The organism is Enterococcus sp. E5-162 (assembly GCF_035725965.1).
GTDB lineage: Bacteria > Bacillota > Bacilli > Lactobacillales > Enterococcaceae > Enterococcus_B > Enterococcus_B lactis.
The window spans coordinates 1-57,671 of record NZ_JAPRFV010000012.1 but is presented as its reverse complement, the minus strand read 5'-3'; the positions used below and the strand labels follow the sequence as shown (position 1 = coordinate 57,671).

Genomic DNA, 57,671 nt, shown 5'->3' with positions numbered 1-57,671 from the left:
TTGATAAAACATTCGGCATGTAATCAACTAAATGAATCATATGTCCCTTATTTCTCAAAGCATCTGCTAATTCTAACCCAATATAACCAGCACCAAAAATCACTACTTCTTTTGCTTCTTTCAAAGCGGCAAGTACTTGTTTAGATTGCACTAGATTTTTATAGGTGTAGACATTTTCAGCTTCAATTTGTTTATATAAAGTGGCAAGAGATGAACCTGTTGCCACGATTAGTTTATCATAGGTTAGGGTTTCTTTTTTTCCTTCCTCAGAAGTGAGGATGAGCTGATGCTTGTCTGGATCAAGTTCAGTTACTCTCCATTCGGTGATCAGTTTTGCACCACTTGCTTGAAGAGTCCGCTCGTTGTTTGCAGCTTCAGCTAAACTATGTATCTTTCCTTTTAAATAAAGATTGATCCCATTTGAAACATAGCCTAATCCATCTTTGTGATTTTCATCGATCAACAGAACTTCTGCCTCCGGTTGAAGTTTGCGTATATTTAGGGCAGCGGTGATGCCTGCATGGGAAGCACCAATGATCACGATTTTCATGTTTTATTCATCCTTAAATTCAATTTTTCTAAATAGCATTCTTTTAAAAATTGGTTCAAATAGGGAAAATCATAGTTAAATTCATTACTCGTAAATACAAAAACTTTAGCGGACTTCTGTGACGGGTATTCTTTCAATTGGCTAGTCAAAATAACATCATATTGCTTGTCTTTCTCGTATTCGACTAAATCATATTTGATCGTATTCAACAACTGTTCTTGAATGATTTCTTTCACGATATCCGCCATTAGCCTTTCGTACGGAAGATCATAAGCAATTTGCAAACGCAATTCCAATTGCTTGATTAGCGTTCGTAAAATAGATGCATAGCGAGCAAATAATTCAAAACGGGCATTTTCCTCGTCTGCTTCAGTAAAATCCACAATAGCAAATGTTTGTCTGACCAGCCTTTCACATAAAACAAGGAATTGTTTATCTTCTACTTCAGTTAACCGTTGTTTCAATCCTTCTTGACCAAAAATATTCATCCATCCTCTAAAATAGGCAAAATGAGCGTGATTTTGCATCACTGTTAACGCAATCTTTTGCGAAATCTCTTCTGGAAAAACATAGAAAGAAAAATATTCTTCTATCGATTGTTTAAACGTTCGATTCAATTGAGCCACTACGTCATCTTTGTATTTTTCGCTTATCAAAAATTCCTGAACATGTGAATTGTGTGTATCTAATGTAAAGTTACTGATCATGAAAAGATAAAAAACCAACGTTTCGTTTTGGTCCCAAGGAAAAGCATATTGAAAGAAATAACGGGTCAAAAATGTATGAAGCTCCAATAAAAATTGTGTCGTTTGAAACAATCCAACAGGAAGATTACTATAATCTGGTTTGGCTTTTTTCGTACAGCGCATCCGTTTCTTCATAATGGAAAGCCATATTTCAAATTTCAGTCGTCCTTCTTCTGTAATGGCGAAACTGAACTCTTTTTGTAGCAGATCTAAAAAAGTGTTTCCTGATAAATCGCTGTATTCTTTTTTATTTTCAAGGTAGGGGCGACCAAACCAAAATAATTGAAAATAGAAATAGCGGATTTGATTTTCTGGGCCAGTCAAACGCCCGCTTTTTATTTTCAAATGAAACTCTTTTAAAGAATCATTTAATTCCTTCACTCTACGCGACAAAGTAGCCGAACTGATATTAAGTTCCATAACAAGTTTCTGCCGATCAAATGAGCCATATTCTAACAGATAAAGAAGGATTTGATATTTTGTAGAATAGCGCAAATAGCAATGATAATAAACATCGATAGCTGCTATATTGCCATGTCTGATCAATAAAATGTATCCTTCTTGGATAACGATTTCCAGTTGTTCGATGTTTTCTAAACTAGCTTGTAAATAAAATAAATCTTCTTTCAAGGTAGACCGATCGATTGATAAGCGGGCTAGTACGTTATTAACAGAGATCTCTCCTTTTTCCTCTAATAAAAGTTGAAAAAGTTTGATTTGCCGTTGTTCATTTTTTTCAAGCAAACTGAAAAGTTCCAAGTCCACTCCTCCAAGCATTTCTGATTTTAACAGCAGAAGTTTCCTTCTCATCCTTGAAAAAGAGGATCTGCGACAGTTGTCACAGATCCATACAAATTCTGATCACTTAGCTGATTGGCCCAGCTGACAGTTCCCATGTGATCGTGCCTTGATACCTTACGCCAGGTTGAGCGTTCGTACTGCTATTTACCTCTAAGAGTAAACCATCGGTATCGGGAAAGTCAACGAGAACCTCTCCTTTAGCTGTGCCATCACTTTGATAAATCATCGTGTTTTGTCCTTGTTGGATCAATTGCTTTGATCCAGCATGATTAAAGTACAATTTTGTTCCGCTTAATTCTTGACCTTGATCATTCTTAAATGAAGAAGTCAATGTACCTGTCAGTTGCCAAGGAGACGTGCTTGGAAGCCGAGTATCCCGTACATCAAAAGAAAAATCGCCTTTTGCTTCATAATAACTTGTCTTCAACGGTTTGGGGAGATCGTTGCCAAATGTAAAATCATCTGGTACATCAACTAATGTCAATTCTTGTTTGGGGACAAGAATTGTTTTGGAAGATGTTTGGACAACTGGATTAGGAAGCTTAACACCATCTGCTAATGTAATATTGCTAGAAAGTACAGCTGCCTTTGTCGATATGCTGACAGATTGCACAGAAGTATCTACAGTATTTAATTGATAGTTGTAAGTAAGATGAATAGTATCGCCGACTTTGCTCAATAAATCTGCTGGGACATATACTCCTTGTTGAACGCCGGTATCTGCGACAGTTGTACCATTTAATTTTAAGGTACCATTGATATAAGTAGTATTTTCTGGAAGTGAGATCGTGATTTTTTTGTCGGTGATCGCATCCCCAGATTTTGTCAACGTGAATGTCACATTTTCTTGTATCGTATCCCCTGATAGTGCAAATAATGGGGTTTCTTCATCCGGTTGTCTGCTAAGATTTTTTAGCTGGCTGTTTGCACTCACTGATGGAAAATTAGCCACTGTTATTTGGGGTAGAGTGGTGATTCCCGCTTGCTCAGACTGCCATTTGTACGCAAAAGAAGGATACAGGTTAGTAAGCACATCGTCCACCAAGCGATAACCAAAATAATATTGCCCTGAAGCCAGTGCAGGTAGTGTAGAAGTAGCTGTAGTTGTGCCGCCATTATTTGATGAGATTGTTTGGAAAAGTTGATCTGTCCATCCTGCCGCTAGTTTTTGGGTCCCTTTCGAATAAAGCCTGTAATGGATCGACCCCGTTTTTAATTCAGTTGCTGACCAATTGGCCGTGACTTGGTACGGCGCAGGAGAAAGGAGCTTTCCCCACTGACTATCGGCTGTTAAGTTTGTTGGTAAAACCGTACCGTCTAGCTTGTACTGCTCCAATACCTTTAAAGCAACGGGAGAAAGCAATCCACCTTGCGCATCTTTCCCACTATATACAATATTGGTTGACTGATTCAATCCACTTGTGCTTGCTGGAGTATGAGTCAGCGCTGCTCCTTGTGTGACGTTTTTTCCTGTAAAATAATTGACTACACGATCAAAGCGAGTAGATGGTAGTTGATCAAAACGTCCTTCAGTCAACCCCATCGTTAGTGTTCGATTATTGGTTGAGCCTGGAAGGTTCTGGTTATTCCCATCCACGTATTCTGTAGTATCAGCAAATGTATTATATTTTCCTGTTGAATCACTTGGTGAAATGTAACTATTCCACGTATTTATCTCTGCACTTGCAGAAAATGCATACGCTCCTGGATTCAATTTTCCACCAGTTAATTTAGGATAAAATCTACCTACAGCTGGAGCTAAGATCGAATTGAACATACGATCTTGGATAATATTATTCGAGTCATAAAAATCAACAGAAAAAATAGCTTTTTTAGATATAGAAGGTTGTAATTTACCCTTGGTCAAAATTTTGTTTGGACTCGTATCATATTTATCTCCGTTTTCTGTCATCTTCGCGACATTAGCTGTAATATCAAATTGAAGCGGGACATCGTCAACATTGAACTCGCCTCGCGTAATAATAGCGATGATATCTGGCAGGAGAGTATTTGTATCCCACGAACCCATCCCGAAACGTAAGGTATGGCTTCCTGCTGATAATAAACTCCCGCTAGTAACCTTGATGGGGGCACCGGCAATATACAAGTAGGCGTTGTTCCAGTCAATTGCTTTTAATACATCACTGCTTGATACATGTTCCGGTAAATTGATGATTGCAACGAAGGCAAAACCTTGTGCAGTGATATTCACCAAATCAAGTACATTTGTTAGTTTCACATGACTTTCCCAATGAAAACGGACCGTGCCACCTTTCCAAGGATCATTTGAACCATCGTTTAAATAAGTAGCAGTCAATTTAGGCAACTGGTTAGCCCCAGTTAGTTGGACAAGCTTCCCGCCATTCACTGCACTACGTCCACCATTTGGAGGTACGATGTTTTCGTATGTGGACGGATCATAAGAAATGGTAGGAGGCGTTGCTCCAACAGCTTCTGCCGAAGGTGAAAAGATAAATATACTTAAAACAAAAAGCGAAGTAAAAAAGAAGGAGCGAAAAAATGTAAATTTATTTTGTAACAACATGTTCATCCTCCTTTTCCTTTCTTCTCCATAACAACAACCACGCAAGAAGCCATAATTCTATACCAATAATCAAATAAAGAACACGGATCCTTTGTTCATTCGTCTCTGGGAATACGCCATGTTGATTAGCTTCTTTATAAATCGATGGCTGTGTCTGTTGTTTTGAGGCGCCATTGACTGAACCACTTGGATGAGGAACTGGACTTAGATCATAAAATGTAATCGTGCCTGAACTTTTGGTATCTGCTTGGACTGGCTCTTGCCAGCTGAAGAACAGCAAACTTGCAATAATCCCTCCTAATAAGATTGATGTTTTCAACGAAATCACCTCATCGTATTGTTTCTCCTTTTTTCTTTTTCTTGTGGAACCACAAAAACAGCAAAATCAACAGTAACACTAGAACTGCAACAACCAATCCTACATAAAGCCATGGGAAAGATTGTTCTTGTACTTCAAAAACGGAATTTTCATTTACTTTCTGTGCTTTTTCTTTTTTGATCGTAAAGTTTTGTGTAAATCGCCATTCATTACTGTCACCTGATTTTGCTATGATTTCTGCGCGGTAATCACCGGCTTTTGCTTTATCACCAGCTAAATCAAGATTCAAGTGAAAATTCGAATTTGGTGCAACTAAAAATGCATTAGACGTATTTTCAATATAAAGCTGATTTTCATAATAGATCTTGCTCGTAAATATCAAATTACTGATAATCGTAGGCTGAGGATTTTGGAAACGAAGCTGGACAGTGGGCTTTGCATTGACCTCGTTCAAATCTCCTGATAAAAGTTTCAGATCCGGTTCTATCGTCTCTTGACTTTCTTGTAAAACGACTGCGAGATTATAAGCAATACGATTTTTGATTTGTGCTCCTTCTGTAGCATTTTCTGCTTCAGCTTCTTCTTTAGGTGAAACATGAATACCCGCTAATACACGTCCCTTAAAGCTTTTAGCTGGGATTTTTACTTCTACAGGTACAGTTGTTTCAGCATGCGCTGGTACATTGACTTCCTTTTTCGCAACGATCAAAACGTCACGGACATCAAACGGCAAAGTCCCATCTAGCGTTGGATTTTTTTGACTATAATCGATCGTTCCACCATCACTCGTTACCGCCGGATTAACAGAGACCTCAAATGTTCGTTCTTGATCTGAAGAATTGCTGATAATTACTTCCAGTGTCTGATTTTGTTCCGGTGCCACTAATAAATCAAAATAACCGATTGCTTTATCTATTTGATTCTCTGGAAATACCGGTTTGATCCCAAAGTCTCCTGCTGAATCCTCTGCTTGACTGATTGACGGAAAAATGAAAAATAGACTTAAAATAGAAAAAAACGAAACAAACAGTCGTTTACTTTGATTCATTGTCCACCACATCCTTTCAACAACAACTGCGGTAAAAAGATTCTTCATCCATAGTATTTTCACCGCAGTTTGTTGAATTTATTTCATATTCTATGCTACTGGGCCAGCCACGAGGTTCCAAGTCAAATCAGCCGTGAATGTTCCAGCTGCTGCTTTAGGCACTTTCAGCGTGATATTTGCTGGATCATAAACAGAAAGCCATGTTCCCAGACCTTGGTCTTTTGCTGCTGTAAATATTGGTGTCGCTGCACTTGCTTTACTTAATCCAGTCACAGCTTGACTAGTTGGTGCAGTGGCTTCGTTATCTGAGGTACTTTTCACAGTGGATGTCCCAAAATCCAATTCAGCCCCTTGCAAAACTTGTGAACCGTTTACAAAATCTGAAACCGAAACTGTCACGTTCCATCCTTGCGCTTGCCCGTCTGCACCTACACCTCGACGATCTGATACTTGAAGATAAGGTGTATCATTTTTTGAAGCGTCTATTTGATATGTTTTTGTTCCGCTTTCAATCTCGTGTGTACCAAACGGCAATTCGGGCACTACATCCAGTGTTAAAGGACCTGTCTGGCCAGTTCCTGGATTTTCCGGATCTGCCGGCTCTACTGGTTTAGAAGGATCAGTAGGATCAAGGGGTACGACAGTATTTGTTGGCTCAGTAAAGGTAATATCTCCTTTTGAAGTTGCTTGACCTTCAGCAAAAGCTGGGGTTGCCAAGCCGCCTAGAAGAAGTGTTGAAAGTAATAATGTCCCAATCACGTTCTTTTTCATAATAAATCACTCCTTTTTCTTAGTGACCTAAGTATAGTAGAGACAGCATGCAAAAAATCCTCATGAATTCATCCGCTTACTTGAAATTCTGACCCTTTTTGTATAAAAGAGAAAAAAGCAATAAAATCGTTTACATGAATATTCTTATTTTTTTATTAAGTATGAAAAAACATTTCAATTTTCTTTTTTTCATTTCAACTTATTCTATTAATGCTTCTCTGACCCATATAAATAGGAGTACGGCATCAACTGCCGCACTCCTATTGTTTTCGTCATTTGTATCTTAAATAAAACGATTCTCACGCAATTTTATTTTTTTGATATCTTCTACTGTTTGCGTTCCAGCTAATTGCATGACCATTTCCAATTCTGTTTTAAAGAAATCAAACACTTGACGGACTCCTGTGCTTCCTCCTAAAGACAATCCATAAATAACGGGTCTGCCAATAGCAACAAGATCTGCACCTGATGCGATTGCTTTGAAAACATGCTGTCCGCGTCGTACACCGCTGTCAAACACGATTGGTACACGTTTATCTACTGCTTCTGCCACATATTGCAACGAATCAAACGCTGCAGGACCACCATCTAGTTGACGGCCACCATGATTAGATACCCAGATTCCGCCAGCACCAGATTCTAATGAACGATAGACATCTTCTTCTGACTGGACACCTTTCACATAGACTGGCAAATCAGAATGAGCAGCAATAAATTCTACATCTTTTGGACTAAGCTTCTGTTTAGAAGATTTGTACACAGCATCCATCGTTTGGCCTACTCCTGATTGATAAGCCTGAACGATCGGCATTGGCAGTGGGAAGGTAAACCCATTTCTGCGGTCTGTTTCACGGTTTCCGCCAACTGTTGCATCCGCTGTCAATACGATTGCTTTTGCTCCATTGCGTTTGGCCACTTCAAGAATATCCAAATTGATTCCATCATCTTTACTCATATAAAATTGAAACCATTGCGGTGCTTTCTCCCCGCCTGCTTCTCTTATTTCTTCTAAAGTACAAGAAGCGTAAGAACTTGCTGTATAGATCGTCCCAAAATCTGCTACACCTTTTGCAGAAGCTTTCTCCGCCTTCACATGAGCTAAGCCATGAGCAGCAACTGGTGCCATGATGATTGGTGCAGTCAGCGTTTCTTCGTCAAAATGTGTAGTTGTATCGGGTAATTCTACATCTCTTAATATATGAGGAATAATCAGCTGATGATTGAATGCCCGTTCATTTTCTTGATAAGTAAATAAGTCGCCAGCACCACTGCTGATGTAACCATAACCACCAGCCGGAATCACTTGTGAAGCCGCTATTTCTAAATCTTCCATATTGATAAAATCCACTATTCCTTCATTTGTACCTGCTTGATACGTTTTTTCCATTTCAATGCCTTCCCTCTATAAAAAATTGAATGAACAATATGATAGCGTTTACACATTTTATATTACTCTTCCGTATTGATACAGGCAAATAATCTGTTTACATTTCAATCATTCCAGTTGTACTACTCTGAAAGAAATGTTTAGAACACAAATAGATAAAAAACGATGGGACTTTGACAAAAGTCGTGTCAAAGTCCCTTTTACGAAATACTGTGGATGCCTATTGAAATAAGTGCGGGTTGTTTCTTTGTGTTTCAATCGTTTCTTGCCATTCTTCGTTTAATTTTGGATTACCGTTTTCTTCCTTGAACGCATAAGGTCCCAATCCAAAAAGCTCAGTTAGTATTTGATTCACGATTTCATATAGCTCGGTGTGATTGGACACATGATTATTGAAAATCATCTCATTATCACCACGTTTAAATCTCACATTCGGGCTCTCATGATGAACCTCTATGCAGTTTTCCCCTTTTTTTAACTGACGGACTTCTGAAAACATCTCATAAATATCTTCTCCAATAAAACCTTCAGCAAGCGCCAGACTGTCCACAAGACCGCCTACTGTCAACTCAGAGATTATCGCTTTGTTGGAACCAAGCTTTAATGTATAGCTTGTTGCTTCTACTACGCCGCATGCATTGCAACCGCCTTCTGATAGTTCACTTTTTCTGATCAATTGAACTTCTTTCATTTTCTGTTCCTCCTCTTAGTTTTCTACTTATGTATTTTTTATCACCTGACGTAAGTGAACTTTATCGTCACGATCACGTGATTTATTCTTCAGAGATTCTATTTATCTATCTAACATATCTTTTAATCTTCTACTTTTCTTTCTTTAGCATATAAGAGATACGCATAGTAATCAAGCAAGGATTGTTGATATAAAAAGAACAAATACCGCTATTTTAATTTCTTTTGACTCTATTACTCATATAAATAAAATTTATTATACCTGCTCTTTTTGACTATATCCTCATCTGACTCCTATACTTCGTTTGTATTAAAACTTAGGAGGAATCATTCATGCTTACAGGGTTAAACTTATTAAATAATCCTTTTCTAAATAAAGGAACAGCTTTTACAAAAGAAGAACGGGCAAAATACGGAATCACTGGTATGCTTCCAAGTACTGTCCAAACATTGGAACAACAATCTGTCCAAGCTTACGGTCAATACTTAAGCAAACAGACCGATTTGGAAAAACGTATCTTCTTAATGAATCTATTCAATACGAACCGGACATTGTTTTATAAATTGATGGGCGAACATTTAGTTGAATTCATGCCTGTCGTTTATGATCCTGTCGTTGCGGATTCAATCGAACAATACAACGAAATTTTCTTGAAACCACAAGATGCTGCATTTCTTTCAATCGACGAACCAGAAAACATCAAAGCAAGTTTGAAAAACGCAGCAGATGGACGCGACATTCGTTTGATCGTTGTGACAGATGCAGAAGGAATCTTAGGTATGGGTGACTGGGGTGTGAACGGTGTTGACATCGCTATCGGTAAATTGATGGTCTATACTGCTGCGGCTGGTATCAATCCTGCACAGGTCTTACCTGTATCGATCGACGCTGGTACTAATAACGAAGAATTATTGAATAATCCATTATACTTAGGGAATCGTCATGCTCGTGTAGAAGGCGAAACTTACTACGAATTCATCGATCAATTCGTTCAATCAGCTACTGAATTATTCCCAGAATTGTTATTACATTGGGAAGATTTTGGACGAGGAAATGCTGCAACGATCTTAGAAAAATACGAAGATAAAATCACTACTTTCAATGATGATATCCAAGGCACAGGAATCGTTGTACTAGCTGGTGTATTAGGTGGATTGAATATATCAGGTGAGCAATTGAAAGATCAAACAATCTTGACATTTGGTGCTGGTACTGCTGGTGTAGGTATCGCAAACATCCTTTTAGATGAAATGATCCGTCAAGGTGTACCTGAAGAAGAAGCACGCCAACATTTCTATCAAGTAGATAAACAAGGTTTATTGTTTGAAGATACAAAAGGATTGACTCCTGGTCAAATCCCATTCGCTCGTAAACGCTCAGAATTCACTAATGCTGATGAATTGACAAACTTAGAAGCAGTTGTAAAAGAAATCCATCCAACGATCATGATTGGTACTTCTACCCAACCTGGAGCATTCACTGAAGAAATCGTGAAAGAAATGGCGGCTCATACCCCACGTCCAATCATCATGCCTTTGTCTAATCCAACAAAATTGGCAGAAGCAAAAGCAAAAGATTTGATTGAATGGACGGACGGAAAAGCTTTAGTTGGAACTGGTATCCCTGCTGCTGATGTGGAATATAACGGTGTAACTTACCAAATCGGTCAAGCAAATAATGCGTTGATGTACCCAGGATTAGGGCTTGGTTTGATTGCTTCAACAGCTACACGAGTAAATGCTGAAATCATTTCTCAAGCTAGTCGAGCATTAGGCGGAATCGTTGATGTAACAAAACCAGGAGCAGCTATCTTGCCTCCAGTAGCAAAAATCACTGAATTCTCTCAAACGATTGCTGAAACTGTCGCAAAATCAGTTGTTGCACAAAAATTGAATCGTGAAGAAATTACGGATATCAAAGAAGCAGTTGAATCTGCTAAATGGGTTCCTGAATATAAATCTTTAGAAGATTAAGATTGTTATAGTAAAAGAACATACAGAAACTTTGTATGACGTCTAAAAAGAAAAAAGCGACTGCGGCAAAAGAGCAGCCAGCCAACTACTGCTCTTTTGCCGCTTCTCTTTGGCTTTTTTCATACAATACAGAATAAGAAAGGATCTGTAAAAATGGCACAAAAAACAACAACTGCAACTGCAGTTGAGGAAAAGAAAAAAGAAGGATTTTGGTCAACAAAAATTACCGGCGTAAGTTTGCCCCTTTATTTGATCATGGTCCTTGTCCTAATCATTGCAATGGCTTTAGGAAAATTACCGACGAATATGATTGGCCCAATCGCTGTTTTGGTCATTTTCGGTAATTTATTTCATTTTATCGGGACAAAAATCCCTATCGTCAAAAGTTATTTAGGTGGTGGCTCCGTCTTTGCGATCTTTGCCTCTGCTGCAATCGCTACATTTGGGATCTTACCTGAGTATGTAGTGAAATCCACAGAAAACTTTGTCAGCAATATGGGCTTTTTAGACTTTTATATTGCTGCCTTGATTACTGGTAGCATCCTCGGTATGAACCGTAATCTATTGATGAAAGCTTCTGTTCGTTTTATTCCTGTTGCACTTATTTCAATGGTCGTCTCCTTTTTTGCCGTAGGACTCGTAGGTATGCTTATCGGAAATGGTTTTGCAAATTCCGTTTTATATATCTCATTGCCCGCAATGGCTGGTGGTGTTGGAGCCGGAGCTGTACCTTTATCAACAATTTATGCAAATGTTTTAGGTACGGACGCTTCTTCTATCATTTCCCGCCTGATTCCTGCGACAGCAATGACAAATGTCCTAGCTATCATTGGTGCAGCGTTAGTTGCTCGTGCGGGACAATCAATGCCAAAATTCAACGGTAATGGTAAATTAATGGAAAAAGGCGACCTTGGCGATGGAAAACCTAGAAATGTAAAACCTTCCATTCCACAATTAGGTGTTGGTCTGATGGTATCATTGACTTTCTTCATCTTAGGACAAATCGGTAACTATTTTGTTCCTAAAGTCCATGCGTACGCATTCATGATCATTATCGTTGTTATCTGCAAAATCGCAAACCTATTACCAGAATATTACGAAGATGCAGCTATCATGTTCAACAACTTGATTGTCAAAAACTTGACAGCAGCTGTTCTTGCCGGTATCGGTATTGCGTTATTAAATCTGAATGTATTGGCTTCTGCTTTGACATGGCAATTTGTTGTCTTATGTTTGACAAGTGTTATCGCGATTTCAGTGGTATCAGGATTTGTCGGTCGTTTGTTTGGTTTATATCCAATCGAATCAACTATTACTGCTGGCTTATGCAACAACTCGATGGGTGGTACAGGAAATGTAGCTGTCTTATCTGCAGCTAATCGGATGGAACTTATTGCTTTTGCTCAAATGGGCAATCGGCTTGGTGGTGCCATCGTTTTGATCATCTCAGGTTTCTTGATGCAATTACTTTCTTAGTCAAAAAAATACCTGATCATCAAGTATCGGCTTGATGACCAGGTATTTTTTGATAAAAATTTACAGGATTTTCAAAAATCTTTTTTGCATTTTATCGGAATGATAACCGATGTGTTCATATAATCGGTGTGCTTCTACTCTGTATTCTGCAGAATTAAGTCTTATTGCTGATATTCCTCGTCTTTTCGCTTCTTCTTCTACGCCAGTCATCAAGGCCTTTCCGATTCCTCTTTTTTCAGCATGTTTAGACACAGCAAGTGCCATAATATTGAACATCGGATCGCTGAAAATCGATTCATAGGACTCCGCATGTACATAGCCAGCTGCTTTTTTAGAAATAGGATCTTCATAAACCAAAAAAAAATTTTTTTCTGGCTCCTTCAACAGTTTCTTCATTTGTCTCATCGTAACGGTTAATGGTACATCATACCCTAATTGTTCCGCATTGATTTCTCGTAGTGCTTCTGCATCTCCTAAACACATTTCCCGCAACATCCAAATCACCAGCCAATTTTTATTTTTTTAAATGAATTTTTTTATCACAGTATACTCCTTTTTTCATTTAAAAAAAGACTTTTCAGTGATTTTGACTTGCTTGAATCCAGATCCTTCTAATGTTTGCAAGATGACGAAAGCATTGTAAAGATTGATCAAAAGAACCACGATGACAATCGCTTGAAAAATAAAGGTCACTTTTTTTGGAGACAAAATCCTGCTAAATCTTGCTCCCCACAAACCTCCAATAACAGCAGCGGGGATAACATAAAACAACATAGATAAATCAAAGCGCATAAAGCTACTTGTTAAAGCAATCGTTACCAATTTTGCCAGTTGAGAAAAGAAAATCGTAGATAGAGAATATAGTGTTGCTTCTTTTATTGGCAATGCAAACATCAGCATCAACAAAGAAACATTGACTGGTCCACCACCAATACCTAAAAAGCTAGCTAAAAAGCCCAGAACCACCCCACATATAAGGTACCAAGTCCATGACGTCAAATGAAATTTTGGCTGATGATGCTTGGTGTAGAAGAACGCAAAAACCAAGGTCAATACCGTCAAAAAAATTTGGATCAGCTGCACATGCTTCTCGTTTTCAAATAACTGTAAAAAAACTTCGAATACAATGTTGCCGACTACTCCTCCAACAACAGCTCCACTAGATACCCAACCGACAATCTGCCAATTCAGTGATTTCCCGCTTGATACTTGTCGCACAGTCGAAACAATGGACATCGTGAATACCGCAACTGTTGAGTAAAAAGAAATCCCTGCAACAGAATGGGCACCGATAAGATCAAGGATCGGTTTGATCAACACGCCTCCACCCATCCCGGAAATAGCGCCAACTGTATTCGCCAGAACGATCACCACAAAATAAATCAGACCAATCATCTTGTATTTCCTTTCTCTTGTTTATTTCTTTTGGCGATTTTTACTCTTTTCTTTTATTATACAGTAAAAGAAACAAACGAGGCTTCGAAAGCTTTTCTACTTTTTAAGGAAATTTAGTGCTAAACGAAAAGAGGTTCTGAAAAAGCTGTCCTGCATCAAGTAATAAGAACAGCCAAACAAAAATAGCTCCTCCTATTTTTCGTTTGGTTGGGCTTATTACCGCAGATGCAAGCTTTTGAACACCGTTTAAGAAAGAGGTCGTGAGCCTGCCGTTCAGCTCCGAGTTACAAGGAACAATTTCAAAAAAAGCTTCTCATGTTTGATGAATATTGTGACCGAGGAGTTGGTAGGAGAACACCGTTTAAAGAAGAGGCTGCGAAATCAGTGTTTTGACCTGATTATTAGAGAAACAAACGGCAAAATAGTTCTTCATATTTCGCCGTTTTTCGAGCGAATGCCGAGGAGCAACTGATTGAACATCGTTTATTTGGAAAAAGGGATTGTGACAAGACGTTTGTCACAATCCCTTTTTTTATATCTTATTCATTCATTCTTTCGTTCTATTCTTCTTCAGCCATAAATGTATTGAATACTTCTTCGATCATATCCCATTCTGCGTCTGTTTCGATTTGTTCTAACTCGCCTTCTGTTCCATCTTCATTTTCGATGTATGCATAAGCTTGTAATTCTACATCTTCATCTTCTGAAACACCAGCTGGATATAAAAGAACATAGTTACGTCCAAATTCTTCTTGTCCGTCAACTGTTAGCAAGATTTCGTATAATGTTTCATTTCCTTGGTCATCCACCAATGTGATGTGTTCGTGTCCTTCGTGTTCGTGGGAATGGTTATGTTCTGTCATAAGATTACCTCTTTTCTTTTTATTATTAAAATAATTGCTTACCTGAGCCGTCTAAATAATTTTGTAAAATCATCACAGCTGCTAATTTATCGATGACTTTTTTTCGTTTCGCTCTTGAAGTATTTGCCTGCTCTACTAGCATACGTTCTGCCTGAACAGTGGTTAGTCGTTCATCTTGATAATCAACCGGCAAGGAGAATAGTTCTTTGATCTTCTCTCCATATAACATGGAAGCTTCTGCCCTTGGTCCGATGGAATTGTTCATATTCTTAGGTAATCCAACTACAAAACGGTCTACTTCGTACTGCGCCACTAATTCCTTCAACCGATCAAAGCCAAACTCTTCTTCTGCTTCATTGATTCGAATGATTTCTACACCTTGAGCTGTCCAGCCAAAGGGATCGCTCACAGCAACGCCTACTGTCTTAGAACCGACATCCAAGCCCATTACTCTCATAAATTCACTCCATGATTTGAGAGGTAGTCTTTGACAATTACTTCCATGATTTCATCGCGTTCGTGACGGCGAATCAAATTTCGTGCATCACGATAACGAGGAATGTAGGCCGGGTCTCCAGAAAGCAAGTAGCCGACAATCTGATTGATTGGATTGTAGCCTTTTTCTTCCAAAGCCCGATAAACAATCGCTAATGTTTCGCTCACTTCTTTTTTGCGACTATCGTCAAAACCAAAACGTACGGTTTCATCTGTAAAACCCATGATTCTACACCTCTTTCCCGCAAGGTAATTCCAGCTTACCTTCTACACCCTTATTTTACTCGAAGAAAGGGAAAACTACAAACAAATATTCCAAACTTCTGAATAAATTAAGAAACATGATTTGTCTGATTTTTCCTTTTTTCTGTGGCTTTTTCAAAAGCCCTCTTTCCATAAAGTATACGCTATATTTCTTTGAAAGTATGTTTTTACACATTTTTTTCATAAAGTTCATAAAAAATTCGAATTGCTGCTACTAGTTTTTCGTTTTCATTGCTTGCCCTGTCTCATAATTGATGGTGTAGCCATCTTGAACATTGTAGATAAAGACATTGAATTCAATTTTTTTGTCTTCAATACTTTCTGCTTCCAACTGCACACCTCTTGCTACCAGTTCATTTCCCTCGAAATGAGGAGTGACACGATAGCGTACATGATGATTTGTTTCTTTGATATATGCCGCAATATCATTTTCGTGGGCAAGCATGTACGGAGCATTCAACGAACGTGTCCCTGTCATTAAGTTTTTAATGTTATTATTTTGACCAGTCAACTGGAAACCAATCAAATGGCTGCGGTTGTATAACCATTGTCCGTCACTTAACTTCTTTTGTTTCCAACCTGTCGGATCAATATACAAAGGTTCTCTCTTTTCAGTAGGAAACAAGTCTTTTCCCAACATCGCATTGGCTTGTCCTACTCTGTTCAATTTGTCTATATTTGAATAGCTTTCCCATGTCCCTTTGGAAAGACTAAGATCCTCTTTTGTAAACTCCGGCTGATTCCCATTGATTTCTATTTCTTGATGTTTTCCATCATATTCTGGTACATCCGCTACTTGAGAAGCTTGCGGTGTGGAATCAAAAATAGTTGTAATTTGTTGGAAGATATCTGAATCTTTTTGTGTGGTGGAAATACCGAGTGCCCCTGCAATGACAGCAGCGACGATCCCCACGATCGCCTTGGTTGTTTTTTTGCTCATTTCTTTACTCCTTTACTAACAGCTCCCTAAATCTTAACATATGTTCCCCTATAAATAAATACTGGAAAGAAATAGAAACAGTAAAAAAATAAAACCAGTTTTTAGACGGCTTAAAACACAAAAAAGAGACGGATTCCTCGTCTCTAATCGTTCACAACTCTATCTGTGAGGTATTTATTATCATTAAAATTTTTTCATAATCAAGACAATACGTTGATTTCACACCCTCTTTTAAGCGGGTGACGGGAATCGAACCCGCGACATCAGCTTGGGAAGCTGGGATTTTACCACTAAACTACACCCGCGATACAAAAATAGTATACGCCTCTTTTACTCCTTCCTCAAGTTTTTTTATTCTTTACGCTTCCGATATGTTTTGTAGTAAAATAAAACTAATCAATCAATTATTGGAGAAGATGCTATGACGGGAAAAGAATTAGATCTGCTGCTAGACACTTGTCTACTCGCTGGGAAAATCATGATGGAAAGCAATGCAGAGATGTATCGAGTAGAAGATACGATGAGTCGAATTGCTTTAGCTTCTGGAAATTTCCGTTTGGTCAGCTATGTCACGCAGACTGGTCTCTTTATTGGTCTTGATCGTACCTCGACCATTCGAATGGAACAAATCACCAACCGTTCGATTAATTTAGAAAAAGTAGTAAAAGTGAATGATCTTTCACGTAAGTATGTTGCTTCAGAACTAACATTAGAAGAACTTTACAGTGAATTGCAGGCAATCGACCGAGACCGTTCGTTCTTTCCTGTCTGGTTGCAGATCGTTAGTGCGGCAGTTATCAGTGGAACAATCATGGTGTTATTCGGCGGAAAGATGACCGATTTGCCTGTGACTTTAGTTATTGGTGGATGGGGATACGCAGTTTATCTGTATAGTTTGAAATTTTTTAGAATCAAATTTTTATCGGAATTTTTATCTTCTTTATTGATTGGCATAGCTGCTATCTACAGTGTTCGTTTTGGCTTAGGAAGCAATCAGGATTTAATTATTATCGGATGTGTGATGCCTTTGGTTCCTGGGGTTCAAATTACGAACGCTATCCGTGATTTGCTAGCTGGCCATTATGTGTCAGGGGTTTCTCGCGGAACAGAAGCGATGATGACTGCTACGATGATCGGTTTTGCGATTGCTTTTATTTTCCAGCTTTTTTATTAAGAAAGGAGCACGAGTATGGGCACGTTATTTATTCAATTTTCTTTTAGTTTTTTAGCGACTGCGGCATTTGCCATTGTTACAAATGTCCCTAGGCGTTCATTGATTTGTTGTGGTCTTTCTGGTGCTTTCGGCTGGATGATTTACTGGATCTGTGTTCAAATGGGCGGATCTGCTGCTTTCGGGTCATTGCTTGGCTCTTTAGGAGTCGCATTCATCAGTGATCTTTTCTCTAAACGTTTGAGAATGCCTGTAACGATTTTCAATATTCCTGGGATGGTTCCTTTAGTCCCTGGTGGTTTGGCTTATCAAGCGGTTCGAAATCTCGTTACTGAATCCTATCAAGAAGCAGCTCATTATGCGGTCCAAGCAATCATGATAGCTGGAGCAATTGCTTTAGGTCTCGTATTATCGGAAGTCTTTAACCATAACATCCGCAACTTCAAAGTAAAGCGCGATGCCATCATGTTGAAACGAAAAAAACGGCTTTTTAAATAAACGAAATGTAACAAAGAAAAGGATATGACAGAAATAATTAGCTTCACGAAATAAGACAGGATTCATGAAAAAGGTTTCTTAAATTTTTGTGAATCCTATCTTATTTTTCGAAGAAACTACTTCTGGAACACTGTTTAGTAGAAATGGTGAAAGCAGCGTCTTGGTCTGAGTATTAGCAAACAAAATGGAAAAAGGAACTTGCATGATTAACTTAAGTCTGTTTACTAAAAAGTGAGATATGATCCTTTATTTTTAATTGTTTAAAATGATTCATTCCTTATCTTTTCTTGAATAAATTTCTTTAGTTTATCAATACTTCTCTTACCCATCTCTAGTTGTTCTCCATTCGTAAACGTTACTACTTCATTTACTCGGTTAATAGATGCAATGTTTTCAGTATTAATGATGTAGGCTTTTAAATCTTTACATAAATACTCATATTCCAGTGTTTTTTTATATTTTTTTATTGTGCCGTTTATGAGTGCCTCTTCGTCTTTCAATACCAAGCCTATCTTATTTTTATAACCTGGCATACTCATTAGATAAAGAATTTCATCGTAATGGATATAATGATCGCTATTGCCATAACGAACAGACGTCCACTTTTTTTTGTTTGCTTGTTGAACAGGCTCGTTCTCTTTTTCTTTCAATAAGTAACTTTGGATGTTTTTTTTATTTTTTTCATAAGTGAATTCTTTTATCAAATACCTGCTAGGCGTAATATTTCGGTTAATAACAGCTATTGCTTTATTCGGATGAGAGGTCAAATAAACAATTCTACACTTCGCATTCTTTTCTCTAAGCATTTCTCCTAGTTCAATCCCGCTGTAATAAGCGTTCAAATCGATATCAAGAAAAAAAATATCCGATGAACGAATATCATTGTTTTTGACAAATTCAACAAACTGCATGACGTTCAATCCCTTGATTATCTCGAAATTCCAAGGAATCAGTAAATTTCTGGATTCTTCTAAAATATCTTCTATCATTTTTTCAAAAACCAAACTGTCATCCAAAATAAATATACGTGTTATCATACAAAGTACCTCCACTTGATATTTTACTATTTAAATTATTGCATACCATTTTTCTAAATATATTTTAGGAATAAATTGTAATTCTCTTCACAATCTTTTCCAACACCTTTGAAACCGCTATTAACTACATTCAGCATGCAACTTCTAAAATAAATATCATTTTACAAAACATATCAAATAGCCAAATATCTCATACAAAAAAAGCCAGACAACCGACGTCCTTACACGTCAACTGTCTGAGCTATGTTCATTTATTTTTTCTTTTAAAAAGAACGATACACATACTGATTTTTCGGAGCAGAGACTTTCTCAGCGTTTGTCACAACTACAGATGGAATTTCACGCTTGAATGGTTGATAATAGTCCGATTGGATGGTTCCTTCTATTTTATACCACTCATCGTTTTTAACCGTTACTCCTTCCGGCATATGTGTTAACAATCCAAAGACTCCTGAATCTGCCACACAATGGATAATACCGAATCGGAACAAGAAGATATCTTCATTGCTATCGTTTGGTGTTTGGTAAACAAATCCTTCGTAGCTGATTTTTTTGCCAATGAATTCGCTAGGGTAATTATAGATCAGCTCCATGACTTCTAAATAATTTTCATCTGTGATCTCGATAGTCTGCTTATCCCCATACTTCTCTTTCAGTTCATTCATTTGGTCTAAATAGTCTGATTTGTTGAAATAAATACTTGTATCTGGCTTTAGGTATTGCGTCTGCATCTCTGGGTCCCCTACCGATTCTTTGCTTACCGGAAAATTAAATCCTTTGGCTTCTACGATCGTAGTATCCAGACTAACTGTTGGAAACAACGTACCAACGATCACTGGCAAAGCAAGCAGTACATAAGCGATTCCACGTTGATAAGGTTTTGACAACCCATGGTCATGATCGTGCTCGTGTGCCTTTTCCTCTGCTTTTCCGTTTTTGACCCACAAATACAGCTGAACTAAAGCCAAAAGAGCAGATAAAATCATTGAAAGAATAGCTAAGTAGCGATAATGGACATTGATATATTGATCAAGTTTGCCAGAAACTTGCAAATACATCATCAATTCGAAATAGCCAGATAAAATCAAAAACCGCAGCATATTTTTCCTCCTAGATAAATAATGTGAATCCAACAACGCTAAGGGCAATCAGTCCGATCAGCGATAAAATAAAACGTCCTGTAAAATATCGTTTCATCATCAATAGATTTTTGATATCGACCATTGGACCAAAAACCAAAAAGGCAGCTACAGGTGCTGTGCCGAACAGACTTAACAAAGAAGACCCGATAAACGCATCTGCCTCTGAACAAAGAGACATCGTAAAAGCTAATAACAGCATGATAATGATGGCTAAAATCTTTGTTGAGCCGAGCGTTAGCATCATTCTAGTTGGTAAATAAGTCTGCATCGCAGCTGCGATTAACCCACCAATGATCAAATAACGACCTGTATCAAAAAATTCATCGATTGAATGTGTCAACACATGCCCAGTTTGATGGATCAGCCGATTTTTTGGTTCATTCTTATCACTGTGTTCTTCTTCATGCACATGATGATGGTGATCTTCTGCTACTTTAGAGGAGATTTTTTCTTTCAATACAGCGTCTTTTTGAAAATAGGCAAGCCAGACACCAATCACAAGGGCAACAAAAAAGCTGCCCATCACCCGCCAGCTTGCCATCTGCCAAGAATTGCCAAATGCGATAAACGTGGAAAAAATCACAATGGGATTAATGATTGGCGCTGTCAGCATAAAAGCAAATGCTGTGTGGACCGGCACGCCTTTTTTTACAAACTGATGAACGATTGGTACGATGCCGCATTCACATGAAGGAAAGAAAAATCCTAAGATCGAACCAGTAAAAATAGAGAATATACGATTTTCAGGAAGCCATCGCTTCACACGTTCTGGGGTCAAAAATACTTGTAAGGCGCCTGAGATAAGACAACCTAATAGTACAAAGGGTAATGCTTCGATAACAATTGATAAGAAAATCGTACTCATCTGCAAAACCGAATTGGGAATAAAAGAAAACATGAGTTTCCTCCTTTTCATTTCTAGTTCATTCGCTTTGCAAATATACGCTTTTATTCAAAAAAAAACAAGTTGCTCTGTAAATTTTTACACAACTCTTATTTTTTATCGAAGCAATTCAATTGACTTTTTCTATTATTCCCATTAGATTAAGGACTCGTACATATCACTGCTATCACAAAAAGGAGAATAAAAATGAAACAAACCACTAACTTGTCTGAAGTTCAAGACATACTGCAACAATCATCCGTTGCCATCGTTTATCTTTCGATGCCTAATTGCAGTGTTTGTCACGCTGTTCGTCCACGACTAGAGGAACTTCTCACACATTATGATATTCCGGCACTTCATTTGGATGCATTTGAAACACCAGAAGTAGCTAGTAAATTTGAAGTGCTGACTGCGCCAGTTGTTCTGATTTTTCATCAAGGCAAAGAGGTCTTTCGGCAAGCGCGGTTCATCGACTTTAAAAAAATCCGTCATTTACTAGATGAACTGACAGCAGAAGATGACTCTCTTTCTTATGAAGAAATCTTTCGAACAGAATAATCATTATCCAAACAGAAAAAAGCGATTGAACAAGTGAAAGTTTTGCCTTCATTTGTTCAATCGCTTTTTATTTTTATTCTGCTGTATTTTCGGAATGCGCATTTGCGTCAGAATGCAAGAAATAGATCAAGGTTTGCAATTCATTCGTCAAATCAACATTTTGGATCAATACATCTGACGGAGCATTCAATCGAGCAGCGGTAAAGTTCAAGATTCCTTTGATTCCTGCTTCCGTTAACTGATTGACTACTTCTTGTGCTCTTTCAGCGGGAATCGTTAAAATCGCTACTTCGATTTGCTGGATCTTGATTTGTTCCGACATATCTTCCATTGGATAAACGGGGATACCATCTACGATGCGTCCAACGATTTCTTCATTCACATCAAAAGCACAACTGATACGTATGCTATTACTTTGATGGAATTTATATTTTAGTAAAGCACTTCCCAAGTTCCCTACACCAATCAGCGCAACATTTGTCAATTGATCATCATTTAATGTCTTCGCAAAAAAGTGCATAAGATCTTCTACATCATACCCATACCCACGTTTTCCTAATTCGCCAAAATAAGAAAAATCTCGACGGATCGTTGCGCTATCTACTTGAACGGCTTCACTTAATTCAGTTGAAGACACTTTTTTCTTTCCAGCATTATTTAAAATCCTTAAATAACGATAATACAAAGGCAGTCTTTTAGCTGTCGCCTTTGGAATAATATGATCTTTCACGAAATGACCTCCACGTATTGTCTAATTACATCTTTGATTTCTCCATCATAGCAGTATTTATAGGAAAAAATCAATTCCATTGCTCAGATATTGTGAAATTTTATTCTTTATTCATTTATTTATCATTTCTGCAAATCTCGCAGTATAATGGAATTTATGGTAGACTACTAATTGAAAAATAGTTTTTTATTTGAGGAGAATTCACAAAGTAGAAAAGAGGATTCCATGATATTATTACAAGCCAATCAGATTGCTCGCCATTTTGGTGCAGAAGTCTTATTTGAAAACATACATTTAGAAATCAGTACAGGCGCTCGTGTCGCTTTAGTTGGCAGAAATGGCGCCGGAAAATCAACTTTATTCAAGATCATTGCTGGAATTGAAGCGCCAGATGAAGGAAAGATCGCTAAAAATAAAACAGCGACTCTCGGATACCTCGCTCAGGACACAGGACTTGATTCCAATGAAACAGTGTGGAACGAGATGCTGAAAGCTTTTGAACAAGTTAGACAAATGGAACAGCGGATGCGCGAACTAGAGATTTTCATTAGCGAAGGTACGCCAGATACACCCGCTTATACTTCTTATTTAAAAGAATATGATCGACTGCAACACGATTTTTCGGATCGAAACGGCTATGGTTATGAAAATGAAATTCGTTCCGTATTGCATGGGTTTAAATTCGATTCTTCCTTTTATGACCAGAAAATCGATACTTTATCAGGTGGACAGCGTACACGTTTAGCTCTAGCTCGCATGCTTTTACAACACCCTGACATTTTGATTCTAGACGAACCCACGAACCACTTGGATATTGAGACACTTTCTTGGCTTGAAAATTATTTGCAAAGCTATACCGGTGCATTACTGATTGTTTCCCATGACCGTTATTTTTTAGATAAAGTAGTCAATGAAGTCTATGAATTAAGCAGAAGAAAAATGCGCCATTACAAAGGCAACTACTCGAAGTATCTAGACTTGAAAGCAGAACAGCTGACAAGTGAATGGAAGGCTTATGAAAAGCAACAGACAGAGATCCACAAATTAGAAGACTTCGTTGCTCGGAATCTTGTTCGTGCCTCTACCACTAAACGGGCGCAAAGTCGCAGAAAGACATTAGAAAAAATGGAACGTCTGGATCGTCCTCAAGGGGATGAGAAACAAGCAAACTTTTTTTTCAGTATAGAAAAACCTTCTGGAAATGTTGTCTTGCAAATCGAAGATGCCGCTATCGGATATGATGATGTCACCTTATCTGAACCAATCAATTTGGATATCCGTCGTCAAGAAGCGATTGCTCTAGTTGGTCCGAATGGTATCGGAAAATCAACGTTGCTGAAATCGATCATCCACCAGATTCCTTTTATCCGTGGCAAAGAAACGCTAGGGACAAATGTCACCATCGGCTATTACGATCAAGGGCAAGCTGATCTGCATACAAACAAGACGATTCTAGCAGAATTGTGGGATGAGCATCCTACCACTCCTGAAAAAGACATTCGAAGTGCTTTAGGTGCTTTCTTATTTTCTGGCGAAGATGTAGAAAAACCAATCCCTCTGTTAAGTGGCGGTGAAAAAGCACGGGTTGCTTTAGCCAAATTAGCGATGAACAAAGAAAATTTTTTGATTTTGGATGAGCCAACAAACCATTTAGATATTGACAACAAAGAAGTATTAGAAAATGCATTGATCGATTACGACGGCACACTGCTTTTTGTTTCCCATGACCGATATTTCATCAATCGGATCGCGACAAAAGTCGTCGAACTCTCTGAAAATGGCAGTAAAGTCTATCTTGGAGACTATGATTATTATTTAGAGAAGAAACAGGAAGAAGAAGAAATCGCCGAATTATTGGCACAAGATGAGCCAGAATCCGCTCCTGCTCCTACGAATAAATCCGATTATTACCAAAGCAAAGAACAGCAAAAGCTTATCCGTAGCCTTCAACGAAAAATCACTCAGGTTGAAGAAGAAATGACGCGGATCGATGAATGGATCGATCGGTTGGAACAAGAAATGGTCGCACCAGAAAATCTGGAAGATCACGTAAAACTCAATGAGCTGAACCAAGATTTAGAAGCTGCTAGACAAGATCAAGAAACAAAATTGACGGAATGGGAAGAACTAAGCTTGGAATTAGAAGAATACGAGAATTAAAAGCCAATGGAAAGAGGTTGTGACAGCACTGTTGTCATAGCCTCTTTCTTTTTTATGCAGAAACATAGCGAAACCGTTCTCTTTTTCTTACTATTTTTCTCTACTGACAAAATAAACAATAATTTTCCGGCACAATTATTTGCTGTTTTTTACCATAACATAGTACGATCAACGTAGAAAAGGAGATGTTTTTATGAAAGTTGTTGTCATTGGCGGTGTAGCTGGCGGTCCTTCGTTTGCCACTCGTTTCCGTCGATTGAATGAAGCGCACGAAATCATTATCTATGAACGCGGAGAAAATATTTCTTATGCAAGTTGTGCTTTGCCTTATTATTTAGGAGGTGTGATCACTGACCGTGACTCGCTGATCGAACGTACACCAGAAATATTGAAAACAAAAAACAACATCGATGTCTTTACTAAACACGAAGTAACAGCAATCGATCCTTCTACTAAGCGATTAACAGTTAAAGACCTATCCACAAATGAAGAAACAAAAACAGATTACGATAAGTTGATCATCTCTTCTGGTGCTAGACCAGATTATCCGGATATTCCCGGAGTTTTTGAAGCAGAAAACGGCTTTGTCCTCCGTAGTGTGACGGATGCGGATCGAATCAAATCGTTTCTTGAAGAAAAAAAACCACAACATGTTGTCATCCTTGGCGCAGGTGTTATGGGTCTGGAATTAGCTGAGAATTTCAAGCATCGCGGCTTAGACGTGACTTTAATCGATCAATTGCCACAAGTCGCTTTCCCTTATGATCCAGAAATTGCTGATTTAGTTTATGACAAATTGCTGAAAGAAGGATTAGCCGTTCATTTAGAAACAAGAGTTACTGAGATCCGTGATAAAGGTCGAGAAATAGTATTATCAGATGGCTCCGTCCTTTCTGCTGATATGCTAATCTTTGCTGTTGGTGTTTCTCCGAATAATGAAGTGGTGAAAGCAGCCGGCATACAATTATCAGATACAGGCCAGATCATTGTTGATGACCAGTTACAAACCAATCTGCCGGACATCTATGCGATTGGCGATATTATCGAAACGACTAGTGTAGTGACTGGTCAGCCGATCCAAAGTATGCTTTCCAGTGCGGCCAATCGTCAAGGACATATGTTGGCAGATATTTTAAATGGTACGCCTATGCGCTATCGCGGATATATTGGTGCGGGTGTCGCAAAAATCTTTGATCATACAGCAAGTTATGCGGGAATGACAGAACATGCATTAAAAGCATCAGGCATAACAAATTATAAAACTGTTTTTATCACTCCTTTTGACCATGCCTATTTCTATCCAGAAGCTACAAGATTAAATCTAAAGCTGATTTTTGATGCAGATAGCGGTCGGATTTTAGGTGGACAAGCATTTGGAGAAAAGGGAGTCGACAAACGGATGGGAGAACTTTCTGTAGCGATCACCGGAAACTTGACAGTCTTTGATTTGCCTGATTTGGAGTTGCCTTACTCTCCACCGTATTCTACTACCCGTGACCCGTTGAATATAGCTGGTTATGTCGCAATCAATCAAATGACAAATATCGTAGAAACGATCAAAGCAAGTGATATACCCGAAAACGATTTGAAAGAAGCGTTCTTTTTAGATATACGTGAACCTAATAAAGTACCTTCTGGCAGTATCTCGGCAACAAAAAATATTCCAATGAATGAGTTACGAGATCGAATCAATGAAATCCCAAAAGATAAAAAAGTTTACATTACTTTTAGAAGAGGATTGAATACTTATACTTCTGCACGAATCTTGTCAGGTTTGGGTATCAAAGCGATTTTGATTGAAGAATAAAAAAAACGACCGCGGTGGGTGGCCGCGGTCTAGGAGTTATTTTTACTTGAGGAGTAAAAATGAAAAAGTATATAGGGTTGTTGGTTGGTATGTATATAGAATAGAAGATAAATGTGAAGAAATTGTGCATTATTTCTTCACATTTATTAGGTTATAGTTTAAGAAAGTTTAAATATTCCACAGTTTGGTTATTTTAGGCGTTTCTTTTCATAAAATTATCAGGCATCATCTTAGTTTCTCAGCACTAGGAACTAATAAAACACTCTTTTTGGATTTTTCTTCTGTTTTTCTCTTATCTGATAAAGTTTGTTTTAATTCCTCTAATCTCGCTAAATCGATTGGTTTACGTTCCGTGATACTAGGAACTGGTGTGCTGAGAACCGCTTTTCTATATTTATAATATTTTTCCACCATCTCGTTGATTTTATAATGACGAGGGGCTATTCGACTGATTATTTCTTCTATAACTTCGTCATTCAATTTTCTATTTGGGAGATTTCCATCAAGGCAACTGATCAAAAGATTATAGCGTATTTGGACTTTTCTTTCTAATTCTTCAACGAATGGTCCACTAGTATTTGATACTTTTAAGAAATTTAATTTTTCTGATTCTATATTCAACCAATAATGAAGATAATCAGATAAATATAATTTATTTTTCAGTTTCTTAACCATCTCCTCTCTAAAATTCCCCACACATTCGTCTGGTACAGTATCGATAGAATAGGGCATCAAGGTCACTTGTGCTGATTCTACTATAGCGCCTAACCGATTATATGATTCTTCTATCGAATTAGACTGACTAGTTTCTTTCGCGTAGTATTTCCTGTAAGGTTCTAATTTTTTTAACAGATCCATATTCACATCAAATCCCACTGCTTGAAAATGAGCATTTGGCTTCTGTTGGCTTTCGTTACTTTGACTCACAAAATCATATCGCTTATTTTTTTTGAAAAATCTCGATAATATTTCATATCTATTCATACAGTCTTCTCCCTTTCTTTTGTCGATTACCATGTCATTTTATTGAAAAGAGGGAAAGGTCATTTTTTTCCTTTTGGTTTATAGAAAATGAAAGATATAGTGAAGGATTTATCGGATTCGATTGGTCATACATGTAGGATCAGGAAATAAAAAAAGTGGATTTCTCCACTTCATAAAAATCTAGCTTTTTGGAACACTACATTTTTTATAGCCAAACTTCTTTTGCGACTTGCTGCAATAATTGGATTTTCTTCCATTGTTCTTCTTCTGTTAAATGGTTTCCTTCTTCTGTTGAAGCAAACCCACATTGAGGACTGATACTTAGATTTTCCAACGGTACAAATTGTTGTGCTTCTTTTATTCGTTCTTTTATCTTCTCCGTATCTTCCAAATCTGGAAACTTAGAAGTGACTAATCCTAAAACGACTTTACTTTCTTTATTATTCCAATGTCTTAAAGGGGTAAAATCACCTGCTCGGTCAGAATCGTATTCCAAAAAGAAACCATCATAATTCGTTGAAAATAACTCTTCTGCAATGGGTTCATATCCACCGGAGAACAGCCACGAAGAAGCGTGATTCCCGCGGCAGATATGTGTCGTGATCGTCAAATCTTCTGGTTTGTCTTCCAGTGCGTTATTGATAATCTCTGTACAAATATGAGCCATTTCTTTCGGATCAATTCCTTTTTGAAGAAGTGTTTCTCTTTTAGTTTGATCAGCTAGAAACGCCCAATTTGTATCATCGAATTGCAGGTAACGGCAACCTTTTTCATAAAAAGCATGAATCGCTGCTTTGTAAGTAGATGACAAGTCCTCATAAAAATCAGATAGATCAGGATAGATCTCATTGATTTTTGAAGAACCATCGTTAGATAGAATCTCTTGTCGTAAAATCATCGTGGGACTAGGGATCGTTGCTTTTGCAACAAAAGTATCATCTGTTTCCACTACTTCTTTCAGAAAAGCAAAATCTTTTAAAAATGGGTGGTTTGGATTGAAAGATAATTTATCTACTACTCGAATATTATAAGCTGGTGCTGCTTTCCCGTGGAATGTTTGATTATATCCAGTTTCTGGAACATAACCTTCGATACCATTTAGTTCTTCTAAAAAATCTAGATGCCAAAATCCGCGCCGAAATTCGCCATCCGTAATTCCTTTGATGCCCACTGCTTTTTGATCTTCTACTAATCTCTTTATCTCCTGATCTTCGATTGTACGAAGTTCTTCTTTTGAAAGTAAGCCTTCTTGAACTTTTTTTCTTGCTTTTTTGATTGATTGCGGACGTAAGAAACTTCCGACATGATCTACTGTAAATGGTTTGTTTTTGCTCATTTCACTCACTCTTTTCTTTGTTTTTTTGTAAAAAAAAATCCTTTTACTAGCAAATACTAGTAAAAGGACGACTATACTCGTGGTACCACCTTTTTTCAGAAAAAACATTCTTTCTCTCAGCCTGACAATAAAATCAGTGGTCTTGGTAACGAAAGACTGTTCGTTTTTGCCTACCTTTCGACAAAAAATCCTCTAAGGCCATTTTCGACAGTCAACTTCTAGCTTTTTACACCAACCAAAGCCTCTCTTGAACCATTTCCTGTCTACTTTCCTTCTCATCGGATACTATTAGAATAAAATTAGAATAGCATGTTTGAAAGAAAAGTCAATAGGGGATAAGAACAAACAAAAACTAATTTGTTATCTTTAGATTACTTCCTTAAAATAATTATATCCGTTTTAACTACATAAAAAGGACTTAATTTTGGAAAAATTCCCATCAAAACTAAGTCCTTTTTATTATAGTTATGCAAATTTGCTGATTTCATCATTATTTCCGATACATGAATCTATAATACGCTTTTCTTTACTAGTTTCTCAAGTTAGTTTAAAAATTTGGAAAACAACTCCTGTATATGTCACAATTCCAATAAATTATAAAAAAGTAGTGCGGTAATAACAGCTACCACACTACTTCTCGCTCAGTACCATTTTAAAGAATAAATATTAGCATAATAATCCACAGATTGCACCTAAACAAATCCCCCCACAAATTGCTCCAATACCAATTCGTTCATTAGGGGTATCTTGTTGTTGCGCAACGCTAGATTGTACCGTTACTTCTTGCATTGTTTTAGCACCTCCATATGTTTTATTAGTTATATCAAGTTACGGACAATAAACTTCGTAATTCAACATAAAATTTGTTTTTTATCCAACATTACTCACACTGATATTACTTTTAGATAAGAATTGATTATCAACATATCTCTTGTAGGTATCATGATTTTTAAGTAAATCATAGTGGTTACCTTTTCCGGTTATTTTTCCATGTTCAAGAAATAATATTTCATCTGAATCCATGATCGTTGAAAGTCTATGGGCAATAATAATTGTAATTTTATCTTTAGATAACTTTTTAATTGCACTCTGAATTATCTTTTCAGAATCAGCATCTAAATTAGCAGTAGCCTCATCAAAAATTAGGATAGGTGCATCTTTAAGAAAAGTTCTAGCAATCGCTACTCTTTGCTTTTCTCCGCCAGATAAATTTTTTCCTCTTTCTTCAATTTCCAATTGTAAATTACCTGTATTTTCGGTAAGCCTATTTAATAGATTGGTTTGGATTAGTGCTTCCTTACACTCCTGAATAGTTACTTTCCGATTTATCCCATGGGTGAGATTTTCATACAATGTTCCAGAAAGAACTGGCGTATCTTGTGAAACATAGGCTAGATTATCTCTCCAATTTTGAAGTGGGATTTCGCTAATGTCCCCTGATTGAGTTGCAATTTTCCCTGAGTTTGGAACATAAAATCTTTCAATTAGTGATAATATAGTTGTTTTTCCTGCGCCGCTGGGACCAACAATTGCGATTTTTTTTCCTTTTGCAGCTTGAAAAGATATGCTATCAAGTGTAGGTTTTTTATCTTCTTGATAACAAAAAGTAACCTCAAAAAATGATAGTTTTTCAATCTCTAAAGTTGCTAAATTTTCACTAGTTTCATACGGTTCTATCTCACATCGTAAAATTTCCAAAACTCGTTGTACTGCTCCCCGAGTACTCTGCATAGCATTAAAAAAAGAAGAAATGTTAGACAATGGATTTATCAACTGAAACATATATAAAAGGAATGCCATCAACGTTCCACTGGTGAGTGTTTCATGTACGACACGATATTGTCCAAATGCAAGTACACCCGTGAAACTAACCATCAATAATAGTAATATTACTGGCGTAATTAACGCTTGAAGTTTAGAAACTGCAAAACCTGTTTTAAACAAGCTTTTAATTTTTTCATCTCCTCGGTCTTCTTCAAATTTTTCGGCATTTGCTGATTTAACTAATTTTATTTCACCTAATATCTGATTAGAAAATCCTGTCAAGTTAGCAAGCTGATCTTGATTCTTTCTGGATAGCTTAGACATTCTTTTACCTATAGGAATTGTTACTAATGCTATTGTTGGGACTACTAACAGAATAAGCACTGTCATTTGTACATCCATAGCAATCAAAATAATCACAGAACCAATTAACGTAATACAACTGTTTAAAAAAAGTGGTATTTGTACTGTAATCATGTTTTTGATTGAAACCGAATCATTGATCAAGTAGCTAGTCAGTTCCCCAGAGCTTAGGCTATTAAAGTAGTTGACTTTCAATCTTAATAATTTATGCCATATTGTGATTCGTGTGTCTGAAACAATTTTTTCTCCCTGAAAAGCTAAGATGATACTGGAAATATAACTGAATACTAATTGAACTATCAATATCATTCCCAGTATGAAGAAATCTTTCATTCCAATGTTCTCATAAGAAAAACTATCAATAACATTTCTTATAATCAATGGAAGCATTAAACTAGCAATTGTTCCAACGATACTTAAAAAAAATGCAATTCCAACCAGAAGACGAGAAAAATTTGACTGTCTCAGCAGATAAACTATTCCTTTTTTTTCGATCAAGTTTTCCATTGTGCTACCCTTCTCTAAAATTTAATAAAAAATGAGATTTTGTAAATATTAACTTCTTTCTTTATATCTAGTTCACCATTGTATTTTTCAATTGCTCGTCGAACATTAGTTAAACCAATCCCATGTTTCTCCGTTTTATTTGATTTTTTACTTTTTAAGGACTCTTTGGAATAATTATTTATACAGCTAAATACTAAATAATTATTTCTAGTTTGTATTTTTACATCAATATAAGGACTATCTAGAAATTTTGATGCTTCAATTGCATTATCAAAAATATTGCTAACAATAATAGTTAAGTCAACATCATCAATCCTCAGCTTAGGAAGTTTAACCACATCCACAATAAGTCTTATATTTAGTTCCTTACATGAGGTGTCTAACTGATTCAAAAAGTAATCAATAATAAGCTGACCTGTATATTTTTTTCCTCCCTTATCATATTCCATATTAGAAATCAGCTTACCAATATAAGTATTTCCTTCTACAGCACTTTTTTCGTACAGATGGCGAATCATTAGTAGCTGATTTTTCATATCATGTTTAACTTTATAAATTTCTTCGTTACTTTCTTTAATTGCCGTTACTTCATTTTGCTTTAATTGATAAACATGTTTTAAATACTTACTTTCAATCTGTGTTTCAATATTCTTTTTTCTAATTTCTACGTAATAAAATAGGAATGCTATACTCAGTAACAAGGACAGGACAGTCACATTAAGAGAGATTATCAAATAATCCTGATTACTCTCACCAAATACCACGCTAATAACAAATACCACAAAGCTATTAGAAATATAAAGTACTAGCATTACTAGGATCATACCGATAAAAGAAATTGGTTTCATTTTTCTATTTCTTATAAAGAAAAGACAGAAAAAGACTGTCAAATCAGATAGATAAACATCAAAAATCTGTTGCTTTATTTCTTTTTGAATTGACGATTGAGTTAGAAGTGAGTAGACGTTTCCAACACCATTAACAATAATTCCACTCATCAGCACCACCAAAAAGAATAAGAGGACAATACCAAACTTATCTCTAAGTCTATTCTCAAATAAAAATGTACAGAAAAACAAGAATAAAAAAAGTACAATTGAAGAAGCCTCAAAAATCTGGGTTACTATTATCACAAACATACTACCAACAAAGATAATAATTATAGTTGTCTTCCACGAAAACTTACTGTTTTCAAAAAACGTTTGTAGGAAATAAAAAATGAGTAATGCTTCAAATACAGTTGTTAATATATTAAATAAAGATAATAATGAGGTATCTTTGAAAAAATGAATGATTGTCTCCATATTAACTTCCCTCAAATATATATCTTTTAAATTTTTCTAAACACGATTTTTTAAACCTTCTACTTATTGGAATGATGTCTCGCCCACGCAATAAATAAACCTGATTAGAAGAAATAACATCTATGTATTCCATATTTACGATGAAAGATTGATGACATTGAACAAAGGTTTCTTTTAAATATTCTTTTGAGAAATCTTTTAGTTTAGCGTAAGTTGAAATTTCAGATTGATTATTAAGATGAATAATCAATTGTCTTTTACTGCTTTCAACATATAAAATATCCTTTTTTAGTATTCGATGAACTTCATAATTACTATGGATAACCAAGTAATCCTTTTTATTCTGTTTTTTGATACGATTTATAATCTTTTGAATCTGGGTTTTTTCAATCGGTTTAATTAGATATTGTAAAGCTTGCACATCATATCCATCGAATACGTATTCTTCAGAAGTAGTCAAAAAACATATTGGGACCTTTGTATCAAATTCTCGAATGGATTTGGATATCTCAACCCCTTGAGCTTCATCAGTAAAATAAACATCCATAAATATTAAATCAAAATGTTGGTTATTTTTTAAGTCCTTCAACAATTTTTCACCTGTTGAATAGTATTCAATCCAAATTTCTTCTTCATCTTCCAAAGTACTAATGACACTTCGGAGGTAATCAAAATAAATTTCTTCATCATCACAGATTGCAAATTTCATTTTCTCGTATCCCTTCTCTATATATCTTCTACAAAAAATATACCACAACCGTATCTTTAATTAGATTGAAATAAAGACTTTCAATAAGAAAAGTACATATACCAAAATTAAAATTACGGTATTAGAAATTTTCCCAGTACTACTCAGAAGCACCATAATAATGCTATTAAGCAGAAAGAAAAGTATTATCGACATAATAGTTGGTAGTTGCAGCAATGATAAAAAGCAAAAGATAGTTAATAGAGTAGAGTACAGAGAAATTACGTACAATAAAAAATTAGAATAGCCTTTACTAAGATAAACGTTATTGAGAATCCCTACCACTCGACCACAACTATAAATTGCAAAAGCCATAGGGAAAATATACAACAATCGAATATAAAATACTGAATCGTTCCAAATCAGTCCGACTGAACTAATCAGTATCAAACAAGCTAATAAAATATGAAAAATCTTATTTATCCAAAACAGAAATAAACACGACCTGAGAATACTCATCTCAATTCACTTCTTCTAAAAAGAAAGTTTCCAATAATTAGAAACGTAAAAATTAATAATAGACTGAAGCTTGAAACCTGAATATAACTCAGCGATTGATTGATTCCAAAACTACTAAAAAGAACAAGTGGTTCAAATTCCGCTATTTTATTGAGGATTCCTTCGTTGACTAACGGTTTTATCAGAATAAAAAGTAATTGGATTACCACCGGATATAGAAATAGACAAGTGATAATAATATGGGTATTTTTCAGAACAAATATAAGCGGAAAAGAAATACTTAAAAGCAAAAAAATGATTATCAATTGGAATGCTATTGTTCTTATGATTTCTAAAATAGATGTTGATACATGAACACCAAAAATAAAATAAGTACAAACAAACGATGCAATTAAATACATAAAATAAAAAACTGTAGTCATTAAAAATATAGTTACTACTTTTCTAAAATAAATTCCAAATCGATCTCCAGAGGCCAAAAATAATTGTTTAACCCTACCATTATCAAAATCACTTAACCAAAACGAATAGATTAAATACAGCATAAACAGTAATACCATATCAGCAGAATGTAACATCTCTAAAAGAGCATTTTTAGATGAAGTTGGATAGCTCCTGTTGGTTGCTAAAAGATTCTGTATTACTACAGTTATTGGTCGTTTGGCGTTACTACTGACCATGAAAGTTAACATTGCAAAAAAAGAACTAAGAGCCAATAAGAACAAATTTATTTTATTTTTAAGAAATCTAAAGAAATCTGCTTTTATATTCATTTAACAGCCTCCACTCTGTGTAAAAAATACTTTTCCATATCCATCACGTTTCGTTTCAAGAAAAAGGAATTTTTCATTTCCTGGTCAAGCATTGTTTGGAGCCGTTCTTCCTCATCACTCGCTAAATCAATAGATATCTCTTTTTGAGCATCAAAAGTAATTTGATTTTTAGGAAAATGTTGTTTTAAAAATTGTAGTGTATCTAGTGGTTTTGATGATTCAATAGTGAAGCCTGTAAACCCTAAATCTACGTACTCAGAAATAGAAAATTCTTCAATCAGTCGCCCCTCATGCATAATTCCATATTTAGTTGCAACTTGCTCAAGCTCACTCAAAATATGACTTGAAATCAAAAAAGTAATCCCATGTTCTTGGTTTAATTTTAATATTAGGTTTCTTATATCCTGAATTCCTTGTGGATCTAATCCATTTAGTGGTTCGTCTAAGATAATCAACTCTGGATCAGGAATTAGTGCGATTGCAATACCTAAACGTTGTTTCATACCAAGTGAGAAATTTTTAACTTTTTTCTTTCCAACTTTATCTAAATTCATCAATGCTAATATATGATCAATGTTTTCCACATTTCTATTAGTTAAAAGAGAAAAGTACTTCAGATTGTCATAAGCTGTCAATTCAGGAAAAAATACTGGATTTTCGATTAATGCACCGATTTTTTGTAATGAGTGTCTATTTAAAGGAAAACTTTTTCCAAATAACTTAATTTCACCAGAATTGTATTTAACTAATCCTGTTATAGTTCTCATAAAAGTTGTTTTTCCAGCACCATTGTTACCAATAAACCCATATATGTCTCCTTGAGAAATAGACATATTAACCTTATCTAAAACTAATACACCTTCAATCTGCTTTACTAAATATTTTGTTTTTAATACTTCTCTACACATCGACAGCCTTCCTTTCTAAAATTTTTATTCAAAAAGGACTCACTACACAAGCAAGTCCCTTTCTTGTTTTTTGCAGCTTTACAAGATTAACAGAAAATCCCGCACACGCCACCATCACAACCAATTCCACAAATGACTCCACCACGAGGGTCTTTTGGTGCTAGCTCTTGCTGTGATTGAACTTGAATTTCACTCATGTTAATTCCTCCGTTATAATAAGACATATTTATCATTAACTAACTAAACTTAATCGCTCAGCTAGTTTTGACCAAAGTAATGGATCCGACTGAATTCTAGCAAACTGATATAGAGTTCTCTTTAAAGTTGTTATGATCGTAACACAAGTCATATCCACAACTTTTTCCTGATGTTCAATATCAAAAGTACCCAAACATGAGGAACAAATTTCTCTTGCCAGACATCCTTCACAAGCAGTATATTTAGATTTATTATTTACTGCATTAGTAAACTGCAATATTGAATCCACTATATTCTGTGGATCGTCACCAATCTTCCCAAGTTTTGCAGATTCATTAGCTGTGTACATAAAACAAGGCTGTATGACTAAGTCTTCTGCTACAGACAAGGTTCCTGCACCCGCTGGACAAATAATATCCACGAATTTATTTTCGATAACAGATCTCATAATACCTAACGTAATTACTGTGGTTTGAATTTCTTGATCGTGCAAAATACATTCAAATGTATAATCAACTAAATCAATAATGTATTTTTGGTATAAAATTGAGTCATTATATAAATCTAAAGAACTGGGTTCATCAAATTGAACTTGAGCAATATGTGGAATATTCACACCAAACTCTTCACCAAAAAATTTAACTAAGTCTACTAGTGAAACTTTTTGCTTTAAATGCTCATTAGTATAGGTTCCTTCAAATCCTAAATTTTCAAGTTTCCTGTCTTTTGCCTTTCGATAGCTCTCAACTATTCGATTGTATGATCCCTTCCCCTTTGTATCAATTCTTACGGCATCATTCACTGAAGCTGGACCATCTAGGCTTAATGTCAGCGTGAAATTATTTTCCTCGAACAAATCTAATAACCTATTGGAAAGTGCATATCCATTAGTGACGATTCCATATTTAGGCTTTTTATAGTCCGGATGTGTCTCACAATATTTGTTGATATAATTGACTGCAAATTCAATTTGCTTTCCACAAAGACTAGGTTCTCCTCCAAAAAACTGAATTGCTTCTACACTTTTAAAAGAAGTTAAGAAATATTCAAGAATATTTTCCAAGGATTTATTTCTCATAACTGTTCGATTAGCAAAGGAATAGATTCCGCAATCTGCATAGCAATATTTACACCTTAAATTACAATCCGAAGTCAATACCAGTGCCAATCTTTTAACATTAAAATTCTTAGAAATTGAAGGATTCTTTTTTGATCAATGTATTTGTCGATTTTCTGAGTTTCAATATTACTAAGCATTTCATTAATTTCTTGGACATAGGTTCCGTTTAGATGCTTTTTTAACTTAATCAAAAGGTTTGGATCATGAATCAAGTAGAATCGCATACTTGACCTTTCCACCAAAATATTTACATTGTCTTCTTTAAAAAGTTGAAATTTATCGTTCTGATTTACTTGTATTTGATTATCCATCATATCCTTCCTCTCGTTCTGAATATTAAAACGAAATGTTCTTCATTAAAACAACTTTGTAAAAATCGACAATTCTAATGTAATAATTGGCTTAAACTCAATCATTGAAAAAATCAATTTTATTAGTTACAGATATCTGCTTTAAATGAATAGTCAATTGAAGAGGTGTATACATCTTATTACTAATTATTTTTTCGTATCAAAAATACTAACTTCACTCAAAAAAATGTTCCAACGCAGTAAGTTAAAAATGGACTGTATGTTGTCTTTACCACCTCATATCCTCCTAGCAGAATTCTGAGCTATTATTCACTATTCGACATATCCTTTTCCATATTTTTCTCTGGTAGAAAACTGTGGTAGAAAAAAATAAAATAACAAAAAAAAGCGGCTTTTCAGCCGCTTTTGGTAGAAAATTGGAAAACTCAAATAGAAAAAGGTCGCTTTTTCTCTATTTAGAAGGTTGATAAATCCCCAGTTTTACTGAGTTTTGCCATCATTTCCGATACATCTTGAATTCTAAGAATAGATCATTATAGATGCCTAGGTATTTCGATCCTAGATCTTCATAGACTTCAAGATGAGAGATCGTGTCATCAGATGGATAAAATTGTTCGTCCGACGAAATGTCTTTTGGCAATAACGCTTTTGCTTTTTCATTTGGTGTAGAATAACCAATATACTCTGCATTTTGTGCCGCGTTTTCCGGTTCTAGCATAAAGTTGATGAAATCATAGGCACCTTCTTTATTTTTCGCAGTTTTTGGCATAACGATATTATCAAACCAAAGATTGGACCCTTCTGGTGGGATCACGTAATGTAAATGTTCATTTTCCCACATCATATCGGCAGCTTCGCCAGAAAATGTTACTGCCACGGAAGCTTCTTCATTGATCATATACATTTTGATTTCATCAGCCACGATTGCTTTGACATTTGGTGTTAGATGATTCAATTTATTTGCTGCTTCTGTCAGCTGTGCCATATTCTTACTATTCAAAGAATAGCCTAAACTATTCAAAGAAAGCCCCATAACTTCTCGTGCACCATCAATCAGCATCAAACTGTCTTTCAATTCCGGCTTCCACAAATCATCCCAATGCTGGATTTGATCTGCATCAAAGAATTTATCATTATATACGATCCCTAAAGTTCCCCAAAAATATGGAATCGAATACTGATTATCTGGATCAAAATCCAAATTTAAAAATCGTGGATCGATATTATTTAATCCTTTGATCTTTGAATGATCTAAGGGTAGCACTAGTTTTTCTTTGATCATTTTTTGGATCATATATTCACTTGGAATAGCGATATCGTAGTTTGTTCCACCTTGTTGGATTTTTGTGAACATCGCTTCATTAGAATCAAATGTTTCATAATTTACTTTGTATCCATATTCTTTTTCAAATTTCGTGATCAAACTAGGATCGATATAATCCCCCCAGTTATAGATCGTCAGTACCTTTGCTCCACTCATGCCACTTGTTTTTTCAAGTTGACGAACACCAAGAAGTAGCACCGCAATAATGATAAGAATACCTAAAAACAGAGATTGTAATTTTTTCATCGTAGCCGTGCCACCCCCTCGCGTACTCTTCTGTTTTTCTTCAACCGTTTTGGACGGTTTTCTTTACTAATGAAGTAGTAACCAATGACCAATATCATGGAGAACAAGAAAACTAATGCACTTAGCGCATTGATTTCTAAACTGATTCCTTGTCTTGCACGAGAATAAATCTCTACTGAGAGCGTTGTAAAGCCATTTCCTGTGACGAAAAACGTAACCGCAAAATCATCAAGAGAATAGGTAAATGCCATAAAATACCCAGCTATGATCCCTGGAGAAAGATAAGGCAAAATGATATTTTTGACTACTTGCAAATTATTCGCACCAAGATCTCTAGCCGCATCAACCATTGAATCGTTCATTTCTTGCAATTTTGGCAAGACCATCAAGACGACGATTGGAATGCTGAAAGCAATATGGGAAAGCAATACACTCTGAAAACCTAATCCGAACCCTAGTAGTGTAAAGAAAATCAAGAAACTAGCACCGATAATAACATCAGGAGAGACTAATAAGATGTTATTCATGCTCAACAACGCTGTCCGTGCACGTCGTTTCTTCGTGTAATAGATCCCCATAGCCCCAAATGTCCCGATGATCGTGGCGATCAATGCAGATAAGAAAGCCAACATGAACGTATTCAATACGATAATGATCAAACGAGTATCTTCAAAAACAGCTTCATAATTTTCCCAAGTGAACCCTGTAAAGCTGTTCATCGTTCCTCCTTCATTGAAGGAATAAAAAATCAGATAGAAGATCGGTGCATATAAGAATAAAAAGACGATCCCTAAATAAAGATACGACCATTTAAATTTTTTCATTTATGAGCGACCTCCTTTTTTCTTCTCGCCTGTCAGGAGCATCACGATAAACATAGCAATGATTAAAATCACACCGATCGTAGAACCCATCCCCCAGTTTTGCGTAACCAAGAAATGCTGTTCGATAGCTGTTCCTAAAGTGATCACTCGGTTTCCACCAATCAGACGAGTGAGCATGAATAAAGAAAGAGAAGGAATAAAGACTGCTTGGACGCCGCTTTTCACACCATTTAATGATAATGGAAAAATCACTCGTCGGAAGGTCTCAAAGCTATTCGCTCCTAAATCTCTGCTGGCACTGATCAAAGAAGGATTCATCTCTTCCAATGCATTGAAAATCGGCATAATCATAAATGGAATCTCGATATACGTTGCGACGAACAAGAAACTGAAGTCTGTGAACAATATCTGTTTCGGTCCGATCCCGATAAAATCAAAGAAATGATTCACGCTGCCGTGAACACTGAAAATTCCAATAAATGCGTAAGCTTTAAGCAGCAGATTCACCCATGTAGGCAAAATAATCAACATCAGCCATAATTGCTTGTGCTTCAGTTTTGTTAAAAAATAAGCAGTCGGGTAACTGATGATCAGTGTAAAAAACGTAATCAAAAATGCATACCATACAGAATTGATCGTCATAGAAAGCGATGTCCCCGACGTAAAATAAGATAGATAGTTATTCAGCGTGAATTGCCCATTCATATCAAAAAAAGATTGATAAATGATCATTAATACAGGCGCGATCACGAATAAACCGAGCCACAAAATATAAGGGACGGAATAGATTCTGCGCATTGTTTTCATTCATGTCCCCCCTATTCTTCGTAACTGTCAAGACGTGCATCGAATTCTTCTTCAGACTCGTTGAAACGCATGACATGGATATCTTCTGGCTCAAAGGCCAATCCTACTTTGCTTCCTTCTTTAGCTTTTTTCGTCGAATGGACCATCCATTCATTTTGCTGTTCATCATAACAGATGATTTCATAATGGACACCACGAAACAGCTGAGTATCGACCGTTACGACTAGCTTTCCTTTATCTGGTGTCGTGATCGTCAAATCCTCTGGGCGTAAAACAACTTCAACTGGCTCATTCGGGCGCATCCCGCCATCGACACATTCAAATTGCTTACCAACAAACTCAACTAGATTATCTTCGATCATCACACCGTCCACGATATTGCTTTCCCCAACAAAATCAGCAACGAAATGATTGATTGGCTCATCATAAATATCTACAGGCGTACCACTTTGGACGATTTTCCCTTTATTCATGACAAAAATCTCATCACTCATCGCCAACGCTTCTTCTTGATCATGAGTCACAAAAATAAACGTGATCCCTAATCGTTGTTGCAGATCCCGCAGTTCATACTGCATATCTGTACGTAGTTTCAAATCAAGCGCCGATAACGGTTCATCTAGTAACAATACTTTAGGTTCGTTCACGATTGCTCGTGCAATCGCTACACGCTGTCTTTGACCACCAGACATTTCACTGATCTCCCGTTTCTCATATCCAGGAAGCTGGACCATACGCAATGCATCTTTTACCTTCTTTTCGATATCAGATTTGGACATTTTTTTGATCTTCAATCCAAAAGCAACGTTATCAAAAACATTCATATGAGGAAAAAGTGCATAATCTTGGAAGACGGTATTTACTTGTCGCTTATTAGCTGGCAAATCATTCAACCGTTTCCCTTCAAAATAGATGTCCCCTTCTGTAGCTTCGGTGAATCCAGCTATAATACGTAGGATCGTTGTTTTACCACAGCCGGAAGGACCAAGCAGTGTATAAAATTTTCCTTGTTCGATCTCAAAACTTACTTTTTTTAATACTGTTTCATCATCATAGCGTTTCACTACTTGATCAAATGAAATGATTGGTTTCCCCACGTTTTTACCCCCTATATTACAAATATGATTGTGTCGCGACAATCAATACTTTTGTTCGTTTTTTGAGATGATTCCTTAATTGATGTTGTTTTGTCGCTTGATAATAGATCGACTGTCCTGCTTTTGCCACATAGATCGTCTCTCCTAAGCTTAACTCTAATTCCCCTTCTAATACAAAAATAAACGTTTCAGATAATGAAGGTTCAAACGTCTTATATTCTCCTGCACCTTCAAAAGTTAGTAAAACAGGCTCCATTTCTTTTTCATTCGAATCAGCCACCAGCCATTCCAATTCATACCCGTTTTCTTCATCGAAATAAACCGTATGATCTTCTTTTGAATAAACCACTTGCAGATTCGCTGCTTCTTGATGAAAAAATTCTTCTGGAGTGACACCTAAGACTTCAAGAATAGAAAAGAATGTTTCCATTGATGGTGAACTTAAATCTCGTTCCAACTGGGAAATATACCCTTTTGACAAATCTGTGCGTTCGCCTAGTTCTTCTTGTGTCAAATTCTTTTGGATGCGCAAATTTCTTAACTTCTCACCAATTTCCATAATTTCCTCCGTATGAAGTTTTCTAATAGTAAACTTCTGGTTTACTACCACTCGTATTAGTATACGAATTTTATTGCAAAAGGCAACCCTTTTTAACATTTTTTTTGCTGAATATTTCTTTATCTTTTCGAATCATTTCTACTTATTCGATTCTTTCTTTTTTCTGCCTCTTTCACCTAATTTTTGTCTAAATTTAAGGAAGAACCAGAATAAAAAAGTAGGCTTTGTGGTATGATAAAAGAAAATTTTTAAAAGGAGTGTCTCACGAATGAACGCTTTTCGATCTTTTCAGGTAATAAATGAACCTGTTTTCCATACAGCAGTCAGTGATCTGCCATTTACTGAATTGGCTGAAAATGAAGTCTTGGTAAAAATTGCCTATTCTGATGTCAATTATAAAGATGCATTGGCAATGAGCGAGTCTGGTCAGGTGATACGAACATATCCAATGACTCCAGGGATTGATTTATCCGGAACTGTCGTCCAAAGTAAAGATACACGTTTTTCAGAAGGAGATCTTGTACTTGCTACTGGTTTTGGGCTTGGTGTCACCTATCCAGGCGGTTACAGCCAATACCAAAAAGTACCAGGAGACTGGTTAGTCCCTCTACCGAAAAATATGACACTGCGTCAAGCGATGATTTTTGGTACAGCAGGTTTTACTGCTATGTTGTGTGTGAACGCTTTAATCCGTCAAGGCATAACCTCCAATAAAAAAGTTGTCATTACTGGTGCTTCTGGCGGTGTAGGCAGTGTAGCTGTCGCCCTGTTACATAAACTCGGATTCCAGTCAATCATCGCTTTTTCCAGAAAAGAAGAGTCTGTCACATGGCTAAAAAGTTTAGGTGCTACTCAAGTCGTACGTCCTGATGAATTTCTGCCAGAAACAACAAAAGCTTTAGGAAAACAGCAAATCGATGCTGTCATCGACACAGTAGGCGGTGAGCAACTAAGTAGTCTTCTTCCATTGATCTCTTATAACGGTGTAGCAGCTTTATGTGGTAATGCAGGGGGAATCAAACTAAACACGACCGTTTTGCCTTTTATTCTGCGAAACATCCAATTGATTGGGATCGATTCTGTCAATGTACCTATTGAACAACGTCCTTCTTTATGGCAACAGATGGCAGATTTGCAGATAGCAGATGATCTAGTCGCCCAAGAAGTAACTCTGGAGCATTTGCCTGAAACAGCAACTAAACTACTTGCTGGGACACATCAAGGAAGAACACTGGTAAATGTAGGTGACCAAAAATGAAGGTTCTGATCACAGCTGGAGGGACAACTGAAAAAATCGATCAGGTACGCGCTATTACGAATCATTCGACAGGACGATTAGGACAAGCTTTAGCTGATCACTTAGCTGCCAACCCAGATACCACAGTCGATTACGTGACTACGAGACAAGCACTGAAACCGGAAAGACGTTCCAATATAACGATCTATACGATTGAGTCTGCCCAAGACTTGTTTTTACAATTAGAAGCACTCACAAAAAAAGAACACTATGATGCAATTATCCACAGTATGGCAGTCAGTGATTTTACTCCTGCTTTTAGTTTTTCAGAAGAACAGTTGGCAAAAAAACTACCCGCTTCTTCAACACAAGAAGAACTGGCCAATTGGTTTGCAGAAAATGAACAAATAAAGAACTCTGCTTCAAAGATCTCTTCTGACACCGAGCATCTTGTGCTCGTTTTGAAGAAAACGCCAAAAATCATTTCTTATCTGCGTGAATGGCAGCCGAAAGCGAAAATCATTGGTTTTAAACTATTAGTAGACGTACCAAAGGAATCTCTTCTTACAGTCGCCAAAAACAGTCTGATAAATAACAAAACTGATTTTATTTTCGCGAATGATTTGACAGAAATCCATGGCGAGACACACCACGGTTATCTCTTATCTAAAGATGGGACAGTGGAAGAAGCACAAAGTAAATCAGAGATTGCTGCATTGATTACTGAAAAAATTAGATTGGAGGAATCAAAATGAAAAAGATCTTATTAGGCGTTACCGGAAGTATTTCTGCTTACAAAAGTGCCGATCTTACAAGTCAATTTGTCAAATCAGGTGTCCAAGTAGATGTGATTATGTCTCAAAGCAGCACACATTTTATCACGCCATTAACCTTGCAATCTCTGTCGAAGCGAGCAGTCCATACAGATGTCATGCAAGAATCAAATCCACAGGTGATCAATCATATCGAACTAGCCAAACAAGCTGACTTGTTTCTCATCGCACCTGCTACGGCAAACATTATCGGCAAGCTAGCAAACGGCATTGCAGACGATCTCCTTTCAACAGTCGCAATGGCGCTTCCGGCGGGAACACCAAAACTGATTGCCCCTGCCATGAACACGAATATGTATCAAAACCCGATCACTCAGCGTAATCTGGAAACATTGAGATCTGTCGGCTATCAGGAAATCGAACCAAAAGAATCTCTTTTAGCTTGCGGAGATTTTGGAAAAGGTGCCTTAGCTGATATTCAGACGATCATCGAACAGGTCATGCTGACTCTTAACGAAAGAAATGTTTAGTGGAAAAGGAGTACTTATGAAAAATACAAAAAACTTTACTTTGACTGCGATGTTTTTAGCTATTTTGATTTTATTAGCTGTTACGCCTCTAGGGTTTATTCCTATTGGCCCAATAAATGCAACAACCATGCATATACCTGTAATCATTGCTTCGATCGTTTTAGGACCAAGACTAGGTGCTTTTCTTGGCGGTACATTTGGACTGATCAGTATGATTCGAAGTACGGTTATCCAAACACCTTTGTCTTTTGTCTTTTCTCCGTTCATCCCAGTCATCGGAACTGAACATGGAAGCTGGAAAGCCTTGTTGATCGCGTTTATCCCTCGGATCTTGATTGGTGTTGTTCCTTATTTCGTTTATAATGGTCTGCGCAAACTGATGAAACAAAAAGCAGATACCGTCTCTTTATTCTTAGCAGGACTTGCCGGCTCATTGACCAATACGATTTTAGTGATGAATATGATCTACTTTTTATTCCAGCAAGATTATGCCAAAGTCATCGGGACAAATTTAAATGCTGTTTATTCAGCTATTCTTGCAGTTATTTTTACAAGTGGCGTACCTGAAGGAATCGTCGCTGGCCTTGCGACTGCGGCAGTATGCAATGTCTTGCTAAGATACTTCAAGCGCCCTTCTCTTCATCACTGATAGTTATCGTAGCCGATGTCTGATTTTTTTCTCTTTTGGTGTTACTATTAAATAGTAAGATTTGACGTCGAAAGGATGATCCAAATGAAAATTTTTGTTGTAGGTGCAAACGGACAGATTGGCCGACACCTGATAAAAGATCTAGCTTCAAGCTCCCACGAAATTTTTGCTGGGGTAAGAGATGTCGCTTCCCAGACATTAGTAAAAAAAGAGAATGTTTCGTATGTCTCTTTTGATTTAACTTGGTCCGTGGAAAAAATGGCTGAAGCATTCAAAGGTATCGATGTATTGATTTTTGCTGCCGGTTCTCAAGGAAAGAATCTTCTGCAAGTAGACTTGGATGGCGCAATCAAAACAGTGATCGCAGCTGAAAATGCGCATGTCTCTCGCTATCTGATGGTCAGTGCTGTTTATGCGGATGAACCAGCAAAATGGCCTGAGTCCATGACAGATTATTATATTACTAAACATTATGCAGATGAATGGCTGAAACGAACTAACTTAGATTTTGTCATTCTTCAACCAGTCACATTGACGAACGATGAAGAAGTTACTTCCATTCAATTAACTAAGCCTAATGAGAAGGCATCAAAAACGATCACTCGCTCTACAGTTGCTGCTGTACTTGCCGCTCTAGTGGAAGAAACGGATATTTCCCGTACGACTCTAGTACTTTCTGAAGGTAGCAAAGAGTTGAATACAGCATTCCAAGAATGGGCAAAGGAGGAATAGATCCATGCGTGCCATTTCAATCAAGCATCCTGGTTCTGTAGATGTATTAGAACAAATAGAAGTGCCTGTTCCTGAACCAAAACAAGGCGAATTATTGATAAAAGTCCATACAGCAGCGGTCAATCGAACAGATATCATGAAAAGAGAATCAGTCTCTTTAAAACCTCCCTACCCTATTTTGGGTGTCGAAGTAGCTGGAGAGGTAGTTGAGAATAAAAGTGATATCTCCACTTTTACTACTGGAACAAAAGTGTACGGATTAGTCAATCTAGGTGGTTATGCTGAATATGCTGTGATGCCTGCCGATCGAGCAATCCTTCTCCCTGATACGTTAGATTATGTTTCTGCTGCTGGAATCTCAGAAGTTTTTCTGACTGCTTATCAAACACTTTATTGGCTTGGAAAATTACAAGAAGGCGAAACTGTTTTGATCCACGCAGGAGCAAGTGGTGTTGGAACAGCAGCGATTCAATTAGCTAGACAACTTTCTCACGCGAAAATCATCGTTACTGCAGGATCAGAAGAAAAGCTCGCCTTTTGTAAAGAACTTGGTGCAGATGAATTGATCAACTATAAAAAACAAGATTTTCAAGAAGAGGTAAGAAAAATCACTGATGGTCGAGGAGTCGATGTTATCTTGGATTTCATCGGCGCTTCTTACTGGGAAAAGAATTTAGCTTCTATAGCCGTTGATGGACGCTGGGTCTTGATTGGTATGCTTGGCGGAACCATTGTGCCTGAGATAGACCTTGGTGTATTGATTGGGAAACGTGTCCAACTTCTTGGTACATTATTGACACCTAGAAGTGATCAGTATAAAGCAGAGCTCGCACAAACTTTTATGGAAAAAGCGGGGCCTTTTCTAGAAAATGGCAAGATTCGGCCAATCATTGACCGTACATTCCAATTCAGCGAGGTCAAACAAGCGCATGAATATATGGAAGCAAACAAAAACATCGGAAAAATCATTTTGAAGATAACTGAATAAAACCATGCTGATCAAAAAAGAGGCTGGAATAGAAGCGTTTAACTCCAAGAAATAAGAAAAAATTCTCGAAAATTGCTTTTCAAATTTTTGTGAATTTCAGCTTATTTCCGAAGGAGTTGCTCCTGCTTCCGCCGTTTATACGTGTTTAGAGCGTGAGACAAAAGTGTTCTTTACTTTTGTCTCACGCTCTTTTTCCGAACAAACGGTGTTCAATCAGCTTGCATCTGCGGTAATAAGTCCAACCAAGTCAAAAACATAAGAAGCTACTTTTACTTGGCTGTTCTTATTACTTGATGCAAGGCAGCTTTTTCACAACCTCTTTTTATTTACGTTCTATTTCATTCATTTTCCGAAGCAAACCGAGCTGCTTGTATGCCCGCTTGTCGCCCAAAAATAATGATTTCTGCAACTGAGTTTCCACCGATTCGATTGTCTCCATGTAAGCCACCTGTGACTTCTCCAGCAGCATACAACCCGCTGATCGGCTGATTTTCTTTATCCAATACTTCGGTATTCGTATTGATTTTCACACCACCCATCGTATAATGGATCCCTGGCGCGATTTTGATTGCATAATAATTTGGAGACGATAGATCATGTTCCATGGCTGTGGCACGATTGAATTGAGCATCTTTTTTCTCCGCAACATCCGCATTCCATCCATCAATTGTTTTTGCTAATGTTTCTTTTGGCAAATCAATTTTTTCTGCTAATTCTTCCATTGTTTTTCCAGTTGTGACATATCCTTTTTGGTCATAAAATTCAATAGCAGTGGCACGATCACGCACGCCTTGATCAAAAATCAAATACGCTGATTTTTCAGGCAACGCTGTGATGGCTGCAGATACTTTATCCCTTGTATCCATTTCATTCACAAATCTTTTGCCTTCTTGATTCACCAAGATTGCTCCTTCTCCGCGAACCACTTCACCGATCAAGATTCCCTCATCCTGTTGCACGGTTGGATGGATTTGTATTTTATCCATGTCAACGGTTTGTCCGCCTAACTTTTCGATCATGGTAATACCATCTCCAGTTGATCCTTCTTGATTTGTCGTAATATAATCAGCTAAATCGGGACGATATCTTTCAATAAATTCTTTGCTAGCACCAAAACCGCCTGTAGTGACGACGATTGCTTTACCGGTGATCTCTTTTGGTTCTTCTCCTTGGACATGTACAGTCACTTCATTGACTGTTTCGCCATTTTTCTTAATATCTGTCACATCTGTGTTGACAAAAATCGGTATTTTTCGCTCATGGACGCTGTTCAATAATCCATCCACTAAATATCCACCGATAGCCGAGCCATCAGACGGACGATGCGTCCTCTTCTCACCCATCCCTCCAGTGATTGTTAAATTATCTAGTTTGATCCCATTTTGATCCAACCAATCGATTGCATCAGCAGAGTGATTGACAAAGTAACGAAGCATTTCTTTATCATTTGTTCCTCCGCCACCTTTTAGCGTTTCTTCATAGAATGCCTCATTGGAGTCTTCGATTCCCTCTTCTTTTTGGAATTTGGTTTCAGAAGCGTTCATTCCGCTTGATGATTTAGACGTATTTCCTCCGGCAACAGGCATCTTTTCGAAAATCACTGGGTTCAAACCAGCATCTTTTGCTTCGATAGCGGCTGCCATCCCTGCACCGCCAGCTCCCACGATTACGATATCATAAGATTCTTTCATTTCTTTTGGATCGGTATATGCTTGTTTAGAAGCACCTGATGACACTTCGGCAGATTCCTTCGTACTAGAACTTGTCTGTGCTGTATTTTTCTGATCTGCGCCACATGCACTCATGGCAAGAAGCGAAACCGCCGTTAATAAACCAACAACTAATTTTTTCATGTTTATCCCCCTTTTCTCCTTATGCCTATATTAAGTGATTTTTTTCACAATATCAACTCTGTTTTTCTTTAAGACATATAGTTTTGGTAAACACGCGCTTCTTAGTATAATTAAGGATATACATGAAGGAGTTATTTTATGAATCATTTGAAAACCTTTTTTACGAACAGTACAAAAACTGCTGGCAAAATCACAAATGGAATCTATATTTTATTACGTATCATCGTTGTTATTATGTTGGTTGATCAGATTTGGAACCAACATTGGGGAAATACGATGCTTTTATTATTGACACTGATTTTATTTGAAATTCCTTATTTTCTGGAAAAGATATTAAAGATACAGATTCCAAATATGTTAGAAATCATATTGTTATCTTTTATTTTCAGTTCAACGGTTTTAGGAGAATTAAGCGATTTTTATGGCTATTTTTCAATGTGGGATACTTTTCTACATGCATTCAGCGGATTTTTAGCTGGGGGTGTCGGTTTTTCACTTGTTTATTTGCTCAATAAAAATACAAAAACGATGAACTTGACTCCTCTGTTATTAGCAGTCGTTTCCTTTTGTTTTTCGATGACAGTTGGTGTTATGTGGGAGTTTGTTGAATTTTCAGCAGATAAATTGCTACAATTCGATATGCAAAAAGATACGATCATCCAGCAAATCAATAGTGTGGAGTTAAGCAAAGACGGAAACACTGTCTATCATGTTCCTGATATCACTCGGACAGTCATTGAAAGTCAGAATGCAGACGGTAAAACAGATAAAATAATCATCCAAAATGGTTATTTAGATGTAGGAATCATAGATACTATGAAGGATTTATTTGTTAATTTTATTGGAGCAGTCGTTTTCAGTATATTTGGTTACTTGTATAGTCGAAATGATTACCAAAAATTTACTTTCATCAAGAATTTTATTCCCAAAAAAATCAAACGATAAAAATTCTAAAAAAATAAGAGAAGAGGCAGTGACAAGACTTTTGTCACGACCTCTTCTTTTTCGAATAAATAGCGTATCATCAGCTAGCCAACAGGATGAATTCAAAAACAGTAAGATAGAAAGAACTACTTTTCCGTTTTTCTTCTCATATTGTGAGCTGATTTCACCATTTTTTTATTTATCCAATTGACTTAAAACCTGCATAACCTTTTCATAATCTGAATTAGGTGTGCCATCTAGATTTTCAGCAATAAAAGAAAAACCCATTTTTTTATAAAGAGCAATCGCCTGATGGCTCCATGTCTGTGTGTGAAGATAGATTGGTCCATCCGTATGGAGGGTAGGAAATTCTTGTAAGACTTTAGCAGTCAATGCTTTTGCGAGCCCTTTTCCTTGGTAAACTGGTTTAACTGCCAACCAATGAAAAACCGGATACATTCGTTCTCTTGATTTTTTTCGCCAAGCGGTACAGGTTGCTACTTTTTCTCCATTTTTTGTCTCTACAAAAAACATCCTTCTTTCAAGTTCTTCAGGATAAGGAGCAAAGTTTTTTTGAAAATACTCAAGTGCTTCACCTGTCGTTTGAAATTCCCCAACGGAAGTTTCAATCTCTGACCAAGCAGATTCGTCCCCTTTTTGATAGGTTCGAAATTTAAAGCCTTCCGCTAAAGGCGTCATTGGCACAGGCAGTTGAAGTGGTCTTGTCATCCAGATTTCTGCGTAAGGCAACGTTTTATCTAACATTTTTCTATCCCTCCTCGTATCCATTATGCCAAATAACAGATAACTCAGCTACTTATTTGACTATAGCAGATAGGGGGATGAATCAGAACCAGTCATCTGCGTCAAATTCATTTCGATTAGCGTATACCCATGTTCCTGCCATACCTCGCATGACATCTCCTAAAACGGAAGAAGAAGGGACGCCTCCACCAGGTGCGGGTGTTCCCGGACTAGGAAGCGGTACTTGCGGCTGCAGATGCTCATTGGTGGAATCAATAGTTGACAAGCGTTTTTTCTTCGTTTCCTTGTGGTCATCTGATTCATTTTGATCTTCCGACTGTTTAGTAACAATTTCTTTTTCTGATTGTTGTTGTTCTATTTTAGACTCTAACATTTCATTTTCCGATTCAGAAACTTGTGGGGCCAAAGGATCTTCTTGCCCTATCGTTTTGTTAGATTCTGAGCTTTTTATAGATATTCTTACTGGTTCTAGGCTTCTTATTTGTTTTACTTTCCCTGTTGGAGAAACTGCATGAGCCATTTGTTGTTTTTTTTCTGGCAAGCTTTCTTCTTGTCTTTTTTGTTCTTTTTGGTTTATCTGTTTATTTAATGGTAAAACATGTAATAGCGACTGAGCACGGAGTTCTTGGAGTGAATACGGGTCATGATAACTATACATAATCGTAAAATCGCCTGTTTGTTTGGTCAAATAACCATCCTCCAATGGTTCTCCGTTGATTGTGACCTCTACATCCTTTGACGGTACGGGTTTACCTAAGGAGTTTGTTGCGGATTTGATCAACTCTTCTTTACTTATTTTTTCATTTGGCTGAGCAATAACAACATGACCTTCTAATGAACTATTATCCGGTACATAAACATAAGTGAAGGTAATTTCCTCTCCTGATTGCTTCCTATTATTCATCAGTTTTGAGTGAATAGCTTCAAGAATCACCGACCAGTTACTGTTTCTGTCTAATCCGTTTGCTTGCATCCAGTCAGAAATAGAAGTGACTTTTCCGTCTTGTTCATAAGTCGACAAATCTACATTCGGCACTCGATCAGAAAATTCAGCAGGGAGTTGTAAATCTGGAATAAGTTCTACACTACTTATGCGTGTTTCTGCTTGCAGTTCTTTATTCGTTTGACGATCAATAAAATGAGTGATGACAGTCGATGAAACAGCAGGTGCTTCTACATAAACGACAGCTGTTGTTTCCACCATTTTTGATGTAAGAGGGTCTGCATAAGTTAATACGACGGGATATTCTCCCGGTGTGGTAGAATCTACTGTCCCGCTCATTTTGATTTCTTCTTTATTCCCTGAAGTTCCATCGCTTTTTGTTACATATTCGATAAGAGATTTAGGGTCGTAATTCTCTCCTGTTATTAGATGAAGATCTTTTCCTTTGATAGCTGTTTGATCAACATGAACATGAATCACAGCAGATGCAGTCATTGTTTTTAAAGCAATTGGATCAAAATAAGACAAGTCAATAGTAGATACTCCTGTATTTGTCGTGTCTATGATATTCCCATTGTTTGAAATTACTTTGGACATATCTCCTTGTGTTCCATCTGCATTCCTCAAGCTTTCTACCAGATCCGATATCGAAATTTTTGTCCCTGCCAGAACGTTGATTTCCTTGCCTTTGAACTGTGAATAATCTTTTCCATATACATAAGAGACTTGTGCACTTCCACCGTCCTTCACACCTGTCAAAGCATGATTTAAACTATCAATGATCTGTTTTAGCTGATCACCTTTTGTTGGATCAGTCATACCGGAAAAGACAGAAAGCGGCACGCTACTTCCAGTTTCTGATGTCCATAATGTTTTGTTAGGAATTAACCAATAGTGGTTTATCGTTGGAGGATAACTGACTTTATTATAGGAATTCAAAGAAGGAAGTAGCTGTGTTCCACTTACATCAGTGAAAGTATGGGTAATAGTAATAGGAGAATCAGTCGTCTCAGAGACAGATGTACGTACGATTTTGATGGTTTGTGCCGTTGCCTGAACGGGTACATTCATATAGACACCTACAGATAAGCTGATCAGCATCGTACGCATCACAAATTTGACATAGCGGTTTTCAGAACACGATCGTTCTTTGTCTAAACGGCAAGCGTGTTTATTTAGTTTTTTAGGTTGTCTTTTTGAACACATTTATTCTTAGTCCTCCCTACTCTTGCCTCAGCATGAAGTAGTAATTTTCATAAGATGATTTTATTATATAGATAAAATCAAAAAAAGATGGTCAATTGGGACAGTATTTTTCTTGATTTTTTATTATTTAAAGAAAATCGTAATAATAACTTATGTACTTTTTAATTTTGTCAAGCAATATCTCTCGATATCTAGTCATCTTTTCTTTGAAAAAAAACATAAATCAGCTAATAAATAGGTAAGACAAAGTTGTCATCCATAAATATTAGCTGATTTTTTCAGTTAAATGTCTATTTTTTTCTCTGATAATGATATTCCCAAAATATTCCCAGTCATCTGGTGTCGGCGGATTTTTCCATATTATCTGCTCTTTGTTGAATTTTTCAAGCAAACAATCAGATAAATAAATATCCGTACGGGAAGTGATTCGACTTTCAATCACAATATTGTAATTTTTAAATCCCTTCACTTGAGAAATAATATAAGCGGTATAGGCAGATCCTTGAGAAAAATCAATACAGACATGGATTGGTGATTCAAAATAAAAGACTGGACAAATACCGACCAATAAAAAAAGATAATCATAAAATAAGCGAATCATGAAACGTTCATCTTTTTCCAAGAAATAGTGTTTATTATCTTGTATGACATTTTGGATCGCTGTACTGAATATTGGATACGTTTCGAAGAAAAACTGCAACTGCTTTTTAGACGTAAAACTAGTCATCTCAAAGTCGAATATCCAATTTTTCCGATTGACATGCATCATCCCCATACGAAGTTCTTTTCGTATATGGAGTCTTTCTTCTTCAGAAACTTCAGTTGAAAATGGTAATTGATCAATCAATTCCACTGACATTTTTTGACTAATCATATGGATATCATGAAAATGAGCTTCTGCAAGTCCAAACGCACCATCTAATTCAAATTCTTCTTCCGTAATCAAAAATAACATGATATAAGAAATCTCATCAATAATCTGCTCTTTAGGGATATGTAGAAAAGAAATATGCGATAAATCCTTAATAATCTTCATTCCTTCTGAGCTCTTAAAGTATTCATCTGAAAAGAAACGTTTTCCTATTGGTTGATTTCCATAAATCCTCAACAAACTAACAGTAGTTAGCAAATTGAATTTGATTCGCTTTGTGGCAGACAACTTTAAATTGAACAGATATTCAAAATATTGCACGATACTTTTTGCTTCATTCATGACGCTTTCTCTAAATGGCATAGAAAAACCATTAAAGCCCCCAAAATATACCCCAAATAATACGTTCCGTATGTTTATTTCTTCCCCAACTAATATGTTTTTCTTTAACTTTATTTGATGCTGTTCAAGAAAAGAGACTAATTCTCTTCTTTTTACATAAGCTCTTGATATGCTTAAAAAATGGTTCTCTGCAAATTTTTCAATTGTTACTTTTGAATCCACGATCTCCGTTAACAGTCGAGCAATTTTTGATCGTTGAAAGTAGATTCTTCTTAAATTTTTGATATCCGTCAAATTTAGCCGTTCAACATGAATCTCTCCTTCTTCTGAGATTTGGATCTCTGGCTTTGATTTGAATTCAGAAAATTCTTTATTTAATTCTATGATATAATTTCTTGTTTTAAATTTAGATAAACCTAATGTTTCATATAACTTAGACAACACGACGTAATTCTTTTTCTCAAATTCTAAATATCTGGCTAACAGCAGTTTTTCTCTATCTTCCTCTTCGATAAGGTAATCCAACTTCATATCCTACACCTCAAAAAAATGCCTCATACCAATCACTTGATATGCAGATGAAAGTTCATCTTTTCACCTATACTGATTTTATGATGGATTACACCTGTTTTTTCATCAGTTATTCACATTTTTTATCTTTTTTTTGAGAATATTACAAAAAATGGAAAAATTTACGGGAAAATATTCTATATTTTTTGTTTTATTGTGTTAAAATGTACAAGATTTGCACCATTTGCGTAAACAACCACAAAAAGAGCAGGGCGTCCTCCGTCCTGCTCTTTTACTTATTTTAAGTGCAATTACTTATTAATTCGCTGAACTTCTGCTTGTTTCTGATAGTGCTTGTTTCTCTCCAATGATCCGCACTTCTGTTTCTAAAGACACATCAAATTTTTCTTTGATCACTTCTTGGATGTGCGCAATCAATTCAATATAATCTGTCGCTGTCGCATGATCGATATTGACGATGAATCCTGCATGTTTTTCAGAGATTTGTGCACCGCCCCATTTCAGACCTTGCAATCCTGCTTGCTGGATTAGCTGACCCGTATAATGTCCTACTGGGCGCTTAAAGACACTGCCGCATGAAGGGTATTCTAATGGCTGTTTGGATTGACGCAATTCTGTCAACTCATCCATTCGTGCTTTGATTGCTTCATAATCCCCTGTTTGCAAACTGAATCGAGCTTCCAATACGATAGCACGTAGCTCTTGGATTTTACTGTGACGATAAGAAAATACCATTTCTTCTTTTGTCAAAGTTTTCAATGTTCCATCTTCAAGCAAAAGATCCACTTCAGCAAAAACATCTTTGATCTCTCCGCCATACGCACCTGCATTCATATAAACCGCTCCACCGACACTTCCCGGGATGCCGCAAGCAAATTCAAATCCAGTCAATGATTCGGCCAAAGCTGCATAAGTCGTATCAATCAGTGAGGCACCTGCTTCCGCAATGACCATCGTTCCTTTGACATGAATCTGTTTCATTTCAGTCAGCATGATGACTACACCACGGATCCCACCATCTTGAACGATCAGATTGCTTGCGTTTCCTAGTACCATCCAAGGTATATCATGGATTCGGCAATAATCGATGATTTGCTTTACTTCTTCTTGCTTTTTCGGGAATGCAAGGACATCAGCTGGTCCGCCTGTTTTCGTAAACGTATAGTTCATCAATGGTTCATCAAACAATAAAGTGATCGTGGCTAAGCTTTCAACTATTTCTTCTTTATTCACTGAGGATTTTCCTTTCTTTTCTCAAACGTCCCCATTATTCTATCACGCTTAATACAATCTTGCCAGTCTTGTTCAAAGTTGATGACGGTAGTGCTCTTTAAGCACTTCCTCGCATAATTCATGACTTCTTACAACTTCTTGCTGCTTAAGCAGTTCTGCTTCCGGTTTACCTGAACGTATCTGAGATAAGAAGGCCTCTACCATTGGCTCAAACCCGCGTTTGACTAGCGTGTTCGTCCAGTCGCCAAATTCTTTCACCTTTTTTCCATCAGCATCTTGAATGACAAGCTGGGTCAGGTCGCTTACTTCATAAGTACCATTCTTACTTGTTACTTGATATTTTTCTGTATTAGCACCACTTGCTAGATCCATCGTTAATAGAGCCGTTTGATTTTGTGTTTCTAATTGTAAAATGGCATATTCCAAATATTCCTTTGTTTCTCTTATCTGATATTTTGTTCTCAAAATGGGTTCATCCAATAAATACACCGCTGTATCAATGAGATGTAAAAATAAATCATAAAGGACGAATTCTGTCGTCTCTTTTGCCGCTATTCGATTTTTTTGCAGTTGGATCAGCCGCTTCTCTGGGATACGTTTCAATTCTTCTACCATAGGAGCAAAGCGTCGGTTAAAACCGACCATCAAGATCACTTGGTTCTTATCAGCCAATTCTTGCAATTCACGCACTTCGTTTAGATGGACACTCAACGGTTTGTCAATATAAACATGGATACCATTTTCTAGACATCTTTTTGCTAGCTCATAATGTACTTTTGTTGCTGCGTGAATCATGCATGCCTCGATTTTTTCTTCTAAAAGCTCATCGATCGTTTCATATAGATGTTGGAACCCATATTCTTTTTGGATTCTTTCTTTTGTTTCTTTATTTCGTGTTGCAAAATAAAAATCAACTGTTCCTTGTTTTTTCGCATAGGTTGGTAAATATGCTTTTTCTGCAATATTCCCTACACCGATTACACCAATCTTCATCGACTTTCCTCCTGGATCATTTAGTTACTTTCATCTTACACCATTTTTTACTAAAATGAGGTACAATAGTATCGCAAAGGTAAGGAATTTAATTCGAAGGAGTGTGTTTTTATTGAAATTTATCTCTTGGAACGTGAACGGGCTTCGTGCCATCGTAAATAAAAATTTTTTAGAAGTTTTTCATGAGTTAGACGCCGATTTTTTCTGTTTGCAGGAAACAAAGCTCCAAGCAGGACAGATCGATTTAGATCTTCCTGGTTATTATCAATATTGGAATTATGCAGAACGAAAAGGCTATTCTGGTACAGCCATTTTTGCTAAAGAACCTGCATTGAATGCCACTTACGGAATGGGTATCGATATCCACGACACAGAAGGCCGTCTGATCACTTTGGAATATTCCGATTTCTTTCTTGTAACTTGTTATACGCCAAATTCTCAAAGTGAATTGAAACGTTTAGATTACCGATTAGAATGGGAAGAAGCCTTTTATAATTATCTAGAAAATTTAAAGAAACAAAAACCAGTCATCGTTTGCGGGGATCTAAACGTCGCGCATCAAACGATCGATTTGAAAAACTGGAAAACGAATCAAAAAAATGCTGGATTCACTCCAGAAGAAAGAGCGGCTCTTTCTCGACTGTTGGATAACGGGTTTATCGATACATTTCGTTATTTTTATCCAACCCAAGAAGGTGTTTACTCTTGGTGGAATTACCGATTCAATTCAAGAAAAAACAATGCTGGTTGGCGGATCGATTACTTTTTGACGAGCAAAGATTTAGCGCCAAGACTGGCTGATGCAAAGATCCATACGGACATTATGGGCAGTGACCATTGTCCAGTAGAATTAGATTTGAAATAAAGAGGTTGTGAAAAAGCTGTCCTGCATCAAGTAATAAGAACAGCCAAACAAAAATAGCTCCTCCTATTTTTCTTTTGGTTGGGCTTATTACCGCAGATGCAAGCTTTTGAACACCGTTTACCAAGAGGTTGTGAAAAAGCTGTTTAGTTTCGAGTATTAAGAAAAATTTTGTGAAAATGGCTTTCCACATTTTTGCATAAATTTGGCTTAATACCGAGAAACTGGCTTTTGAACACCGTTTACCAAGAGGTTGTGAAAAAGCTGTTTAGTTTCGAGTATTAAGAAAAATTTTGTGAAAATGGCTTTCCACATTTTTGCATAAATTTGGCTTAATACCGAGAAACTGGCTTT

Annotated in this window: 54 protein-coding genes, 1 tRNA gene and 1 other annotated feature (1 of these 56 running past the window's edge); of the genes, 15 read left to right on the top strand and 40 right to left on the bottom strand. The window is 36.8% G+C overall.

The window, feature by feature from the left end; genetic code table 11:
* From OZZ83_RS11785 to OZZ83_RS11750, 8 genes are all read right to left on the bottom strand, one after another.
* Positions 1-550, bottom strand: partial view of an NAD(P)/FAD-dependent oxidoreductase gene (locus OZZ83_RS11785; protein ID WP_002313464.1) — the start only. Its footprint begins 815 nt before the window's first position; the window shows 550 of its 1,365 coding nt (coding positions 1-550); the start codon lies at positions 548-550; its stop codon lies off the left edge, out of view.
* The gene (locus OZZ83_RS11780) at positions 547-2,106 is read right to left on the bottom strand and encodes a helix-turn-helix domain-containing protein (RefSeq protein ID WP_002308495.1); all 1,560 of its coding nucleotides are present in this window, start codon (positions 2,104-2,106) and stop codon (positions 547-549) included. The genes OZZ83_RS11785 and OZZ83_RS11780 overlap by 4 nt, the downstream gene beginning before the upstream one ends.
* Before the next feature lie 55 nt (positions 2,107-2,161).
* Positions 2,162-4,642 carry a WxL domain-containing protein gene (locus OZZ83_RS11775; protein WP_278023368.1) on the bottom strand — a complete coding sequence of 827 codons (2,481 nt, stop codon included), beginning with the start codon at positions 4,640-4,642 and terminating at the stop codon, positions 2,162-2,164.
* The gene (locus OZZ83_RS11770; RefSeq protein ID WP_002308491.1) at positions 4,626-4,961 is read right to left on the bottom strand and encodes a hypothetical protein; all 336 of its coding nucleotides are present in this window, start codon (positions 4,959-4,961) and stop codon (positions 4,626-4,628) included. Before OZZ83_RS11770 ends, OZZ83_RS11775 begins: the two co-directional genes overlap by 17 nt.
* 10 nt (positions 4,962-4,971) lie before the next feature.
* On the bottom strand, positions 4,972-6,009 hold the full coding sequence (locus OZZ83_RS11765; protein ID WP_002345284.1) for a DUF916 and DUF3324 domain-containing protein: 1,038 nt from the start codon (positions 6,007-6,009) through the stop codon (positions 4,972-4,974).
* A 90-nt stretch (positions 6,010-6,099) separates the two neighbouring features.
* Positions 6,100-6,780, bottom strand: coding sequence for a WxL domain-containing protein (locus tag OZZ83_RS11760; protein ID WP_123856996.1), 681 nt, complete (start codon positions 6,778-6,780; stop codon positions 6,100-6,102).
* Positions 6,781-7,063: 283 nt separating this feature from the next.
* The gene (locus OZZ83_RS11755) at positions 7,064-8,167 is read right to left on the bottom strand and encodes an alpha-hydroxy-acid oxidizing protein (RefSeq protein WP_002308487.1); all 1,104 of its coding nucleotides are present in this window, start codon (positions 8,165-8,167) and stop codon (positions 7,064-7,066) included.
* A gap of 220 nt (positions 8,168-8,387) precedes the next feature.
* Positions 8,388-8,858, bottom strand: a complete 471-nt coding sequence (locus tag OZZ83_RS11750) for a DUF4809 family protein (protein ID WP_002308485.1) — start codon at positions 8,856-8,858, stop codon at positions 8,388-8,390.
* A gap of 332 nt (positions 8,859-9,190) precedes the next feature.
* Here OZZ83_RS11750 and OZZ83_RS11745 point away from each other — a divergent pair, with 332 nt between their 5' ends.
* Both OZZ83_RS11745 and OZZ83_RS11740 read left to right on the top strand, forming a co-directional pair.
* On the top strand, positions 9,191-10,831 hold the full coding sequence (locus tag OZZ83_RS11745; protein WP_002308484.1) for a malolactic enzyme: 1,641 nt from the start codon (positions 9,191-9,193) through the stop codon (positions 10,829-10,831).
* A gap of 153 nt (positions 10,832-10,984) precedes the next feature.
* A complete protein-coding gene (locus tag OZZ83_RS11740; RefSeq protein ID WP_002308483.1) occupies positions 10,985-12,307 on the top strand; it encodes a 2-hydroxycarboxylate transporter family protein in 1,323 nt (440 codons plus the stop codon).
* A gap of 60 nt (positions 12,308-12,367) precedes the next feature.
* On the opposite strand, the gene OZZ83_RS11735 is transcribed toward OZZ83_RS11740, so the two are convergent.
* The 7 genes from OZZ83_RS11735 to OZZ83_RS11705 form a co-directional block, all read right to left on the bottom strand.
* Positions 12,368-12,802: a GNAT family N-acetyltransferase gene (locus tag OZZ83_RS11735; protein WP_278023390.1), complete on the bottom strand. Its 435-nt coding sequence runs from the start codon at positions 12,800-12,802 to the stop codon at positions 12,368-12,370.
* A 63-nt stretch (positions 12,803-12,865) separates the two neighbouring features.
* Positions 12,866-13,702: a sulfite exporter TauE/SafE family protein gene (locus OZZ83_RS11730; protein ID WP_002313455.1), complete on the bottom strand. Its 837-nt coding sequence runs from the start codon at positions 13,700-13,702 to the stop codon at positions 12,866-12,868.
* A gap of 560 nt (positions 13,703-14,262) precedes the next feature.
* The gene (locus OZZ83_RS11725) at positions 14,263-14,565 is read right to left on the bottom strand and encodes a DUF1292 domain-containing protein (RefSeq protein WP_002295049.1); all 303 of its coding nucleotides are present in this window, start codon (positions 14,563-14,565) and stop codon (positions 14,263-14,265) included.
* Between the two features lie 25 nt (positions 14,566-14,590).
* Entirely contained in the window at positions 14,591-15,022 is a 432-nt protein-coding gene (gene ruvX / locus OZZ83_RS11720; RefSeq protein ID WP_002320247.1) for a Holliday junction resolvase RuvX, read from the bottom strand.
* Complete coding sequence (locus OZZ83_RS11715) at positions 15,019-15,285, bottom strand: IreB family regulatory phosphoprotein (RefSeq protein ID WP_002290885.1); 267 nt, start codon at positions 15,283-15,285, stop codon at positions 15,019-15,021. The genes ruvX and OZZ83_RS11715 overlap by 4 nt, the downstream gene beginning before the upstream one ends.
* A 253-nt stretch (positions 15,286-15,538) precedes the next feature.
* On the bottom strand, positions 15,539-16,264 hold the full coding sequence (locus OZZ83_RS11710) for a DNA/RNA non-specific endonuclease (protein WP_002313453.1): 726 nt from the start codon (positions 16,262-16,264) through the stop codon (positions 15,539-15,541).
* 234 nt (positions 16,265-16,498) lie between these two features.
* Positions 16,499-16,569 (bottom strand) — tRNA-Gly (locus tag OZZ83_RS11705).
* Between the two features lie 116 nt (positions 16,570-16,685).
* On the opposite strand from OZZ83_RS11705, the gene OZZ83_RS11700 reads away from it, so the two are divergent.
* Complete coding sequence (locus OZZ83_RS11700) at positions 16,686-17,438, top strand: threonine/serine exporter family protein (RefSeq protein ID WP_002308449.1); 753 nt, start codon at positions 16,686-16,688, stop codon at positions 17,436-17,438.
* 15 nt (positions 17,439-17,453) lie between these two features.
* On the top strand, positions 17,454-17,933 hold the full coding sequence (locus tag OZZ83_RS11695; RefSeq protein ID WP_002308447.1) for a threonine/serine exporter family protein: 480 nt from the start codon (positions 17,454-17,456) through the stop codon (positions 17,931-17,933).
* A 260-nt stretch (positions 17,934-18,193) separates the two neighbouring features.
* Here the strand turns inward: OZZ83_RS11695 and OZZ83_RS11690 are convergent, their stop codons facing one another.
* The 3 genes from OZZ83_RS11690 to OZZ83_RS11680 form a co-directional block, all read right to left on the bottom strand.
* A complete protein-coding gene (locus OZZ83_RS11690; RefSeq protein ID WP_278023369.1) occupies positions 18,194-18,970 on the bottom strand; it encodes a LytR/AlgR family response regulator transcription factor in 777 nt (258 codons plus the stop codon).
* Between the two features lie 263 nt (positions 18,971-19,233).
* Positions 19,234-20,070, bottom strand: a complete 837-nt coding sequence (locus OZZ83_RS11685) for a TIGR03943 family putative permease subunit (RefSeq protein ID WP_002334887.1) — start codon at positions 20,068-20,070, stop codon at positions 19,234-19,236.
* Positions 20,071-20,080: 10 nt separating this feature from the next.
* On the bottom strand, positions 20,081-21,010 hold the full coding sequence (locus OZZ83_RS11680; RefSeq protein WP_002312183.1) for a permease: 930 nt from the start codon (positions 21,008-21,010) through the stop codon (positions 20,081-20,083).
* A 192-nt stretch (positions 21,011-21,202) separates the two neighbouring features.
* Here OZZ83_RS11680 and OZZ83_RS11675 point away from each other — a divergent pair, with 192 nt between their 5' ends.
* Positions 21,203-21,556, top strand: a complete 354-nt coding sequence (locus tag OZZ83_RS11675; protein WP_278023370.1) for a thioredoxin family protein — start codon at positions 21,203-21,205, stop codon at positions 21,554-21,556.
* Positions 21,557-21,629: 73 nt separating this feature from the next.
* Here the strand turns inward: OZZ83_RS11675 and OZZ83_RS11670 are convergent, their stop codons facing one another.
* Entirely contained in the window at positions 21,630-22,286 is a 657-nt protein-coding gene (locus OZZ83_RS11670; RefSeq protein WP_002287746.1) for a redox-sensing transcriptional repressor Rex, read from the bottom strand.
* Positions 22,287-22,511: 225 nt separating this feature from the next.
* On the opposite strand from OZZ83_RS11670, the gene OZZ83_RS11665 reads away from it, so the two are divergent.
* Both OZZ83_RS11665 and OZZ83_RS11660 read left to right on the top strand, forming a co-directional pair.
* Positions 22,512-24,446 (top strand): ABC-F family ATP-binding cassette domain-containing protein, encoded by a 1,935-nt coding sequence (locus OZZ83_RS11665; protein WP_325066068.1) that lies wholly within the window; start codon positions 22,512-22,514, stop codon positions 24,444-24,446.
* Positions 24,447-24,639: 193 nt separating this feature from the next.
* Positions 24,640-26,253: an FAD-dependent oxidoreductase gene (locus tag OZZ83_RS11660; RefSeq protein ID WP_073490265.1), complete on the top strand. Its 1,614-nt coding sequence runs from the start codon at positions 24,640-24,642 to the stop codon at positions 26,251-26,253.
* Positions 26,254-26,478: 225 nt separating this feature from the next.
* On the opposite strand, the gene OZZ83_RS11655 is transcribed toward OZZ83_RS11660, so the two are convergent.
* From OZZ83_RS11655 to OZZ83_RS11585, 15 genes are all read right to left on the bottom strand, one after another.
* Positions 26,479-27,237 carry a hypothetical protein gene (locus OZZ83_RS11655; RefSeq protein ID WP_230309691.1) on the bottom strand — a complete coding sequence of 253 codons (759 nt, stop codon included), beginning with the start codon at positions 27,235-27,237 and terminating at the stop codon, positions 26,479-26,481.
* Positions 27,238-27,442: 205 nt separating this feature from the next.
* Complete coding sequence (locus tag OZZ83_RS11650) at positions 27,443-28,573, bottom strand: 5-methyltetrahydropteroyltriglutamate--homocysteine S-methyltransferase (protein WP_002345295.1); 1,131 nt, start codon at positions 28,571-28,573, stop codon at positions 27,443-27,445.
* A gap of 60 nt (positions 28,574-28,633) precedes the next feature.
* Positions 28,634-28,861: a binding site (T-box leader), on the bottom strand.
* A 378-nt stretch (positions 28,862-29,239) separates the two neighbouring features.
* On the bottom strand, positions 29,240-29,362 hold the full coding sequence (locus tag OZZ83_RS11645; protein ID WP_002316446.1) for a hypothetical protein: 123 nt from the start codon (positions 29,360-29,362) through the stop codon (positions 29,240-29,242).
* 81 nt (positions 29,363-29,443) lie between these two features.
* On the bottom strand, positions 29,444-31,207 hold the full coding sequence (locus tag OZZ83_RS11640; RefSeq protein ID WP_278023372.1) for an ABC transporter ATP-binding protein: 1,764 nt from the start codon (positions 31,205-31,207) through the stop codon (positions 29,444-29,446).
* Between the two features lie 14 nt (positions 31,208-31,221).
* The gene (locus tag OZZ83_RS11635) at positions 31,222-32,511 is read right to left on the bottom strand and encodes a sensor histidine kinase (RefSeq protein ID WP_002312174.1); all 1,290 of its coding nucleotides are present in this window, start codon (positions 32,509-32,511) and stop codon (positions 31,222-31,224) included.
* A gap of 1 nt (position 32,512) precedes the next feature.
* Positions 32,513-33,220 carry a LytR/AlgR family response regulator transcription factor gene (locus OZZ83_RS11630; protein ID WP_002312173.1) on the bottom strand — a complete coding sequence of 236 codons (708 nt, stop codon included), beginning with the start codon at positions 33,218-33,220 and terminating at the stop codon, positions 32,513-32,515.
* A 494-nt stretch (positions 33,221-33,714) separates the two neighbouring features.
* The gene (locus tag OZZ83_RS11625; protein ID WP_325066067.1) at positions 33,715-34,491 is read right to left on the bottom strand and encodes an ABC transporter permease; all 777 of its coding nucleotides are present in this window, start codon (positions 34,489-34,491) and stop codon (positions 33,715-33,717) included.
* Positions 34,488-35,399 carry an ATP-binding cassette domain-containing protein gene (locus tag OZZ83_RS11620; RefSeq protein WP_278023373.1) on the bottom strand — a complete coding sequence of 304 codons (912 nt, stop codon included), beginning with the start codon at positions 35,397-35,399 and terminating at the stop codon, positions 34,488-34,490. The genes OZZ83_RS11625 and OZZ83_RS11620 overlap by 4 nt, the downstream gene beginning before the upstream one ends.
* 232 nt (positions 35,400-35,631) lie before the next feature.
* A complete protein-coding gene (locus tag OZZ83_RS11615) occupies positions 35,632-36,753 on the bottom strand; it encodes a radical SAM protein (protein WP_239495946.1) in 1,122 nt (373 codons plus the stop codon).
* Positions 36,750-37,031, bottom strand: a complete 282-nt coding sequence (locus tag OZZ83_RS11610; protein ID WP_065763701.1) for a hypothetical protein — start codon at positions 37,029-37,031, stop codon at positions 36,750-36,752. Before OZZ83_RS11610 ends, OZZ83_RS11615 begins: the two co-directional genes overlap by 4 nt.
* Before the next feature lie 493 nt (positions 37,032-37,524).
* Positions 37,525-38,598 carry an ABC transporter substrate-binding protein gene (locus tag OZZ83_RS11605; RefSeq protein WP_024635601.1) on the bottom strand — a complete coding sequence of 358 codons (1,074 nt, stop codon included), beginning with the start codon at positions 38,596-38,598 and terminating at the stop codon, positions 37,525-37,527.
* A complete protein-coding gene (locus OZZ83_RS11600) occupies positions 38,595-39,422 on the bottom strand; it encodes an ABC transporter permease (RefSeq protein ID WP_002308417.1) in 828 nt (275 codons plus the stop codon). Before OZZ83_RS11600 ends, OZZ83_RS11605 begins: the two co-directional genes overlap by 4 nt.
* Entirely contained in the window at positions 39,423-40,229 is an 807-nt protein-coding gene (locus tag OZZ83_RS11595) for an ABC transporter permease (RefSeq protein ID WP_002287038.1), read from the bottom strand.
* An 11-nt stretch (positions 40,230-40,240) separates the two neighbouring features.
* Complete coding sequence (locus tag OZZ83_RS11590; RefSeq protein WP_002308416.1) at positions 40,241-41,326, bottom strand: ABC transporter ATP-binding protein; 1,086 nt, start codon at positions 41,324-41,326, stop codon at positions 40,241-40,243.
* Positions 41,327-41,342: 16 nt separating this feature from the next.
* The gene (locus tag OZZ83_RS11585; RefSeq protein WP_002308415.1) at positions 41,343-41,885 is read right to left on the bottom strand and encodes a helix-turn-helix domain-containing protein; all 543 of its coding nucleotides are present in this window, start codon (positions 41,883-41,885) and stop codon (positions 41,343-41,345) included.
* Between the two features lie 268 nt (positions 41,886-42,153).
* Between OZZ83_RS11585 and OZZ83_RS11580 the strand changes: the two genes are divergently transcribed.
* The 6 genes from OZZ83_RS11580 to OZZ83_RS11555 all read left to right on the top strand — a co-directional run bounded on the left by OZZ83_RS11580 (position 42,154) and on the right by OZZ83_RS11555 (position 46,794).
* Complete coding sequence (locus OZZ83_RS11580; RefSeq protein ID WP_002308414.1) at positions 42,154-43,143, top strand: oxidoreductase; 990 nt, start codon at positions 42,154-42,156, stop codon at positions 43,141-43,143.
* Positions 43,140-43,877 (top strand): phosphopantothenate--cysteine ligase, encoded by a 738-nt coding sequence (locus OZZ83_RS11575; RefSeq protein ID WP_002308412.1) that lies wholly within the window; start codon positions 43,140-43,142, stop codon positions 43,875-43,877. The genes OZZ83_RS11580 and OZZ83_RS11575 overlap by 4 nt, the downstream gene beginning before the upstream one ends.
* Complete coding sequence (gene coaC, locus OZZ83_RS11570) at positions 43,874-44,425, top strand: phosphopantothenoylcysteine decarboxylase (protein WP_002308411.1); 552 nt, start codon at positions 43,874-43,876, stop codon at positions 44,423-44,425. Before OZZ83_RS11575 ends, coaC begins: the two co-directional genes overlap by 4 nt.
* A gap of 16 nt (positions 44,426-44,441) precedes the next feature.
* Positions 44,442-45,074 carry an ECF transporter S component gene (locus OZZ83_RS11565; RefSeq protein ID WP_002308409.1) on the top strand — a complete coding sequence of 211 codons (633 nt, stop codon included), beginning with the start codon at positions 44,442-44,444 and terminating at the stop codon, positions 45,072-45,074.
* An 84-nt stretch (positions 45,075-45,158) separates the two neighbouring features.
* Complete coding sequence (locus OZZ83_RS11560; protein WP_002308407.1) at positions 45,159-45,806, top strand: NAD(P)-binding oxidoreductase; 648 nt, start codon at positions 45,159-45,161, stop codon at positions 45,804-45,806.
* 4 nt (positions 45,807-45,810) lie between these two features.
* Positions 45,811-46,794, top strand: a complete 984-nt coding sequence (locus OZZ83_RS11555; RefSeq protein ID WP_002312163.1) for an NAD(P)H-quinone oxidoreductase — start codon at positions 45,811-45,813, stop codon at positions 46,792-46,794.
* Positions 46,795-47,132: 338 nt separating this feature from the next.
* On the opposite strand, the gene OZZ83_RS11550 is transcribed toward OZZ83_RS11555, so the two are convergent.
* Complete coding sequence (locus OZZ83_RS11550) at positions 47,133-48,647, bottom strand: flavocytochrome c (protein WP_002313438.1); 1,515 nt, start codon at positions 48,645-48,647, stop codon at positions 47,133-47,135.
* Between the two features lie 138 nt (positions 48,648-48,785).
* Between OZZ83_RS11550 and OZZ83_RS11545 the strand changes: the two genes are divergently transcribed.
* Positions 48,786-49,592 carry a hypothetical protein gene (locus OZZ83_RS11545; protein ID WP_002308404.1) on the top strand — a complete coding sequence of 269 codons (807 nt, stop codon included), beginning with the start codon at positions 48,786-48,788 and terminating at the stop codon, positions 49,590-49,592.
* Positions 49,593-49,766: 174 nt separating this feature from the next.
* Here OZZ83_RS11545 and OZZ83_RS11540 read toward each other — a convergent pair whose 3' ends face one another.
* The 5 genes from OZZ83_RS11540 to OZZ83_RS11520 form a co-directional block, all read right to left on the bottom strand.
* Positions 49,767-50,336 (bottom strand): GNAT family N-acetyltransferase, encoded by a 570-nt coding sequence (locus OZZ83_RS11540; RefSeq protein ID WP_002308402.1) that lies wholly within the window; start codon positions 50,334-50,336, stop codon positions 49,767-49,769.
* Positions 50,337-50,418: 82 nt separating this feature from the next.
* Positions 50,419-52,485 (bottom strand): bacterial Ig-like domain-containing protein, encoded by a 2,067-nt coding sequence (locus tag OZZ83_RS11535; RefSeq protein WP_278023377.1) that lies wholly within the window; start codon positions 52,483-52,485, stop codon positions 50,419-50,421.
* 265 nt (positions 52,486-52,750) lie between these two features.
* Positions 52,751-54,229, bottom strand: a complete 1,479-nt coding sequence (locus OZZ83_RS11530; protein ID WP_278023378.1) for a helix-turn-helix domain-containing protein — start codon at positions 54,227-54,229, stop codon at positions 52,751-52,753.
* Between the two features lie 297 nt (positions 54,230-54,526).
* A complete protein-coding gene (gene murB, locus OZZ83_RS11525) occupies positions 54,527-55,462 on the bottom strand; it encodes a UDP-N-acetylmuramate dehydrogenase (RefSeq protein ID WP_278023379.1) in 936 nt (311 codons plus the stop codon).
* 72 nt (positions 55,463-55,534) lie between these two features.
* A complete protein-coding gene (locus OZZ83_RS11520; RefSeq protein ID WP_002313435.1) occupies positions 55,535-56,455 on the bottom strand; it encodes a Gfo/Idh/MocA family protein in 921 nt (306 codons plus the stop codon).
* Positions 56,456-56,567: 112 nt separating this feature from the next.
* Between OZZ83_RS11520 and OZZ83_RS11515 the strand changes: the two genes are divergently transcribed.
* Positions 56,568-57,320, top strand: coding sequence for an exodeoxyribonuclease III (locus OZZ83_RS11515; RefSeq protein ID WP_002308394.1), 753 nt, complete (start codon positions 56,568-56,570; stop codon positions 57,318-57,320).
* Positions 57,321-57,671: the final 351 nt, after the last annotated feature.

Bases quoted from the DNA above. Each gene is read 5' to 3' on its own strand.
- OZZ83_RS11780 (WP_002308495.1), bottom strand. From the start codon at position 2,106: ATGAGAAGGAAACTTCTGCTGTTAAAATCAGAAATGCTTGGAGGAGTG.
- OZZ83_RS11775 (WP_278023368.1), bottom strand. From the start codon at position 4,642: ATGTTGTTACAAAATAAATTTACATTTTTTCGCTCCTTCTTTTTTACT.
- OZZ83_RS11765 (WP_002345284.1), bottom strand. From the start codon at position 6,009: ATGAATCAAAGTAAACGACTGTTTGTTTCGTTTTTTTCTATTTTAAGT.
- OZZ83_RS11760 (WP_123856996.1), bottom strand. From the start codon at position 6,780: ATGAAAAAGAACGTGATTGGGACATTATTACTTTCAACACTTCTTCTA.
- OZZ83_RS11755 (WP_002308487.1), bottom strand. From the start codon at position 8,167: ATGGAAAAAACGTATCAAGCAGGTACAAATGAAGGAATAGTGGATTTT.
- OZZ83_RS11750 (WP_002308485.1), bottom strand. From the start codon at position 8,858: ATGAAAGAAGTTCAATTGATCAGAAAAAGTGAACTATCAGAAGGCGGT.
- OZZ83_RS11745 (WP_002308484.1), top strand. From the start codon at position 9,191: ATGCTTACAGGGTTAAACTTATTAAATAATCCTTTTCTAAATAAAGGA.
- OZZ83_RS11740 (WP_002308483.1), top strand. From the start codon at position 10,985: ATGGCACAAAAAACAACAACTGCAACTGCAGTTGAGGAAAAGAAAAAA.
- OZZ83_RS11735 (WP_278023390.1), bottom strand. From the start codon at position 12,802: ATGTTGCGGGAAATGTGTTTAGGAGATGCAGAAGCACTACGAGAAATC.
- OZZ83_RS11730 (WP_002313455.1), bottom strand. From the start codon at position 13,702: ATGATTGGTCTGATTTATTTTGTGGTGATCGTTCTGGCGAATACAGTT.
- OZZ83_RS11725 (WP_002295049.1), bottom strand. From the start codon at position 14,565: ATGACAGAACATAACCATTCCCACGAACACGAAGGACACGAACACATC.
- ruvX (WP_002320247.1), bottom strand. From the start codon at position 15,022: ATGAGAGTAATGGGCTTGGATGTCGGTTCTAAGACAGTAGGCGTTGCT.
- OZZ83_RS11715 (WP_002290885.1), bottom strand. From the start codon at position 15,285: ATGGGTTTTACAGATGAAACCGTACGTTTTGGTTTTGACGATAGTCGC.
- OZZ83_RS11710 (WP_002313453.1), bottom strand. From the start codon at position 16,264: ATGAGCAAAAAAACAACCAAGGCGATCGTGGGGATCGTCGCTGCTGTC.
- OZZ83_RS11700 (WP_002308449.1), top strand. From the start codon at position 16,686: ATGACGGGAAAAGAATTAGATCTGCTGCTAGACACTTGTCTACTCGCT.
- OZZ83_RS11695 (WP_002308447.1), top strand. From the start codon at position 17,454: ATGGGCACGTTATTTATTCAATTTTCTTTTAGTTTTTTAGCGACTGCG.
- OZZ83_RS11690 (WP_278023369.1), bottom strand. From the start codon at position 18,970: ATGATAACACGTATATTTATTTTGGATGACAGTTTGGTTTTTGAAAAA.
- OZZ83_RS11685 (WP_002334887.1), bottom strand. From the start codon at position 20,070: ATGCTGCGGTTTTTGATTTTATCTGGCTATTTCGAATTGATGATGTAT.
- OZZ83_RS11680 (WP_002312183.1), bottom strand. From the start codon at position 21,010: ATGTTTTCTTTTATTCCCAATTCGGTTTTGCAGATGAGTACGATTTTC.
- OZZ83_RS11675 (WP_278023370.1), top strand. From the start codon at position 21,203: ATGAAACAAACCACTAACTTGTCTGAAGTTCAAGACATACTGCAACAA.
- OZZ83_RS11665 (WP_325066068.1), top strand. From the start codon at position 22,512: ATGATATTATTACAAGCCAATCAGATTGCTCGCCATTTTGGTGCAGAA.
- OZZ83_RS11660 (WP_073490265.1), top strand. From the start codon at position 24,640: ATGAAAGTTGTTGTCATTGGCGGTGTAGCTGGCGGTCCTTCGTTTGCC.
- OZZ83_RS11655 (WP_230309691.1), bottom strand. From the start codon at position 27,237: ATGAATAGATATGAAATATTATCGAGATTTTTCAAAAAAAATAAGCGA.
- OZZ83_RS11650 (WP_002345295.1), bottom strand. From the start codon at position 28,573: ATGAGCAAAAACAAACCATTTACAGTAGATCATGTCGGAAGTTTCTTA.
- OZZ83_RS11645 (WP_002316446.1), bottom strand. From the start codon at position 29,362: ATGCAAGAAGTAACGGTACAATCTAGCGTTGCGCAACAACAAGATACC.
- OZZ83_RS11640 (WP_278023372.1), bottom strand. From the start codon at position 31,207: ATGGAAAACTTGATCGAAAAAAAAGGAATAGTTTATCTGCTGAGACAG.
- OZZ83_RS11635 (WP_002312174.1), bottom strand. From the start codon at position 32,511: ATGGAGACAATCATTCATTTTTTCAAAGATACCTCATTATTATCTTTA.
- OZZ83_RS11630 (WP_002312173.1), bottom strand. From the start codon at position 33,220: ATGAAATTTGCAATCTGTGATGATGAAGAAATTTATTTTGATTACCTC.
- OZZ83_RS11625 (WP_325066067.1), bottom strand. From the start codon at position 34,491: ATGAATATAAAAGCAGATTTCTTTAGATTTCTTAAAAATAAAATAAAT.
- OZZ83_RS11620 (WP_278023373.1), bottom strand. From the start codon at position 35,399: ATGTGTAGAGAAGTATTAAAAACAAAATATTTAGTAAAGCAGATTGAA.
- OZZ83_RS11610 (WP_065763701.1), bottom strand. From the start codon at position 37,031: ATGATGGATAATCAAATACAAGTAAATCAGAACGATAAATTTCAACTT.
- OZZ83_RS11605 (WP_024635601.1), bottom strand. From the start codon at position 38,598: ATGAAAAAATTACAATCTCTGTTTTTAGGTATTCTTATCATTATTGCG.
- OZZ83_RS11600 (WP_002308417.1), bottom strand. From the start codon at position 39,422: ATGAAAAAATTTAAATGGTCGTATCTTTATTTAGGGATCGTCTTTTTA.
- OZZ83_RS11595 (WP_002287038.1), bottom strand. From the start codon at position 40,229: ATGAAAACAATGCGCAGAATCTATTCCGTCCCTTATATTTTGTGGCTC.
- OZZ83_RS11585 (WP_002308415.1), bottom strand. From the start codon at position 41,885: ATGGAAATTGGTGAGAAGTTAAGAAATTTGCGCATCCAAAAGAATTTG.
- OZZ83_RS11580 (WP_002308414.1), top strand. From the start codon at position 42,154: ATGAACGCTTTTCGATCTTTTCAGGTAATAAATGAACCTGTTTTCCAT.
- OZZ83_RS11575 (WP_002308412.1), top strand. From the start codon at position 43,140: ATGAAGGTTCTGATCACAGCTGGAGGGACAACTGAAAAAATCGATCAG.
- coaC (WP_002308411.1), top strand. From the start codon at position 43,874: ATGAAAAAGATCTTATTAGGCGTTACCGGAAGTATTTCTGCTTACAAA.
- OZZ83_RS11565 (WP_002308409.1), top strand. From the start codon at position 44,442: ATGAAAAATACAAAAAACTTTACTTTGACTGCGATGTTTTTAGCTATT.
- OZZ83_RS11560 (WP_002308407.1), top strand. From the start codon at position 45,159: ATGAAAATTTTTGTTGTAGGTGCAAACGGACAGATTGGCCGACACCTG.
- OZZ83_RS11555 (WP_002312163.1), top strand. From the start codon at position 45,811: ATGCGTGCCATTTCAATCAAGCATCCTGGTTCTGTAGATGTATTAGAA.
- OZZ83_RS11550 (WP_002313438.1), bottom strand. From the start codon at position 48,647: ATGAAAAAATTAGTTGTTGGTTTATTAACGGCGGTTTCGCTTCTTGCC.
- OZZ83_RS11545 (WP_002308404.1), top strand. From the start codon at position 48,786: ATGAATCATTTGAAAACCTTTTTTACGAACAGTACAAAAACTGCTGGC.
- OZZ83_RS11540 (WP_002308402.1), bottom strand. From the start codon at position 50,336: ATGTTAGATAAAACGTTGCCTTACGCAGAAATCTGGATGACAAGACCA.
- OZZ83_RS11535 (WP_278023377.1), bottom strand. From the start codon at position 52,485: ATGTGTTCAAAAAGACAACCTAAAAAACTAAATAAACACGCTTGCCGT.
- OZZ83_RS11530 (WP_278023378.1), bottom strand. From the start codon at position 54,229: ATGAAGTTGGATTACCTTATCGAAGAGGAAGATAGAGAAAAACTGCTG.
- OZZ83_RS11520 (WP_002313435.1), bottom strand. From the start codon at position 56,455: ATGAAGATTGGTGTAATCGGTGTAGGGAATATTGCAGAAAAAGCATAT.